Origin of the sequence: Streptomyces sp. NPDC052107 (assembly GCF_040680215.1) — a bacterium.
GTDB lineage: Bacteria > Actinomycetota > Actinomycetes > Streptomycetales > Streptomycetaceae > Streptomyces.
Genome location: NZ_JBFAWG010000044.1, coordinates 17,373 through 62,632, shown reverse-complemented (window position 1 = coordinate 62,632; position 45,260 = coordinate 17,373). Strand labels below are relative to the sequence as shown.

The following is a 45,260-nucleotide window of genomic DNA, read 5'->3' as shown; positions in this document are numbered from 1 at the left end:
CTTGATCGCTTTGACAGGTTCCGCCTGGCAGGTCAGCGGCGATTTCTGCTTCGCCGCGGCCGTCACCGGCGCCGCTCCACGCGCGCGTGGAGGGCCGTTTCCGTTCCGGCGTGTCCCGTCAGGCGCTCGGGAAGCGGCGCACGCCGGAGGGCGTCACCACGGCGTGCACGGGCTTGTCGTGCGCCTCCGCCGGGACCTGCGCGACGACCTCCGTGTCGTACAGCAGCACCACGAGCCGGGGACGTACGCCCGCGCGCTCCAGACGGGCCAGCACGCGGTCGTACGACCCTCCGCCGCGCCCGAGTCGCATCCCGCGCGCGTCGACCGCGAGCCCGGGCAGCAGGACGACGTCCGCGGCCGTCACGGCGTCCGGACCGAGACGCGCGCCGGAGGGTTCGAAAAGCGCCATCTTCCCGCCGTGTTGGACCCGCGCGAGGGAGCCCGGGCCGGCGTACTCGCCCCAGTCGAGGTCGTTGTCGGGCAGGAGCGCGGGGAGCAGCACCCGCACGCCTCGCGCGCGCAGTGCGTCCAGCAGGGCCCGGGTGCCGGGCTCGCTCCCCACGGAGACGTACGCCGCCACCGTGCGCGCATGCGCCAGCTCGGACAGCTCCAGGGCGCGCTCCGCCAGCGCGCGGCCCGTCTCGTCGACGTCATCCTCCGGCAACCTGTTCCTCACCGAGAGGAGCTCCCGCCGCAACATTCGCTTGTCAGGCTCGCTCGCGCGTCCGTCGTGTTTCACGGGTCGTTCTCGCACCCTTCTTGAATGCTGTCATAAAGGGTCAACCAGCCGGAGCCACAGATTCCCAACAAAGGCACCGGATAAGGTTGCGGGCATGACTCAGTCGCACCCCAGGATCAGTAAGGCTGTCATTCCCGCAGCAGGTCTCGGCACCCGGTTCCTGCCGGCCACGAAGGCCACTCCCAAGGAGATGCTGCCGGTCGTCGACAAGCCCGCGATCCAGTACGTGGTCGAGGAGGCCGTGTCGGCGGGGCTCGACGACGTCCTCATGATCACCGGACGCAACAAGCGTCCCCTCGAGGACCACTTCGACCGCAACTACGAGCTGGAATCGGCGCTCGAGAAGAAGGGTGACGCCGAACGGCTCGCGAAGGTGCAGGAGTCGAGCGATCTGGCGACCATGCACTACGTGCGCCAGGGCGACCCCAGGGGTCTCGGTCACGCCGTCCTGTGCGCCGCCCCGCACGTCGGCCACGAGCCCTTCGCGGTGCTCCTGGGCGACGACCTGATCGACCCGCGCGATCCGCTCCTGCAGCGCATGATCGAGGTCCAGGAGCAGCACGGCGGCAGCGTGATCGCCCTCATGGAGGTCGCGCCCGAGCAGATCCACCTCTACGGCTGCGCGGCCGTGGAGTCGACGGCCGACGGTGACGTCGTACGGATCACCGGCCTGGTCGAGAAGCCGGACCCGGCGGACGCCCCCTCGAGCTACGCGATCATCGGCCGTTACGTCCTCGACCCGCACATCTTCGACATACTCCGCAAGACCGAGCCGGGCCGCGGCGGCGAGATCCAGCTCACCGACGCCCTCCAGCAGCTCGCGACGGACGAGAAGGTCGGCGGACCGGTGCACGGCGTCGTCTTCAAGGGCCGCCGCTATGACACCGGCGACCGTGGCGACTATCTGCGTGCCATTGTCAGACTCGCGTGCGAACGTGAAGACCTGGGCCCGGACTTCCGGACCTGGCTTCGCAGTTACGTAGCCGAGGAGATGCAGCAATCTTGAGCAGCGCCGCGACCCGCCCCGCCGGCCAGGACGACCTGTGGTCGGTGGACGAGCACCTGGAGGACATCCTCTCGACCGTCCGCCCCCTCGAACCCATCGAGCTGCAACTGCTGGACGCCCAGGGCTGCGTCCTGGTCGACGACGTCACGGTGCCGGTGTCCCTGCCGCCGTTCGACAACAGCTCCATGGACGGGTACGCGGTGCGGGTCGCGGACGTGGCGGGCGCCAGTGAGGAGTTCCCGGCCGCCCTGGAGGTCGTCGGCGACGTCGCCGCGGGCGCGGCCCATCCGGTCCGGGTCGGCCCCGGCCAGGCCGCCCGCATCATGACCGGCGCCCCGCTGCCGCCCGGTGCCGAGGCCGTCGTGCCCGTGGAGTGGACCGACGGCGGACTCGGCGAGGGCCCGGTGAGCGGGATGCGGGCGCGCAGCCTGGCCCCCGAGGGCGCCCAGGGGGAGGTGCGCGTGCACCGCCCCGTCGAGGCACGCGCGCACGTGCGCGCCAAGGGCAGCGACGTGAAGGCCGGTGACCGAGCCCTGGAGGCCGGGACGATCCTCGGCCCGCCGCAGATCGCGCTGCTGGCCGCGATCGGCCGCGGCACGGTACGCGTGCGCCCGCGCCCGCGCGTGGTCGTGCTGTCCACCGGCAGCGAACTCGTGCAGCCCGGCGAGGAACTGGCCCACGGCCAGATCTACGACTCCAACAGCTTCGCCCTCACCGCGGCCGCGCGGGACGCAGGCGCCATCGCCTACCGGGTGGGCGCCGTCGCCGACGACGCCGAGACCCTCCGCTCCACCGTCGAGGACCAGCTCGTCCGCGCCGACCTGATGGTCACCACGGGCGGGGTGAGCGTCGGGGCGTACGACGTCGTCAAGGAGGCGCTGTCGTACGCCGGCGACGAGGACGAGGAGGGCAGCGGCGTGGAGTTCCGAAAGCTCGCCATGCAGCCCGGCAAGCCCCAGGGCTTCGGCTCCATCGGCCCCGACCACACACCGCTGCTGGCCCTGCCGGGCAACCCGGTGTCGTCGTACGTCTCCTTCGAGTTGTTCGTCCGTCCGGCCATCCGCACCCTGATGGGCCTCACGGACGTGCACCGGCCCCGTGCCCGGGCCACCCTGAGGACCGACAAGGCACTGCGCTCGCCCAAGGGGCGCCGGCAGTTCCTGCGCGGTGCCCACGGCGACGGCGAGGTGACCCCCGTGGGCGGCGCCGGCTCGCACCTGATCGCGGCGCTGGCGCACGCCGACGCGCTGATCGTCGTCCCCGAGGACGTGGAGTCCGTCGAGCCCGGCGCCGAGGTCGAGGTCGTCCTGCTCGGCTGAGGCACGCGCGCGTGAGCGTGCGAGGGGCCCGACGGGGGTCCTGGGCCGGTGCCTGCGCGGACATGGCGGTACCGTGTCGCGCACAACAGGCCCGCGCACCGCACTGCGCCGGGCCCGGACCGGGAGCGGCACACAGCATGACTGAGTCTTTCCGGGGGGAGACCCCCGGACCCCCTGCGCAGGACGGACTGACGCACATCGACGAGGCGGGCGCGGCCCGCATGGTCGACGTGTCCGGGAAGGACGTGACCGCGCGCACCGCCCGCGCCAGCGGCCGCGTCCTGGTCTCGCCGCGCGTGGTCGAGCTGCTGCGCGGCGAGGGGGTGCCCAAGGGGGACGCCCTCGCCACCGCGCGGATCGCCGGGATCATGGGCGCCAAGCGCACCCCGGACCTGATCCCGCTGTGTCACCCGTTGTCGGTGTCGGGTGTGAGACTGGACCTGTCGGTCGCGGACGACGCCGTGGAGATCCAGGCCACCGTGAAGACGACGGACCGTACGGGCGTCGAGATGGAGGCCCTCACCGCCGTGACGGTCGCCGCGCTCACCGTGATCGACATGGTCAAGGCGGTCGACAAGGGAGCGGTCATCACGGACGTGCGGGTGGAGCAGAAGACGGGCGGCAAGTCGGGCGACTGGAGCCGGGCATGACCTACCGGGCTCTGGTGGTCACCGCCTCCAACAGGGCTGCCGCGGGCGTATACGAGGACAAGGGCGGCCCCTTGGTCGCCGACGGCCTGAAGAGCCTCGGGTTCGACGTCGACGGCCCGCAGGTGGTCCCGGACGGGGACCCCGTCGAGGCGGCCCTGCGCGCGGGTGTCGGCGCCGGCTACGACGCCATCGTCACCACCGGCGGCACCGGGATATCGCCCACCGACCGCACACCCGAGGCGACCCGCGCGGTGATCGACCACGAGGTGCCGGGCATCGCGGAGGCCATCCGGGCGTACGGGCGGGGGAAGGTTCCGACCGCGGCGCTCTCCCGGGGCCTGGCCGGGGTGGCGGGCCGGACCCTGATCGTCAATCTGCCGGGCTCCACGGGCGGTGTGAAGGACGGCCTCGCCGTGCTGGAGCCGCTGCTGGTCCACGCCGTCGACCAGATCCGCGGCGGCGACCACCCCAGACCCAGCAGCGGGGGTGCGAGCTGAACAGCCCTTCCTGGCCTGTCGTGCTGGCGGACGGCGATGTCGTCCTCCGGCCGATAAGGCTGCGCGACCAGCGGGTCTGGCGCGAGGTGAACCGGCGCAACCGGGACTGGCTGCGCCCCTGGGAGGCGACGATTCCGCCGCCCACGCCGAGCGGGCCGATCGCGCACCGGCCGACCTACCGCCAGATGGTCCGGCACCTGCGGTCCGAGGCAACCGCGGGCCGGATGCTGCCGTTCGTCATCGAGTACCAGGGGCGGCTTGTCGGTCAGCTGACGGTCGCCGGGATCACCTGGGGGTCGATGTGCTCGGGGCACGTCGGCTACTGGGTGGACGAGGCGGTGGCCGGGCGCGGGGTGATGCCCACGGCCGTCGCGCTCGCGGTGGACCACTGTTTCCGCACCGTCGGACTGCACCGCATCGAGGTCTGCATTCGGCCCGAGAACCGGCCCAGTCGCCGGGTCGTGGAGAAACTCGGATTCCGTGAGGAGGGGCTCCGGCCGCGCTATCTGCACATCGACGGCGCCTGGCGCGACCATCTGGTGTTCGCGCTCACCGCGGAAGAGGTGCCCGACGGTTTGCTCGCGCGGTGGCAGCGGACACGCTCCCAGCAGCTGCGGCAGAAACCCCAGAGCACCGGAAATTGAATACGTGTTCGAAATTGATCGGTTGTTGACCGTCTCTGGGGCATTGAATTCCCACCTGGGACGGTCCACTGATCGCATGGGTCGCAAAAAAAGCTGGAAATATCAGCCAGATCGTGCGACACACCGGCCCAATTGGCGGATGGCCTCATGCAAACCCCTCTACGGTGTGAGATGTGAGCAGCAGCGGCCTGATCTACGCAGTCATTGTCGGGGCCTGGGCCGCCTACTTGGTGCCGATGTGGCTCCGTAGGCAGGACGAGCTGAACGAGGCCCGTCCAACGGAACGCTTCAGCACCGCCATCCGGCTGCTGTCCGGACGGGCGGGAATGGAGCGCCGGTACGCCAAGGACCTGCGGGCGCGCTCCGCCCAGGAGGGGGAGCCGGACACCGGCGACCCGGACGCCGCCACCGACTCGGTGGACGTCCGGGCCTTCGCCATGCCTCCGACCCGCCGTCAGGCGCACGCCGACGCCGAACCCGAGGCGTCCGGGAGGACGGAACCGGCACGAGAACACGGCGCGGCTCCGGCGCGCAACTCCGGCTCCGTACCCGCGCAGAAGCGAGTGCCGTCGGCGCGCCAGGCGTCCTCCGCACGAGCGTCCTCCGCGCAGGCGGCCGCAGCACGTGCCCGGCGCTCGAAGGTCCTCGCGCGCCGCAGGCGCACCACCGTGGTTCTCTTCCTCGCCTTCACGCTGGGTGCGATCGTCGCCGCCGTCGGCGGGCTCGCCTTCCTGTGGGCACCCGCCGGGCCGGCCGTGCTGCTCAGCGTGTACATCGCCCACCTGCGCTCCCAGGAGCGTCGTCGCTTCGCCTACCAGATGGACCGCCGGCGCGCCGAGATGGCCGCCCAGCGGCTGCGGGAGCGCGAGCGCCAGCCGCGCCGCCGTGCGCCCCTCGACGCGGGGCCCGGCGCGGACGAACCGGAGGAAGTCCCTCAGGCCCAGACGGACACCGGGCTGGCCGCACTCGCCGCGGACCGGCGCGCCCTGGTCGAGCAGACGGACCACGCCGAGTGGGTCGACCAGCAGCGCGAGCGGCAGCGGCGGCCCGGCGGGGACAGCTGGGACCCGGTCCCGGTGCCTTTGCCGACGTACGTGACCGCGCCGGTCGCGCCCCGTGCCACGTCCGACGTGGACCTGGGGGCGCCCGACACCTGGAGTTCGGCACGTTCCAGCTCGGTCGCGCCGGAGCACGAGGCGAGCCGCACGCCGGAGGCCGAGGCGGACGAGCAGGCGCCGGCGTCCGGGGACAAGCCGGCCGACGGCCGCAGTGACGCGCGCCGCACGGCCTCCGCACGCCGGTCGCGCGAGCGCGGGCGCACCCCCCTCTTCGATCAGTACGAGGACGGCGACCGCCCGCGCGCGGCCAACGAGTGACGCCCACCACACTTCCGGAAGGCGCGCTGACCAGTCAGGGAACGGATTTCCAAGCACCCCGATCGGGATGCTAAAGTTTCACTCGTTGCAAGGGCCTGTGGCGCAGTCCGGTAGCGCACCTCGTTCGCATCGAGGGGGCCAGGGGTTCAAATCCCCTCAGGTCCACGCAGCATGAAGCCCCAGTCGGCGAAAGCCGACTGGGGCTTCATCGTGTCTACAGCTTCTTCGCGAAGCAGCGGCTCTCCTCGTGGTGGCGGTAGTAGCCGAACTTGGTGCACGGCTCGTAGCCGCTCGCGGTGTACAGGGCGATGGCCTCCGGCTGCTTGGTCCCGGTCTCCAGGACCATGCGGACACGGCCGGCCATGCGTGCGTCCTCCTCCAGGGCGGCGAGGATCCGGCGGGCCAGGCCGCGGCCGCGCAGCTCCGCTATGACGAACATCCGCTTCAGCTCGGCGTCGCCGTCCTCGTTGCCCTCCCCGTTGCGATCCTGGCTGCGCCAGCCGCCGGTGGCCACGGGGCGGTCGAACTCGTCGTACGCGATCAGATAGACGCCGCGGGGAGGGTCGAAGTCCGTCGTGTCGAGGACGGTGGCGTCGCCGTCGTCGCCGTACCGCTCGGCGTACTCGGCCTGGACCTCGTCGTTGAGCTTCACGGCGTCGGGGTGATCGAAACGAACGCGACGTATAATCATGCTGAGTATCGTACTTCTATGCAGGTCGTGGGACCTCGGGCTTTGAGGACCCCGACCAGTGTGCCGGTATCGTGCCGGGGTGCTGACTGTGACCTCGGTTAACGTGAACGGGCTGCGAGCCGCCGCCAAGAAGGGCTTCGTGGAGTGGCTCGCGCAGACAGAAGCGGACGTCGTCTGCCTGCAGGAGGTGCGCGCCGAGCCGCACCAGCTGCCCGGGGAGGTGCGGCAGCCCGACGGCTGGCACGTCGTGCACGCCCCCGCCGCCGCCAAGGGCCGTGCGGGCGTCTCCCTCTACACCCGACGCGAGCCCGACCGCGTCCGGGTCGGCTTCGGCTCGGCCGAGTTCGACGGCAGTGGCCGCTACGTCGAGGCCGACCTGCCCGGCGTCACGGTCGCCTCCCTCTATCTGCCCTCCGGCGAGGTCGGCACCGAGCGGCAGGACGAGAAGGTCCGCTTCATGGGCGAGTTCCTCGCCCACCTCGAGACGCTGCGCGAGCGGGCCGCCGCCGACGGGCGCGAGGTGGTCGTCTGCGGCGACTGGAACATCGCCCACCAGCAGTCCGACCTCAAGAACTGGCGCGGCAACACCAAGAACTCCGGCTTCCTGCCCGAGGAGCGGGAGTGGCTCGGCCGGGTGTTCACGGCGGAGGACGGCGGCTACGTCGATGTCGTACGGGCCCTGCACCCGGACGTCGAGGGCCCGTACACCTGGTGGTCGTACCGGGGGCGGGCCTTCGACAACGATTCGGGTTGGCGCATCGACTACCAGGTCGCCACGCCCGGTCTCGCGGGGAAGGCCGTCAAGGGCTTTGTGGAGCGCGCGGCCACGCACGCCGAGCGCTGGTCCGACCACGCGCCCGTGACCGTCGTCTACGACCTCTAGCCCCGCTTGCTGATCCGCCGGTCCAGCGCGAGCGACAGTTCCGCCTCCACCACGCTCCGGGCCAGCGGGCGCAAGCGGTGGAGGTCCTCCTCGGTGGCGTGGCGGAGGATCAGGTCGGTGAAGAGCTCGGCCAGGGCGTCGGCGTGTTCGCGGACGCGGGCGCCGGCGGTGAGGACCTCGGCGAGCGGGATGCCCTCGCGGACCAGGGCGGAGGAGACGTCCAGCAGGCGGCGGCTGATGTGGACGATCTCGTCGCCGTCCGTGCCCAGGTAGCCCAGTTCCATGGCGGCGGCCAGGTTCTCGGGGGTGACCTCGCCCTCGAAGCGGGCGGCGAGTTCCTCCGGGGTGAGGCGGACCGGCTCCTCCTCGGTGGGGGTCCCGATGCCGAGCAGGTCGGCGACGTTGCGGCCCTGGTCGAGGGCCTCCGCGAGTTCCGCGATGCCGTTGAGGGTGTGGCCGCGCTCCAGCAGGGCGGCGATGGTGCGCAGACGGGCCAGGTGGTGGTCGTCGTACCAGGCGATACGGCCCTCGCGGCGGGGCGGCGGGATCAGCTTGCGCTCGCGGTAGAAGCGCAGCGTGCGCACGGTGATGCCGGCCAGTCGCGCCAGCTCCTCCATGCGGTACTCGCGCCGTGCCCGCGGCCGTACCTCCGGGTGTTCTGCCGGGTGTTCTGCGTCCTCTGCCACGCCCGCAGCCTATGTTGTACCGCCGGTAACTTTCCTTCCCCCGACCCCTACCGCTCGGTACGGGGCTGCTCTACAGTCCCATTGCGCCAGTGTTCACTGGCAGAGTCCAAGGCGATGCGTGGAGGCTTCGGGATGGCCGAGCACGAGCATGTACGGGTGGCGGTGATCGGGTCCGGGTTCGGCGGCCTGGGGGCCGCCGTGCGGCTGCGCCGCGAAGGGATCACCGATTTCGTCGTCCTGGAGCGGGCGGACAGCGTCGGCGGCACCTGGCGGGACAACAGTTACCCGGGGTGCGCCTGTGACGTGCCCTCCCACCTCTACTCCTTCTCCTTCGCGCCCAACCCCGAGTGGCCGCGCACCTTCTCCGGGCAGGAGCACATCCGCGCCTACCTGGAGCACGTCACCGACCTCTTCGGACTGCGCCCGCACATCCGCTTCGACTCCGAGGTCAAGCTGATGAGCTGGGACAACGAGCACCTGCGGTGGAACATCGAGACCACGCGCGGGTCACTCTCCGCCGACGTCGTCGTCTCCGCCACCGGGCCGCTGTCCGACCCGAAGATCCCCGAGATCCCGGGCCTCGCGTCCTTCCCGGGCCAGGTGTTCCACTCCGCCCGCTGGGACCACGACTACGACCTGCGCGGCAAGCGCGTCGCGATGGTCGGCACCGGCGCCTCCGCCATCCAGATCGTGCCCTCCATCCAGCCGCAGGTCGGCCGGCTCACCCTCCTCCAGCGCACCCCGCCCTGGGTGATGCCCCGCATGGACCGCGCCATCAGCGGCGCCGAGCGCCGGCTGCACCGGGCCCTGCCCTTCACCACCCAGCTCAGGCGCGGCCTGCTGTGGGGCATCCGGGAACTGCAGGTCCAGGCGTTCACCAAGCACCCCGACGAACTCGGCCTGGTCGAGCAGCTCGCCAGGCGCAACATGGCCCGCGCCATCAAGGACCCGGCCCTGCGCGCCAAACTCACCCCCGACTACCGCATCGGCTGCAAGCGGATCCTGCTGTCCAGCGCGTACTACCCGGCGCTGGCCAGGCCGAATGTGGACGTCGTCGCCAGCGGGCTCAGCGAGATCCGCGGGTCGACCGTTGTCGCGGCGGACGGCACCGAGGCCGAGGTCGACGCGATCATCTTCGGTACGGGCTTCCACGTCACGGACATGCCGATCGCCGAGCGGGTGGTCGGGGCGGAGGGCGTCACCCTCGCCGAGTCCTGGAAGAACGGCATGCAGGCGCTGCGCGGAGCCGCGGCCCCCGGGTTTCCGAACTGGATGACGATCATCGGGCCCAACACCGGCCTGGGGAACTCCTCCATGATCCTCATGATCGAGTCCCAGCTGAACTACATGGCCGATTATCTGCGGCAACTGGACGTCCTGGGGGTCCCCCCAGGCCCTCAAGGCACTGGGGGAGGCCGTACGGCCCTCGATGCCCGGCCCACGGCCGTCGAGGACTGGAACCGCAAGGTCCAGGAGCGCATGAAGCGCACCGTGTGGAACACCGGTGGCTGCACCAGCTGGTACCTGGACGCGAGCGGCCGCAACACCACCATCTGGCCCGGCACGACGTCCGAGTTCCGGCGCGCGACCCGGCGGGTGGACCTGGGGGAGTACCTGGTCATCCGCAAGACCGGCAAGACCGACGGCAAGCCGGCCGGTACGGCCGTACAGAAGGCCGAAAGGGCCGCAGAGAAGACGGTGGCCGCCGTGCCGCAGAGCGAGGGCGCCGCATGAGCCGGCTCGCCTCCGTGACCTCCGGACCGTACGCCCCGCCCACCCCCTCCCGCGAACTCACCGTCGTCTCCGCCGACGGCGCGCGGCTGCATGTCGAGGTGCACGGCCCCGAGAACGCGCCGCCCGTCGTTCTCTCCCACGGCTGGACCTGCTCGACCGCCTTCTGGGCGGCGCAGATACGGGACCTGGCGACCGACCACCGCGTGATCGCGTACGACCAGAGGGGGCACGGGCGCAGTCCCGCGAGCCCCGCGTGCACCACCCACGCGCTGGCGGACGACCTGGAGGCGGTGCTCGCGCAGACGCTCGCTCCCGGGGAGAAGGCGCTGATCGTCGGCCACTCCATGGGCGGCATGACCGTCATGGCCGCGGCCACGCGCCCCCGCTTCCGTGACCACGCCGCCGCCGTCCTGCTGTGCAGCACCGGCAGCGCGCGACTGGTCGCGGAGGCGCGCGTGCTGCCGCTCGGCGCCGGGCGCGTACGCACCTGGATCACCGGGCGCATTCTCGGCTCGCGCGCCCCGCTCGGCCCGGTCACGCCGGTCGCGAAGCGCATCCTCAAGTACGCCACCATGGGCGCCGGTTCGGCCCCGCACATGGTGGAGGCGTGCGCGCGGATCGTGCACGCCTGTCCGCGCGCCGTACGTCACGCCTGGTCGCGCGTGCTCGAGGCGCTCGATCTCGACCACGGCGTACGGGAGTTGCACGCGCCCACCGCGATCGTGCACGGCGCGTCCGACCGGCTCACGCCCCCCGTGCACGCCCGCGCGCTGGTCGCCGCGCTGCCGCACTGCGTCGGCCTGACCGAGCTGGCAGGCGTGGGCCACATGACCCCGATCGAGGCTCCCGACCTGGTGACCGGGCGGATCCGGGAACTCGTCACCACATACGTCACCGTCACGGGGGCCGATCCCGAGGACGAGCACGGTTCCACCCCGGCGCAGATCAAGGAGGGCGCATGAGCAGGGTCAGCCTCGAAGGACAGGTCGCGGTCGTCACCGGAGCGGCGCGCGGGGTCGGTGAGCTGCTGGCGCGCAAGCTCTCCGCGCGCGGCGCGAAGGTCGCGTTGGTCGGCCTGGAGGAGGAGGCGCTCAAGGACGTCTCCTCGCGCCTGCACAGCGACAGCGCCTACTGGTACGCCGACGTCACCGACCACGAGACGATGAGCCGGGTCGCGCAGGAGGTGAAGGCGCGGTTCGGGAAGGTCGACATCGTGGTCGCCAACGCCGGTGTGGCGACGGGCGGTCCGTTCATCGACTCCGATCCGCAGGCCTGGCGGCGGGTGATCGAGGTCAACCTGATCGGTTCGGCGGTGACCGCGCGGGCGTTTCTGCCGGTGCTGGTGGAGAGCCGAGGCTATCTGCTCCAGGTCGCCTCGCTCGCCGCGATCACCCCGGCGCCGATGATGACGGCGTACTGCGCGTCCAAGTCGGGCGTGGAGGCGTACGCGCACAGTCTGCGCGCCGAGGTCGGCTACCAGGGCGTGCGCGTCGGGGTCGCGTACCTGTCCTGGACCGACACCGACATGGTGCGCGGCGCCGACCAGGACGACGTCATGCGCGAGCTGCGGCAGCGGCTGCCGTGGCCGTCCAACAAGACCTACCCGCTGGGCCCGGCGGTGGACCGGCTCGTCGCCGGGATCGAGCGGCGCTCGGCGCATGTGTACGGGCAGTGGTGGCTGCGCGGCATGCAGGGCGTGCGCGGCTATCTGCCGGCGCTCATCGGGACGGTCGGGCAGCGCGAGATGAAGCGGTTCGCGCCCCGTCTTCAGGGGATGCGTTCCGGACTCGTCGGTGCAGGTGGGGCGGCCGACGAGGCTGCCCGCGCTACACACCGTAACTGATCCACATGCGTTCCGTGGTCGCCCGTGTGAATCTGGTCGAGGCCCCACTGAGGGGCCGAATTCTCCACCTCACCCACCACGGGAGTGAACCCACATGGGTATGAAGGACAAGGCCAACGACTGGCAGGAACAGGGCAAGCAGAAGCTCGGTGAGGCCCGTGAGCGGGCCGGCCAGCGTGGCCAGCAGCAGCCCCAGCGTGGCCAGCAGCCGCCGCAGCGTGGCCAGCAGCCGCCGCAGCGTGGCCAGCAGCCGCCGCAGCGTGGTCGCGAGAACATGCGCGACATCGAGGACACGGAAGCGGAGATGGAAGACCGCTTCGACCGGGACTACGACGCGTAGTCGCTGCGCTCGGCTTTGGCCGGTTCGGCGTGGGGCGCCCTTTTTCGTGGAGGGCGCCCTGCGCTTTTGCTCGGGGTCGTTTCGGTGCTTTGTCGGGTGCGGGTGCGTGGTGGCTTGTCGCGCCCACGCGGCGGAGCCGCATATCAGACACGGCCCCGCGCCCCTTGAGCACGTACTCCTCCTCGATTTGTCCCCCGTCAATCGGCCCGTGGTGGCAGATCGGGGCGGGAGCGGTTGGGGACCTCGCTGTAGTCGGGGGGGATGGCGGCCGGGTTGGATTCCAGGAGGTCCAGGGCGAGTTGGACCGCGTCGGTCAGTTGGGCGTGGCGGCCTTCCGCCCAGTCCAGGGGGGTGCGCATGATCTCCAGGTCGGGGGTGACGCCGTGGTTCTCCACGGACCAGCCGTAGGCGTCGAACCAGGCCGCGTTCATCGGGACCGTGATGACGGTGCCGTCGCCCAGCCGGTGCCGGCCGGTCATGCCGACCACGCCGCCCCAGGTGCGCTGGCCTACCACCGGGCCGAGTTTCAGCAGCTTGAAGGCGGCCGTGATCATGTCGCCGTCCGAGGAGGTCGCCTCGTCGGCGAGGGCGACCACCGGACCCCTCGGTGCGTTCGAGGTGTACGACACCGGTTGCGCGTCCCGCGTCAGGTCCCAGCCCAGGATCGTCCGGGTCAGCTTCTCGATGACGAGTTCGCTGATGTGCCCGCCCGCGTTGCCGCGCACGTCCACGATCAGGGCGGGCCTCGACACCTCCATGCGCAGGTCGCGGTTGAACTGGGCCCAGCCGGAGCCGCCCATGTCGGGGATGTGCAGGTAGCCGCACTTGCCGCCGCTGAACTCCCGTACGACCTCGCGGCGTTTGGCGACCCAGTCCTGGTAGCGCAGCGGCCGTTCGTCGATGAGCGGGACGACGGCGACCCGGCGGGCCCGGCCCGGCTCGCCTTCCGCCGGGAGGAACGTCAGCTCCACGGTCGTACCTCCGGAGCCGGCGAGCAGCGGATACGGACCGGTCACCGGATCGACCGGGCGGCCGTCGACGTGGGTGAGGATCGCGCCCTCGCGGATGCCGGTGCCGGCCAGCGGTGAGCGGGCCTTGGAGTCGGAGGAGTCGCCGGCCAGGACGCGTTTGACGATCCAACCCTCCTCACGGCGTACGAAGTTGGTGCCGAGCAGGCCCTGCCAGCGCTGGTAGTGGGGCGGGCCCTCGTTGCGGCGGGCGGCGGTGACGTAGGCGTGCGAGGTGCCCAGTTCGCCGAGGACCTCGCGCAGGAGATCGGCGAACTCGTCGGGGGAGGCGACCCGTTCGACGAGGGGACGGTACTGGTCGAGCACCGCGTCCCAGTCGATGCCGCACATGCCCGGGTCCCAGAAGTAGCCGCGGATGATCCGGCCCGCCTCGTCGAAGGCCTGGCGCCACTCGGCGGGCGGGTCGACCACGTGAAGGATGCGGCGCAGGTCGATCCAGACGGTCGTGTCGCTGTCGCCCATCTCCGTGGAGGGCACTGCGCGCAGGTCGCCCTCGTCCACCAGGACCAGCCGGGTGCCGTCGCCGCTGACCGCGAACCAGTCCAGGTGGTCGACCAGTTCGGACTTCTTCGCCTTGCTGATGTTGAAGTACTCCAGGGTGGGACGGCCGCTGATGTCGGCCGGGTTGGCGAAGGTCTCGCCGAGCGCGCCGGAGATCGGCCAGCGCAGCCAGACCAGTCCGCCGCCGGCGACCGGGCGCAGCGCGGAGTACTTGGAGGCGATCACCGGGAACGGCGTGACCCGCATCGCCAGGCCCTCCACCTCCACGGTCACCGTGCCGGTCTCGCCCGTCTCCTCCTCCTCGACGGGGTCGAGCCCGCCGGCCGCCGGACGGCCCTCGGGGTTCAGGGCGAAGGGGGAGGGGGTCGCCGAGTTCAGCGGCACGAGGTACGGGCGGCAGCCGAGCGGGAAGGACAGGTCACCGGTGTGGACGTCGTAGACCGGGTCGAAGCCGCGCCAGGAGAGGAAGGCGAGATAGCGGCCGTCGCGGGTGAAGACGGGGTTCTCGTCCTCGAAGCGGCCGTTGGTCACGTCCACGATCAGCCGGTCCTTGATGCGGGCCAGCTTGATCTGGCGCAGGGAGCGGCCGATGCCCGGATGGGACCAGGTGAGCCAGGCGCCGTCCGGGGAGAAGGCGAGGTCGCGCACGGGGCCGTTGATGGACCGGATCAGCTCGATGACCCGGCCTCCGGCGGCTTCGGCGGGCGCGGTGCCCTGGTCTTCGGCGGCTTCCCCGGCTCCACTGTCCTGTTCGTCGGCGGTCTCGTCATCGCTGCTCGTGGCGCCTTCGGCGGCGCCTCCCGCAATCTCCCCCTCCCCCTCCTCCGCCACGTCGATCAGCAGCAACCGCCCGTCGTGCGAGGCGACCGCCAGCCGTTCGCCCTCGGGATCGGAGACCATCTCCAGGACACGGCCCATCAGGCCGGAGGCCGGCCGGCGCGGCGCGCGGTCGCCGGTCGCGCGGGGGAGCTGGGCGACCTCGACGGCGTCCTCGCCCTCGGCGTCCGTCACATACGCCACCTGGCCGGTCGTGCCCAGCATCTCCGGCAGCCGTACCCGTACGCCGGGCGTGTCGGTGATCGTGCGGGCGGGGCCGTCGCGGTGGGTGAGCCAGTACAGGCTGCCGCGTACGACGACGGCGCTGGCCCGGCCGGTCTCGTCCACGGAGATGCCGTCGACGTTCTGCGCGGCCGGCACGTGGTAGCGGCGGCGCCCGGTGGCCGGCCCGGCCAGGCGGATGTCCAGCTTGCGCGGTACGGCGCCCGGGGAGAAGTCGTCCACGAGCCACAGGTCTCCCGCGCACTGGTAGACCACCCGCGTGCCGTCGCACGCGGCGTGCCGGGCGTAGAAGGCGTCGTGATCGGTGTGGCGGCGCAGGTCGGTGCCGTCGTACGCGCAGGAGTAGAGGTTGCCGACGCCCTCGTGGTCGGAGAGGAAGGCGATGCGGCCCGCGACGAACATGGGGCAGGCCAGATGCCCGTCGATGTCCGGCAGCAGGCGTTGCCCGTGCAGCCAGAGGCGGCCCATGGCGCCGCCCCGGTACCGCTTCCAGGAGGCCGGCTCGTGCGGCGGGGTGCCGGTGAGCAGCAGGGTCTTGTGGACGCCGTCGATGTCGGCGACCTGGATGTCGGCGACCGGGCCCCAGGGCAGCTTGCGGCCGGGGTCGCCGGCGGTGGTCACCTTGTAGGCCCAGGTGAAGTACGAGAAGGGCTCGCCGTGGGAGGCGACGGCGAGGATGTCGCACTTCCCGCCCTCGTCCGGGGGCGTCCAGCCGCAGACCTGTGTGTCGGTGCTGCCCCAGTACGTCAACTGCCGCGCGGGGCCGCCCTCGACGCCGACGAGGTGGATCTCGGGGACGAGACTGCGCCAGCTGGTGAAGGCGATCAGGTGGCCGTCGGGCGAGAAGCGCGGGTGCCCGTCCTTCGTACGGTCCGCCGTGAGCCGCCAGGCCCGGCCCGGGTCGTCGAGTGGGGCCAGCCAGACGTCGTCCTCGGCCACGAAGCACACCAGGTCACCGTTGAGGTGGGGAAAGCGCAGATAGCTCACCCTCCCCATGCTTTTCCGCCCGCTGGGGCCCAGCAACTTGTGCGGCCCTCACGGCCGCGGACTTATGCGCCCCTCACGTTCGTGACCCAGCACACGTACGAAACGGTTTCGTTTCGCATGCTCCCAGGGTATGTTCATGGTGGTACGAAGCAGGAATCTCCGGAGCGGGAAGGTGAGTGGCATGACCGAGGTCGTCGCAACGTCGCGTCGCAGCCGGATCACGCCCGAGCGCGAGGCCGAGTTGTACGAGGCCGTGCTCGACCTGCTCCGGGAGGTCGGCTACGACGCCCTCACCATGGACGCCGTCGCCGCCCGCACCCGGTCCAGCAAGGCCACGCTCTACCGCCAGTGGGGCGGCAAGGCCGAGCTGGTGGCGAAGGCGGTGCGGCACAGCAAGCCGGGCGGCTCCGCCGACGACGTCGACACCGGGTCCCTCAGGGGCGACCTGCACGCCCTCACCCTGCGCTCCGACGACTGCGAGATGGAGCAGAACTCCGCGCTGATGCGGGGTCTGGCGATGGCCGTCCACGGCAATCCCGACCTCCTGAAGGCGTTCAAGGAGCATCTCATCGAGCCGGAGATGGCGGAGTTCCGCCGAGTGCTGCAGCGGGCGATCGACCGGGGCGAGGTCCGAGCGGACAACCCCGCGATCGACTACGTGATGCACATGATGATCGGCGGGTTCGCCGCCCGCTCGCTCATCGACGAGCAGCCACCCACGCAGGCCTTCCTCCTGTCGTACATCGACGCCGTGGTCCTCCCCGCCCTCGGCGTCACCACCACCTGACCACCCTCTGGTCCCCGAGCAAGCCCACCATCTGACGTCACCGCTCACGTCGTCGGGCTGATCACCCCTGCCCTGATGAACCCCACGACCTGACCGGGAGTACGCCTCCGTGGCCACGTTTCTGTACAAACTCGGCCGTCTCGCCTTCCGGCGACGGCACTTCGTCGCCCTCATATGGGTCGCGCTGCTCACCCTGGCCGGGGTCGGCGCCGCCTCAGCGCCGCCCGCCGGCAGCACGTCCTTCTCCATCCCCGGCACCGAGGCCCAGAAGGCCTTCGACCTGTTGGAACAGCGCTTCCCCGGCATGAGTGCCGACGGCGCCACCGCGCGCGTGGTCTTCAAGGCGCCCGGCGGCGAGAAGATGACCGACCACGACAACAAGGCGGCCGTCGAGAAGACGGTCAAGGAACTGCGGAGCGGCTCCGAGGTCGTCTCCGTCGCCGACCCCTACGCCGGGCACGCCGTCAGCGGGAACGGCACGGTCGCCTACGCCTCGGTGAAGTACAAGGTCTCCGGCATGGAGCTGAAGGACTCCTCCAAGGACGCCCTGAAGGAGGCCGCCCAGCACGCACGCGACGCCGGGCTGACCGTCGAGGTCGGCGGTGACGCGCTCACCGCGACCCCCGAGACCGGCTCCAGCGAGATCATCGGCATCGGGATCGCCGCCGTCGTGCTCGTCATCACCTTCGGCTCGCTGCTCGCCGCCGGATTCCCGCTGCTCACCGCCATCATCGGCGTCGGCATCGGCGTCTCCACCATCACCGCGCTCGCCAGCGCCCTGGACCTCGGCTCCACGACCTCCACCCTGGCGTCGATGATCGGCCTGGCCGTCGGCATCGACTACGCCCTCTTCATCGTCTCCCGCTACCGCGCCGAACTGGCCGAGGGCCGCGAGCGCGAGGAAGCGGCCGGACGCGCCGTCGGCACGGCGGGTTCGGCGGTGGTCTTCGCCGGCCTCACCGTCGTCATCGCCCTGGTCGGCCTGTCGGTCGTCAACATCCCGATGCTGACCAAGATGGGCATCGCCGCGGCCGGCACCGTCGCCATCGCCGTCCTGATCGCACTGACGTTGATCCCGGCGCTGCTCGGCTACGCGGGCCGCAAGGTCAAGCCGGCGGGTGAGAAGAGCAAGCTGCTGGGCGGCGGCCGTACGCCGAAGAAGCCCGGCCGCCCCAACATGGGCACCCGCTGGGCGAGCTTCGTCGTACGGCGCCCGGTGGCCGTCCTGCTGCTCGGCGTGCTCGGCCTCGGCGCGGCGGCGATCCCGGCCACCTCCCTGGAACTGGGCCTGCCAGACGACGGCTCCCAGCCCACCTCCACCACCCAGCGCCGCGCCTACGACCTGCTCTCCGAGGGCTTCGGGCCAGGTTTCAACGGCCCCCTGATGGTCGTGGTCGACGCCAAGGACAGCGCCCACCCCAAGAAGGCGTTCACCGAGGTCGGCGACCAGATCAAGGGCCTGAAGGACGTCGTCACGGTCACCCCGGCCGTGCCCAACAAGGCCGGCGACACCGCGACGATCACCGTCGTACCCAAGTCCAAGCCGTCCTCGAAGACGACCGAGGACCTGGTGCACGCCATCCGTGACAAGGGCGCGGACATCGCAGAGAAGACAGGCTCCAAGGTCCTGGTCACCGGCTCCACGGCGATGAACATCGACGTCTCGCAGAAGCTGAACGACGCGCTCCTGCCCTACCTCGCGCTGGTGGTCGGCCTGGCCTTCCTGCTGCTGATCGTGGTCTTCCGCTCGGTCCTCGTCCCGCTGAAGGCGGCCCTCGGCTTCCTGCTCAGCGTGCTCGCGGCTCTCGGCGCGGTCGTCGCGGTCTTCCAGTGGGGCTGGCTGTCGGGCCTGATGAACGTCGAGCAGACCGGCCCGGTCATGTCGATGATGCCGATCTTCATGGTGGGTGTCGTCTTCGGCCTCGCGATGGACTACGAGGTCTTCCTCGTGACCCGGATGCGGGAGGCGTTCGTGCACGGCGAGAAGCCCAGCCAGGCCGTGGTCACCGGCTTCAAGCACGGCGCACGGGTCGTGACCGCCGCCGCCGTCATCATGATCGCCGTCTTCTCCGGCTTCATCGGCTCCAGCGAGGCGATGGTCAAGATGATCGGCTTCGGCCTCGCGATCGCCGTCTTCTTCGACGCGTTCGTCGTCCGCATGGCCATCGTCCCGGCGGTTCTCGCCCTGCTCGGCAAGCGGGCCTGGTGGCTGCCGAAGTGGCTCGACCGCGCACTGCCCAACGTGGACGTCGAGGGCGAGGGCCTGCGCACGGAGCCCGCCGCGGCCGGCAAGGACGCCGACCCCGACGAGGAGAGGGAGCTGGTACGGGCCTGACGTACCGCTCCTGAGTCAGAGCGGCCGGTGAGGGTGCCCGTGGGGACGGGGCTGCACCCTCACCGGCTTTCTGCGCTGCCCCGAAAACCTCGTGAGCGGGTATCGGGCGATGGCGTAGCGTGCCCGGCATGACGACGACAGCCGCCACTGACGCCGACGAGTCCGGAGCCCACCCCCGTTTCGCCGAAGCCCTGCGTGACCTCGGTCTCGCCGACCTGCTCACCCGGACCAGGAGGTTCCCGGAGGCCACCCGGACCGCGCCCGAGGCCGCCGCGGCCATCGGGTGCGAACTCAGCCAGATCTGCAAGTCGCTGATCTTCGCCGCCGACGGCGTGCCGGTGCTGGTCCTCATGGACGGGGCCTCGCGCGTGGACGTGGAGCGGGTGCGGGAGGAACTGGGCGCCGGCAAGGTCACCCGGGCCGACGCCGGGGTCGTGCGCGAGACCACCGGGTACGCCATCGGCGGCGTGCCGCCCTTCGGGCACCGCACACGCACGCGTGTCCTCGCCGACCGCTCGCTGCTCGCCCACGACGTGGTGTGGGCGGCCGCGGGGACGCCGCACACCGTCTTCCCGATCGAGCCGAAGGAACTGGTGGCCCACGCCGGTGCCGATCTGGTGGACGTGCGCGAGCAGACCGCGTGACGCCGCTCGTCACGGCCGCCGTACTGCTCGTCGCCGTGACCCACGCCGGCTGGAACGCCATCGCGCACCGATCACCGACAAACTGGTCGGCTTCACCCTGACCTCCGGGGGCGGGGTGCTGATCGGGCTCGCGATCGCGCCGTTCGCGGTCTTCCCGGCGGTGGCCGCCCGGCCGTGTCTGCCGGCCTCGGCGGTCGTGCGCATCGCCTACTACGCCCTGCTGATGACCTCCTTCCGGCTCGGCGACTTCGGGCAGGCGTACCCCATCGCGCGCGGCAGCGCCCCGCTCGTGGTCACCGTGCCGGCCGCCGTGTTCGCGCACGAGGTGCCCGGCGACCCGGCGCTGGCCGGGATCGCCGTGTCCTGTGTGGGCCTCATCGGCGTCAGCCTGTGGGGGCTGCGCGGAAGCCGGCCGAACTGGGCGGCGATCGGCGCGGCCCCCGCGACCGGGCTGACGATCGCGGCGTACACGGTCATCGACGGCCTGGGCGTACGCGCCGCGCACTCACCTTGGTCCGGCGTCCCGGCTGTGTTCATCCACGCGTCCAAGCGTCTTCTTGATCAATTGCCGTCACTGGTCGAAGCCTGGCGCCGCTTCAGGAGGTCGCTGAGGAAATGACCCAGGGGGACGCACAGGTCCGGCGCCCCGCTTTCGGCTCGAGAGCGGGGCGCCGGATGCGGGCCAGCCGGTCAGAGCGGAAGCTCGGGTCTGGCGGTGCCTCGCGCTTGACGGCTGTGACCGCTGGCGCCTGTTGGCGACGCTCTCACCCCAGCGTGAGCCATCGGATGCCCAGGCGGCTGACGTCCGATGCCTCCTCCCTCGTGATCGGCTCGCGCCCCGTTGCCTTGCGCAGGAAGCGAAGCTGACCCCAGCCCAGCTTCTCCAGCGTGGCTGCCCCATCTGGGCCGACCAGAAGATCCTGCACCAAATCTGCGGCCTGGGAAGTCAGCCACGGCTCGCGCCCCAGGGCGTCGGCCAGGTCCAGGCCGTGCACGGCGACCTCAACCACGCGCGTCAGCAGGAACTCCGACAGGAGCATCGGATCACCGTGCCGGGTGCGCACCACACGCCCTTCGGACTCGGCCCGGCACAGTCGGTCCACCTGTTGCCAGGTGGTGTTGAAGTCGTCGGCGAGCGCGTCACCGCTGAGCTGTTCGGCCGCATGCACTTGGGCCAGAGCGATCCGAGCCGCGTTGGTGTCCGGAGCGAAACGGCCGTCGGGCCGGTAGTACTCCACCGCCGAGACCTCGGCACGGGCCGGCGCCGATGCCGCCAGCATGCCCGGCAGCCAAGCAATCACCACCCGGACATGAGCCAGCAAGTCGCGCACTTTCCAGGGCGCACACCGCGTCGGCAGACGCCATTCGGCCGTCGAGACGCCAGTCATCGCCCGCGCGAGTTGACCCGCCTCAAGACGAAACGCTTCAACTACCCGCCCCTGATCCATGCCGATCAAGCTACCCGGCCTGCGTACAGACGCGCGTGCGCGACGCTGCCCGAGTCCTCAGTCAAGCCGTGCTCATGCAGTGGTAAGTGGGCTGTTCAGGGGGCTTGGTGAGTTCCTGTTTCAGTCATGGTCTCCCTCGTCGACCGTTGTCCGGGAGCGTGACGACGCGGGAGGTCCCAAGGACCTTGCCCTGCGCATTGAGCGCCTTCACTTGGAAATACGGTCCGGGGGCGTTCGTGGTGACGGCTGTCTCGAATCCGGAGCGTGGGGCGTGTCTGACAACGACCGACAGGGAGTGGGGGTCGGACCCGGCAAGTACCCGCCAGGCTCTCGTCCGCGTCGAACCGTTCCAGGAGGCGTAGACGACGTTGCCCTCGGAGTCGGAGCGTGCCGCGACACTCGGGGGGTAGTACGGAGTGCCGATCCATTCGTTCCGGAATGCTCGGTACGAGATGTTGGAGCCCGGCAGTTTCGCGTCGTAGAGCAGGTTTCGCAAGCCGTTGCCCTGGGTGTTTCCCTTACCCGCGTACTCGGAGTAGTACGGGCTCTGGCCCCATCCGATGAACTCGTTGCCGTTGGAAAGGGCCTGTGTATTTCCCTGGGTCGGTGACTCCAGCGGCGGCTGGTGGTAGTAGGTCCTGTCCACGGTCGCCTTCCGGCTGCGGAAGTCGAGGTTGAGGATCAGGCCGTGCGACACCTGTTCGGGGGCGCCGTCGGGCAGGTCGCAGCAGCCGTCGTCGAACATGCTGATCCGGTTTCCCGGCCGGTATCGGGCATCGTGCTGCCAGTAGAAGTCCGCGTTGGGCCCGAAGGCGAAGTCGCTTTCCTTTCCTCCGATCTGATAGCGGATTCTCCCGGATCTCTTGGTGACGTCGTAGATCGCCCACATGTTCCGGGCCGAGATCAGCAGTCGGCCGTCAGGACCCTCGTCGACGGAGTTGATGTGGAAGGCATCCCACACGCCGTCGGACGACGACGCGCTGGACGCCGGCTCCTCGGAATCCGCGGGGTCCAGGTGGTCCAGTGCGTTCCACGAGAAGAGCAGTCTGCCCGTGGCGAGGTCGACCTCCTGGATCTCGCTGTTCTCGATGGAGCCGTTCTTCGGCCCACCGTAGGGCGTGAGGTCCATGGGCACGGGCTTGGATGCGATGAACAGCGCGGTACCCCGGCGGGTCAGGGTGAACTCGTGCTCGTCCGGGTAGTAGCCGTGATGCGCGAAGACCGTCTTGAGCAGGCGGTAGTGGGTGTCGTAGATGTAGTAGCACCCGCCCGGTTCCGGGGCGCCCGCCGGCAGGTTCGTGTACCACGGTGGCAGGGCGAGGGTTCCCTGCCACCAGGTCAGCACCGGCTTTCCCCGGCCCCTGCGGGCGTCGTAATAGGTCTGGACCCTGATGTCGGCGTTCTGGAGGTTCGTGGAGGGGAGCGGGCGGAACCAGACCGGATCACCGGAGTTGTCGTTGATCAACGCCCCGGTCTGGCCGACCATCCTGTCCGCGCTGAACGGGCCCACGAGGATGTCTCCGCGGGCCGTTCCCGGTTTGTTCGCGGTCACGGTCACCCGCATGGGGTGAAGGCCCGGCTCGGAGACGAAGCTCCACACATCGCTGCCCGAGAGGATCGGGGGCGGAGAACTTTTCGTCGGGGGGAAGGGCTCCGTCGCGCACAGGTGGTCGCGCGCTCGTGCCCTCGCCGCCGCCGGGGGCACGCAGATTGCGACGACGCACCCGGCGGCGAGCATGCAGGCCCCAACAGTGCGGCAGGTCCGCCTTCGTGTCCGGCGAATCCGCAGCTGTCGCGTCGCCATTGCCGGCCTCCTGGGCTCCCGGCACCCTTCCCCCATGGCGGTGCCACTGGTTTTCGAACGCTTCGTCCGGTTCACCCCTCCGACCCGGAAGGATCAAGATGGGGGCATTCGTCGGGCGACGGTAAGCGACCAGGGCCGTCTGCACCTGCTCAAAGCCACGCAGGTGGGGCCGTTCGGCAGACGTGGCCTCACCCGGACAGGCGCTGGTGTTCTGTGTTGCGGCGGGCGATCAGGGGCACCGAGCCCGCGCACCAGACGCCGACAGTCGCCGGCATCGGGACGCAGTCCATCCTCACTGGTCGCCTGCTCCGTCGGCCGACGGAGCAACCTCCGGATGCCTGGAGCGCCGCTGGTGCCATGGAGGACGGATCCGCGCCGGCCGCCGGAAGCGAGCCGCCAACTTCAGGTCGATCATCGTCGGGGCCGCGATCGGCGCGTCTTCTTCAAGGAGCGCTCCGGCGCGCCCCGGATCGCGGCGGCCGGGCTGCTGGTGGTGGTCATCGGGCTGATGATGCATACGGGGTGAGCGGGTAGCCCGGTAGTGAGAACCACTGGGCAGGAACCGGACGACAGGGAGCCGTCAATGACCGACAAGCCGACCGTCAGCGTGCTGGGTACCGGCATTATGGGGGCCGCGATGGCCCGGAACCTGTGCCGCGCCGGGCTGGAGGTCCGCGCGTGGAACCGTACGCGCGAGAAGGCCGAGCCGCTCGCCGCCGACGGCGCACGGATCGCGGACACCCCCGCGGAGGCCGTCGAGGGCGCCGACGTCGTCCTGACCATGCTGTACGACGGCAACACCGTCCTGGACGTCATGCGCGAGGCCGCGCCGGCACTGCGACCCGGCACGGTGTGGGCGCAGTGCACCACCGCCGGGATCGAGCTGGTCACCGACCTGGCCGCCTTCGCCGACGAGCACGGACTCGTCTTCTACGACGCACCCGTCCTCGGTACCAAGCAGCCCGCCGAGGCCGGTCAGCTGACCGTGCTGGCCGCCGGGCCGGAGGAGGGGCGGCAGACGGTCGCGCCCGTCTTCGACGCGGTCGGCGCGAAAACCATGTGGACCGGGTCCGACGGCGGCACCGGCAGCGCCAGCCGGCTGAAGCTGGTCGCCAACAGCTGGGTGCTCGCGGTCACCGCGGCGGGCGGTGAGATCCTCGCCCTCTCCCGGGCCCTCGGCGTGGATCCGCAGGGATTCTTCGACCTCATCGAGGGCGGTCCGCTCGACATGGGGTACTTGCGGGCCAAGGCCGCGTTGGTGCTCGACGGCAGGCTGACCCCGCCGTCGTTCGCGGTGGCCACCGCCGAGAAGGACGCCCGGCTCATCGTCCAGGCGGGCGAGCGGGCCGGGGTCCGGCTGGACGTCGCCGCCGCGACCGCGGAACGGCTCGCCCGCGCCGCCGCCCAGGGGCACGCGGACGAGGACATGGCCGCCGCGTACTTCGCCAGTTTCGAGGACCAGGCGTCGACATGACGGGCCGGGGTACCGGGCGCACCCTGGAAGCAAGGGTTTTCGGAGGTGATCGTCATGATGCACACCGCTGTGGGATGGCACGTCGAGCTTGAGTTCAAGGAGGACGATCAGCACACGAGGGCGGCGGCTTTGGTGCGCTTGCCCGACGGAAGCGAGGTACGGGCGCACGGCCACGCAACCCGGCACCGCGTCGACTCCAACCAGCCAAGGGTCGGCGAGGAGATCGCCGGCGCACGTGCCCTCAACGAACTGGCCATGCAACTGCTGACCAAGGCACACGACGAGATCGACGCGGCGTCCGGGCGGACCTCGCACACGATCAACGTGTGACAGCGCGCGTGCGCCCAGGAGCTCGCTCCGGGGCGCACGGTCCTGCGTGAGCGCCCCTGCGAGCGTGAGCGCCTATGCGAGCGCCGTGCGCACCGCCCGTACCAGTGCCTGTGCCCGCGGGTCCGCCGTCACGCTCTTCCGGAAGCCGTTGGTGACATAGCCGAAGGCGATGCCGGTCTCCGGGTCGGCGAACGCGAGGGCGCCGCCCCGGCCCGGATGCCCGAAGGAACCGGGGGAGAGCAGCGGGGACGCCGCCCCGTGCAGCATGTGGCCGAGGCCGAACCGGGTGCCGACCACCAGGACCCGGTCCGGTCCGGCGGACTGCTCGGCGCGGGCCAGTTCCCTCGTCTCCGGAGTGAACAGCCGGGTGCCGCCGTCCACCTCGCCGATCAGCGAGGCGTAGAAGCGGGCCAGCCCGTCGGCGGTGGCGATGCCGTTGGAGGCGGGCAGGGCGGCCGCACGGTAGGCGGGGTCGTTCTCGTCGGGCAGCGGGGTGATCGCGGCGAACGCGCGCCGGGTCAGCGAGTCCGGGTCGGCGTAGGCCTCGGCCACCGCGCGCTTGGGGCGGGTCTTCAGGCCGCCTGCGGTCTCGGGTGCCTCGACCGGGCCGACGCGGCCTACGCGCGCGTGCTCCGATTCGGGCAGGCCGAGCCAGAGGTCCGCGCCGACGGGGCCGGCGATCTCGTCCGCCAGCCACTCGCCGACCGGGCGGCCGGTGATCCGCCGGATCAGTTCGCCGGTGAGCCAGCTGTAGGTCTGGGCGTGGTAGCCGTGGTCCGTGCCCGGCTCCCACACGGGCGCCTGCGCGGCGACGGCCGCGGCGCCCAGGTCGGGGTCGGCGGCCTCGGCGGGGGTCAGCGGGCGGTCCAGCACGGGCACGCCGGCGCGGTGGGCGAGCAGGTGCCGGACGAGGGTGTGCTCCTTGCCGGCCGCCTTGTACTCGGGCCAGTACGCGCCGACCGGGGCGTCCAGGTCCAGTTCGCCCCGCTGGTGCAGGAGCAGCAGCGCGGCGGCGACGACACCCTTGGTCGCGGAACGCACGATCTGCGCGGTCCCGGACTCCCACGGGGCCGTGCCGGCCGTACCGTCGACGTCCTTCGCGCCGGCCCACAGGTCGACCACCTTGTGGCCGTCTTGGTAGACGGCGACGGCCGCGCCGCGCTCCCCGAGCAGCGCGAAGTTCGCTGCGAACGCCTCCCTGACCGGCTCGAAGCCCTCGGCCACTGTGCCGTTCACGTCCACGCCCGCCGTCCCTTCGGTCACTGTCCCATCGCCTGCGACAGTGCGTGCAACACTGGCTGCGCGCCTGTGATTCCTCGGTGGGATCAGCCCAGCAGGATCGTTATATCGATGTTGCCGCGCGTGGCGTTGGAGTACGGGCAGACCTCGTGCGCCGCGTCCACCAGCCGGGCCGCCACGTCAGGGTCCAGCACGGGCAGGGAGACGCTGAGGGCGACCGCGAGGCCGTAGCCGCGCGTCTTGTTCGGGCCGATGCCGACCTTGGCGGTCACCGTGGAGCCGGTCAGATCGTAGCCCGCGCGGTTGCCGACGAGGATCAGCGCGTTGTGGAAGCAGGAGCTGTAGCCGGCCGCGAACAGCTGTTCCGGGTTGGTGCCGTTGCCGTCGCCGCCCAGCTCCGGAGGCATCGCGACCTTCAGCTCGATCTGGCCGTCCTGGCTGGTGACATAGCCGTCGCGGCCGCCGTGGGCGGTGGCCTCGGCGACGTACATGATCTTCGTCGGACGGGTGTCGACAGCGGTGTCCTCGGTCATGGCCGGCCTCCCCCGGAACAAGTAGCGCGCAAGTACATCGTGCACAAGGTACTGGCTGGTAGGTCAGGAAGCGGCAGCAGGGGTCGCAACCATGGGTAACGCGAGATCAGCGCGGGATCAGTGCCCCCGGTCGGCTGCCGCGTCGACGCGTTCGGTGAGTCTCCACAGCGCCTCGCGCAGCGATGCGACCTCCCGCGCGCCCAGGCCCGTAGTGGCGAGAAGCGCGCCGGGTATGCGTGCCGCGCGCTCCCTGAGTTCCTCACCGCGCCCCGTGCACGCCACCAGCACCGAGCGCTCGTCGCCGGCGGCGCGCTCCCTTCGCACCAGACCCGCCCCCTCCAGCCGCTTCAGCAACGGCGAGACGGTCCCGTAGTCCAGGCGCAGGGCGCGCGCCAGCTCCTTCACGCTGGTCTCGCCGCGCTCCCACAGCACCACGAGCACGAGGTACTGCGGGTAGGTGAGCCCGAGGTCGTCCAGAAGTGGACGGTATGCGGCGGTCACGGCGCGCTGTGCGGCGTACAGCGCGAAGCACAACTGGTCGTCCAGCAGCAGCGAGCCCTCGGCGGCGCGGTCCTCGTTCGTCACGCGCCCATTGTCACGGACGCGCCGCGCCGACCGTCGGGCACACCCACAGCCGCCGACGACGACCGGCCACGCCTGCGACCGACCACCGGTCACGCCCCCTGCCGAAACCCGCCGCGCCGCGCTGCCGGCTCCCGGTCACGAGGGCCGCCGACGACCGGTCACGCGCGCCACCGGCCCGCGGTCACGCGCCGCGCCGACCACCACGTAGCCACGCCCCGGCACACCCGTCACCCTCGCCCCCGCGCAGGCGCCACCGCGCGCGGATCGAAGCCGAACGGCAGCTCCAGCCGGTGGGCCCGCATCAGGGCCTCGTCGGAGAGGAGCCCCCCGGTCGGGCCGTCGGCCGCGATCACGCCGTCGCTGAGGATCAGGGAGCGGGGGCACAGCTCCAGGGCGTACGGGAGGTCGTGGGTGACCATGAGGACGGTGACGTCCAGGGAGCGCAGGATGTCGGCCAGTTCGCGGCGGGAGGCCGGGTCGAGGTTGGAGGACGGCTCGTCGAGGACGAGGATCTCCGGCTCCATGGCGAGCACGGTGGCCACGGCCACGCGCCGGCGCTGCCCGAAGGACAGGTGGTGCGGCGGGCGGTCGGCGAAGTCCTGCATGCCGACCCGCTCCAGGGCCGTACGGACCCGTTGCTCCAGAGCCGCCCCCTTGATCCCGGCCGCGGCCGGTCCGAACGCCACGTCCTCGCGCACGGTCGGCATGAACAACTGGTCGTCCGGGTCCTGGAAGACGATGCCGACCTTCTGCCGGATCGCGGCCATGTGCCGCTTGCCGACGGGCAGTCCGGCCACCGTCACCGTGCCGGTGCCGCCGCCCAGGATGCCGTTGAGGTGCAGCACCAGGGTGGTCTTGCCGGCGCCGTTCGGGCCGAGCAGCGCGACCCGTTCCCCGCGGGCGATGGTGAAGTCGACGCCGAACAGGGCCTGGTGGCCGTCTGGGTAGGCGAAGGCCAGTCCGGCCACTTCAAGCGAAGGTGTCACAGAATCCATCCCAGCAGACAGACGACGAGGGCGGCGCAGGGGAGGGTGAGGGCGTACGACCACTGCGCGCGGGACGCGGTCACCTCGTCGATGACCGGCATCGAACCTGCGTAGCCGCGGCTCACCATGGCAAGGTGTACGCGCTCCCCGCGTTCGTAGGAGCGGATGAACAGCGCGCCGGCGGACTTGGCGAGCACGCCCCAGTGCCGCACGCCCCTGGCCTCGAAGCCGCGCGACTCACGGGCGATCCGCATGCGGCGCATCTCGTCGGTGATGACGTCGCCGTAGCGGATCATGAAGGAGGCGATCTGCACGAGCAGCGGTGGCAGCTTCAGCCGCTGCAGCCCGAGCAGCAGTCCGCGCAGTTCGGTGGTGGCGGCCAGCAGTACGGATGCGGCGACGCCGAGCGTGCCCTTGGCGAGCACGTTCCAGGCGCCCCACAGTCCGTTCACGCTGAGCGAGAGGCCGAGGACGTGCACCCGCTCGCCCTCCGCCACGAACGGCATGAGCACCGCGAACGCCACGAACGGCACCTCGATCAGCAGCCGCTTGAGCAGGAAGCCGGCGGGCACGCACGCGTGGTGCGCGACGAACGCGAGCAGGCCGGCGTACACCGCGAACGCCCACATCGCCTCGCGCGGCGTCGACGCGACGACCAGCACGAACAGGAAGGCGGCGGCAAGTTTGGTGTGCGGCGGCAGGCCGTGCACGGGTGAGTATCCGTGCCGGTAGAGCCTGTGGGCGTGTCCCGCTCCCATGTCACAGCCCCGTGTCGGCGGGGGAGACGTCCTCGGTCCGCCGTCGGCGCACCGCCCAGAACACCGCGCTGCCCGCCACGACCGTGACGCCGACGCCGACCACGCCGGCGAGACCGCCGGACAGGCGGGCGTCGGAGACGTTCCTGACGGCGTAGTCGGCGAGCGGGGAGCCGGCGGCGGCATGCCTCTCCTCCTTCTTGTCGATGCCCTGGTCGTGCGCGACCTTCTCCAGGCCGTCGGGGTTCGCGGAGGCGTAGAAGCTGACGAAACCGGCGAGCCCCAGCGACGCGACCAGGCCCGTCATCCACAGCGCGCGTCGGGAGGTGCGCGCCGTCGTGGGCGCCGTGGGCGCTCCCACAGGCGCCGGAGCGTCCACCAGCGCGCCGTTCACACGCAGCTTGAGCCGCTGCCGCAGGCCGCGTGCGCCGTGTACGAGATCCGGGCGTACGGCGATCACCGCGCTCACCGTGAGCGCGGTGATGACGGCCTCCCCGATGCCGATCAGGAGGTGCACGCCGATCATCGCGGTCGCGACCTTGCCGATGGACACGTCCGTCGTCCCGCCGATCGCGTAGAAGAGCGTGAAGACGACGGCGGCGGCCGGCACGGACACCAGTGCGGCCACGAAGGAGGCGATGGTCACCGAGCGCCGCTTGCGGGGCAGGACGGCCCGCAGCGCGCGGAAGACGGCGTACGACACGACCGTCGTGGTGATCGCCATGTCGGTGATGTTCACGCCGAGCGCGGTGAGCCCGCCGTCCGCGAACAGCACGCCCTGCATGAGCAGCACCACGGACACGCACAGCACGCCCGCGTACGGGCCGACCAGGATCGCGGCGAGCGCTCCGCCGAGCAGGTGGCCGCTTGTTCCGGCCGCGACGGGGAAGTTGAGCATCTGTACGGCGAAGATGAACGCCGCCACCAGACCGGCAAGCGGGGCCGTCCGTTCGTCGAGTTCACGGCGGGCGCCGCGCAGGCTCACCGCGAGGGCGCCGGCGGCGACCACCCCGGTGACGGCGGAGGTGGGGGCGTCGATGAATCCGTCAGGTACATGCACCGTTTGATTTTAGGCCCTTGTTGCGAACGCTTTGCAAGAGAGAGAAGGTCTCGAAGCTCAATAAGGTATAAATCGCCCAACAAGTCATGAATTGGAAAATATGGGACATTGGAGAGGAAGTGGAGGCGTAGTTCTCGCTTACGTCACTCAGGGTGAAAGGGCGGTCCGATGTCTGTGATCGAGCAGTACGCACGCGCCCACATCGTCACGGACGAGGAGGATCCGGGGGCCGTACCGGTCGTGTTGCGGTACGACCCCGAGTCCGATCCACGCTCGGTCCGGGTCGGCCTGCCGGGCCCGCACGAGTGGACCTTCTCGCGCGCCCTGCTCGAACGGGGCCTGCGGGCACCGGCCGAGAGCGGCGCGGTACGGGTGTGGCCGTGCGGCCGCGTTCAGGCCGTCGTCGAGTTTCACTCCGACAACGGTGTCGAGGTGGTCCAGTTCGAGTCGAAGACCCTGGCGAGATTTCTCCGCCGGACGTACACCGCGGAGCCGGTACGGGCTTGATCAGCCCATCTTGAGCAGGGTCGCCACGATCGGCCCGGCCGTGTCGCCGCCGTGGCCGCCCGCCTGGACCACGCCCGCGGCGGCGAGGTCGCCCTTGAAGGCGGTGAACCAGCCGTTGGGCTTCTTCTGGCCGTCGACCTCGGCGGAGCCCGTCTTGGCGCCGTAGTCGCCGCTCATGCCCGCCATCGCCTTCGCCGCCGTGCCGTAGTCCGCCGTGAACCGCATGACGTCCTTCAGCTGGGACTGCGTCTTCGCGGACATGGTGTGCGACGCCTTCGCCAGCGTGCGGTGGTCAACGTCGGGGGACACCAGGTACGGCTGGTGGAAGACGCCCGACTCCACGGTGGCCGCCACCGAAGCCATGTTCAGCGGGTTCATGCGCACCCCGCCCTGACCGATCAGCGAGGCGCCCATCTGTGCGCCGCTCTGCACGGGGACGGAGCCGTCGAAGGAGGGGACGCCGATGGCCCAGTTGTTCATGGAGAGGCCGTAGACCTCCTGGGCCTCCTTCGTCAGGTCGCTGTTGGACAGCTTCGGCGCGAAGTCGATGAAGGCGTTGTTGCAGGAGGCTCCGAAGCTCTGCTTGAACGTGCCCTTCTTGATCTCGGAGTCCCCGTCGTTGTGGAACGTCCAGCCGGCCAGCTTGTACGTCTTGGGGCAGGGGTGCGAGGCGTCCGGGGTGATGAGGTTCTTCTCGAACAGCATGGTCGACGTCACGATCTTCATCGTGGAGCCGGGCGCGAGGGAGCCCTGGAAGCCGACGTTGAAGCCGTGCTCGCTGTTGGCGACGGCGAGGATCTCGCCGGTCGAGGGCCGCACGACGACCACGGAGGCCTGCGAGCGCTTGCCGACCTGCTGCTCGGCCGCCGCCTGGAAGGTGGGGCTCAGCGTCGTCTTCACCGTGCCCGGCGTGCCCTTGCTCAGCTCCACCAGCGTCTTGTCGGACAGCCCGGCCTTCTGCGAGGCCTTGCCGCGCACCACGCGCAGCTCCACGCCCGCCTTGCCGCCCGCCGTCTTGCCGTACTTCTCCCGCAGCCCGTCCAAGACCGGTCCCAGGGACGCGTACTTGGCGGCCGTCAGCTCGCCGCCGTCCCTGTCCAGTGCCTTGATCGGCGGGGTGCCGGACTCGCCGGTGACGAGCGTGTCGCCGTCCTTCAGATCCGGGTGGACGACCGATGAGTGCCAGTCGACCAGCGGCTTGCCGTCGCTCGCCCGCCGCACCACGGTGAGCGAACTGCCGTACGCCAGCGGCTTGCTGAGGTTCTGGTACGACACCGTCGCCTTGACGGAGAACGGCACCTTGGCGCCCGTGGGCGTGCCGGCGGTCAGCGTGACGCCCTTCAGGCGGGCGTCCTTGGTGTAGCCGGTCAGCAGCGCGGCGGCCGCGGAGGCGTCGTCGGTGGCGGCGGCCGCCTCGCCGATCCTGCCCTGCCGCCACGCGGTGAGGAAGCGGGTGGAGGCCGTGCGGACCTCGGCGGCGCTGAGCGGGCCGGTCTTGACGGTCTTGTGGTCGACCGAGGCCCGCGCGTCTGGGGTGGCACCGCCGCCGGTCAGCGCGTAGACGGCGAACCCGGCGCCGCCGACGACGAGGGCGATGACCCCGCCGACCACGGCGGGCCCGGTCGTCTTCCGTCGCTCGGCGACGCGCCTTCTCTTGCCCACAGCCTCAGTTCCTCCGTGCCTTCCCCAGGGTCCCCGCAGCCCTCACACTCCCCAACGACGGCACTCACCTTAAGGTCCCCGCCTCGGCGGGTGATCCCGGCGGCGAATCCGTAGCGCACTTGCGACAATCCGCACGGGACGCACCCCGCCGGAAACCGTGCTCAGACCCAGGTGTCCAGCCACATCCGCGACCGCCAGGAGTCGATCGGGATCGCCGTGCCCGTGTACAGCGGCCAGAAGTAGATGAAGTTCCAGGCGATCAGCAGCACCAGGACGCCCGCCGCCGACGCGCCGATCACGCGGCGGGTGTCGGAGGAGTCCGGTGGGCCGATGATCGCGCCGATCATCATCGCCACCGCCAGGCACAGGAACGGCAGGAAGACGACCGCGTAGAACAGGAAGATCGTCCGCTCCTGGTACATGAACCAGGGGAGGTAGCCCGCCGCGATGCCGCACGCGATGGCACCGGCGCGCCAGTCGCGGCGCAGCGCCCACCGCCACAGCACGTACAGGATCGCGAAGCAGGCCGCCCACCACAGCAGCGGCGTGCCGATCGCCAGCACCTCACGGGCGCACTTCTGGCCCGAGTTCGCCGGGCAGCCGTCGGCGCCGGGGTTCGGGGACTCGTAGAAGTACGAGACCGGGCGGCCCAGCACGATCCAGCTCCACGGGTTGGACTGGTAGGTGTGCGGGGACGTCAGGCCGACGTGGAACTTGTACACCTCGTGCTCGTAGTGCCACAGGCTGCGCAGCCAGTCCGGCAGGAAGGTCCAGCTGCCGCCCCTGCCGTCGGTGGCCGCCCAGTTGCGGAAGTAGCCGCCGGTACCGTCCGTCGGGGAGAGGATCCAGCCGGTCCAGGAGGCCAGGTAGACGGCGATCGCCACCGGGACCGTCGCCAGGAAGGCGATGCCCGTGTCGTACTTCAGGGCCGCCGCGTACGGGTGCCGGGCGCCGGCCGTCTTGCGCGCGCCGACGTCCCACAGCACCGCCATCACACAGAACGCGGCCAGGATGTACAGGCCGTTCCACTTGGTGCCGATGGCCAGGCCCAGCATCAGCCCGGCCGCCCAGCGCCAGGGGCGCAGGCCGAAGCGGAACCTGTCGGCGACGCGCTCGTCCGGGCGGACCCGGCCGTCGGCGTCCACCGGCAGCGCCGCGGCCAGTCTCTCCCGTGACCGGTCCCGGTCGATGACCAGACAGCCGAACGCGGCCACCACGAAGAACATCAGCACGCCGTCGAGCAGCGAGGTCCGGCTCATCACGAAGTGCAGGCCGTCCACCGCCATCAGCGCGCCCGCAAGGCAGCCGAGGAACGTCGAGCGGAACATGCGGCGCCCGATCCGGCACAGCATCAGCACGCTCAGCGTCCCGAGCAGCGCCGTCATGAACCGCCAGCCGAACGGGTCGAACCCGAAGATCAGCTCGCCGAGCCCGATGACGTACTTGCCGACCGGCGGGTGCACGACGTACGCCGCGTCCGTCGGGATCGCGAGATGGCCGTGCGTCTGCAGCACCAGGTCGTTGGCGTTCTTGTCCCAGTTGACCTCGAAGCCGCGGTGGACGAGCGCCCAGGCGTCCTTGGCGTAGTACGTCTCGTCGAATATCACCGCTCGCGGGCTGCCCAGGTTCCAGAACCGCATCAGGCCCGCCATCAGCGTCACCAGCAGCGGACCGCCCCAGCCCGACCAGCGGGTGATCCGCTCGGCGAGGACCGGCGGCACGCCGAGCACCTGCCACAGCCGGGGGCCCGGCTCGGCGTACGGGGGCACCAGCCGGCCGCGTACGCCGCCGGAGGGCGCGTCCTTGGCCGGTACGTACCCGAATCGGCGCAGCCGCTGCTGCCACGACGGCCGCTGGTCGTGCGGCGCCTGGCCCTGCCGGAGGTCCATGGAGGACGCGGTACTGGTCACCCGCGCCATGGTAGGGAACCGTTCTGTGCGAGTCCCGTGCATGTGGGGTACCGGTCGGGTAACCAGTCGGGATGTGGTCGTTCTCCGGGGGTGCGGGGGCGGACCGCGCGGTGGGCGGGGGCTGGGAGGATGGGGGTGTGACTGGAACCCTTGTCCTGGCAGGTACCCCCATCGGCGACATCGCGGACGCGCCGCCCCGGCTGGCCGAGGAGCTCGCCGACGCCGACGTGGTCGCCGCCGAGGACACCCGGCGGCTGCGCCGGCTCACCCAGGCCCTCGGCGTCACGCCCAAGGGCCGTGTCGTGTCGTATTTCGAGGGCAATGAGTCCGCCCGTACGCCGGAGCTGGTCGAGGAACTGCTCGGCGGCGCGCGGGTGCTGCTCGTGACCGACGCCGGGATGCCGTCCGTCTCCGACCCGGGCTACCGGCTGGTCGCGGCCGCGGTGGAGAAGGACATCCGGGTCACCGCCGTACCGGGGCCGTCCGCCGTGCTCACCGCGCTCGCGCTGTCCGGGCTGCCCGTCGACCGCTTCTGCTTCGAGGGCTTCCTGCCGCGCAAGGCCGGCGAGCGCCTGTCCCGGCTCCGGGAGGTCGCGGCCGAGCGGCGCACGCTGGTCTACTTCGAGGCCCCGCACCGGCTCGACGACACCCTCGCCGCCATGGCCGAGGTCTTCGGCGCGGACCGGCGGGCCGCCGTGTGCCGCGAGCTGACCAAGACGTACGAGGAGGTACGGCGCGGCCCGCTGGCCGAGCTGGCGCAGTGGGCCGCGGAGGGGGTCCGCGGGGAGATCACGGTGGTGGTCGAGGGGGCGCCGGAGAGTGGTCCCGAGGAACTGGATGCCGCAGAACTGGTCCGTCGGGTACGTGCGCGTGAGGAGGCGGGGGAGCGGCGCAAGGAGGCGATCGCGGCGGTGGCCGTGGAGGCGGGGGTGCCGAAGCGGGTTGTTTTCGATGCTGTCGTTGCAGCGAAGAGCTCCGCTGGGTGAGCCGGGGCCGGGTGGCGCCGTGGGGGCTTGGGTTTCGCGGCGGGCTGCGGGTCCGTCTTGGCCTGTCGCGCAGTTCCCCGCGCCCCTTCGGGGCGCTGCCCTCGGCCAGCGCTGACAACCCCTCTGAGCAGGGCTGTTCTCGGGTGAGCGAACGGGCCATGGGACGGCAAAGGGCTGTCGCCGATGGCAAAGGGAAACGGGGCCGATCGGGGCCTTTTCTGCAAGGAAGACCCAAATCGCCTCCAACACTCGGCAGCCCTGGTGCGTTCGCGCTGGTGAAGGCGTCCACTGGGTGAAGAGACGCCCCGTCGCGGGGCGCTTGTCCAGCGGACAAGAGGAGCTGGCATGAGTGAGATCGCAGGGCAGACCGGCCTCCGCGGCACGCCCACTGCCGTCGTTCACGAGTCGTATTCGTTCGCCTGCATGCGATGCGGCCACGGCTGGGAGCAGTCGTACGAGATAGAGCACCACACGGACGCCGACGGGCAGGAGTTCGTGCTCTACGTGGCCGACGGCCGGGTCGTGCCGTCGCCGCTGAGCCGGCCCGGCTGCCAGAACTGCGACGGCCGCGTCGTGCGGATCATGCGCGCGGGCCAGGTCTCGTCGGTGCGCGGCGCCGTCGAGCGGCACCACGCCGTGCCGCAGGCCGGCCCGGTCGAGGCGCCCCAGGTGCCCACGGAGCCCCGGGAGCCGCACCACTGGCACCTGTCCGATCTCCTGCACCCGTTCCAGCGCAAGGCCGGCTGAGCGGATCAGCGGCAGGTGCAGGCCTGCCCCTTTCGTAGGATCGGGGCATGCCTTCGAACGCCGGCCAGACCTCCAAGGGCGACAAGAACGCCACACCGCCGCTTCCGGCGCCGCTGCGCGTTCCGGTCGCCGACTCGCACACCCACCTCGACATGCAGTCCGGCACGGTCGAGGAGGGCCTCGCGAAGGCCGCGTCGGTGGGGGTGACGACCGTCGTCCAGGTCGGCTGCGACATCAAGGGCTCGCAGTGGGCCGCCGAGATCGCCGCAGCGCATGACAGCGTCCATGCCGCCGTCGCCCTCCACCCCAACGAGGCCCCGCGCATCGTCCTCGGCGACCCCGACGGCTGGTCTCGGCAGGGCGCTCGCGAGCCGGGCGGTGACGCGGCGCTCGACGCGGCCCTCGCCGAGATCGACCGGCTCGCCGGGCTGCCCCAGGTCAGGGGCGTCGGCGAGACCGGGCTGGACTACTTCCGCACCGGCCCGGAGGGCAAGGCGGCCCAGGAGCGGTCCTTCCGCGCCCACATCGAGATCGCCAAGCGGCACGGCAAGGCGCTCGTCATCCACGACCGGGACGCGCACGCCGATGTCCTGAGCGTCCTGAAGGAGGAGGGCGCCCCCGAGCGCACCGTCTTCCACTGCTACTCCGGCGACGCCGAGATGGCGGAGATCTGCGCCCGCGAGGGCTATTTCATGTCCTTCGCCGGCAACGTCACCTTCAAGAACGCCCAGAACCTGCGGGACGCGCTCGCCGTCGCCCCGCTGGAGCTGGTCCTCGTGGAGACCGACGCGCCCTTCCTGACTCCGGCGCCGTACCGCGGGCGCCCCAACGCGCCGTATCTGATCCCCGTCACGGTGCGCGCGATGGCCGCCGTGCGCGACATCGACGAGGACGCGCTGGCCACGACTCTCGCCGCCAACACCGCCCGGGCCTTCTGCTACTGAGTCTCCTGTCGTTGCGCTGAGCCGTCTGTTCGAGTACTGGGCGCACGCTCGACGGGCAACAGTACGTAGTCGCGTCGCTTTGGAGAGTGACGGACGCTCCGCTAGGTTCTGGGGGCCCGATCCGGACCCCTCTGGCACCCTCTGGAGCGTGTCGGCGTGAGCAAGTCGCAGGACGAGACGTTCGAGCCCTACGAGCCGTACGGCCCCGACACCTCCGTGCACACCGCGAAGACCCTGCCGCACGGGATGTACGCGGACACCTACCGGCCCGCCTACGAGGCACAGGCGTACCTCGTCACCGAGCCGGTGCTGCCCCGGCGGGGCGTGAGCGGTATCCCGCAGGCGGACTACGCCGGGAGCGCGGGGGACGCCGGGAGCGCGCGGGATGAGGGTGGCGCGTCGGAGGGAGAAGAGACGTGGGAGGGCGAGGTGGCCGCCGGTGTGAGCGGGCGGGGCTCGCGCCGGCGCAGGTTGCGCTGCGGCGAGCGCCCGGATTCCGCCGTGCGCCGGCTGCTGCCGCAGGCGCTGGTCGTGGCCTTCCTCGCCGGCGGCACCACCGCGTTCGTCGCCAAGGACAAGGCGATCGAGCTGACCGTCGACGGCAGGCAGCGCACCCTGCACACCTTCGCCGACGACGTGCACGACCTGCTCGCCGAGCAGGGCGTGCGCGTGGGGGCGCACGACATGATCGCGCCCGCCCCCGGCACGGAACTCGCCAGCGGAGACGCGGTCGCCGTGCGGTACGGGCGCCCCGTCCGGCTCACGCTGGACGGCAGGCGGCGCGAGATGTGGACGACCGCGCACACCGTGGAAGGGGCGCTGGACGAGCTGGGGGTGCGCGCGGAGGGCGCGTACCTGTCCGCTTCGCGCTCCCAGCCCATCGGACGCGCCGGGCTCGCGCTCGACGTCCGCACCGAGCGCGCCGTCACGATCATGGCCGACGGCCGGAGCCGGACCATCCGCACCAACGCGGCCACCGTCCGCGAGGCCGTCGAGGAGGCCGGGATCGGCCTGCACGGCCAGGACACGACGTCCGTCCCGCCGGACAGCTTCCCCCGCGACGGACAGACCGTGACCGTGCTGCGGATCAGCGGCACCCGGGAGGTCCGCGAGGAACTGATCCCGTTCGAGACCCAGCGCACCGAGGACCCCACCCTCTTCAAGGGTGCCGAGGTCGTCGCCCAGCCCGGGCAGCCCGGACTGCGCCGCGACACCTACCTCCTGCGCATCGTCAACGGCGTCCACGAGAAGCCGCGCCGGGAGACCTCCGAGGTGGTGCGCAAGCCGCGCGAACAGATCGTACGGGTGGGCACCAAGCCACTGCCGACCTCCGCGGACAGCTCCGGCCACCTGAACTGGCACGGTCTCGCCGCCTGCGAGTCCGGCGGCCGCCCGCACGCGGTCGACCCCTCCGGCACGTACGGCGGGCTCTACCAGTTCGACACCCACACCTGGCGCAGCCTCGGCGGCACCGGCCGCCCCCAGGACGCCCCGGCGCAGGAACAGACCTTCCGCGCGAAGAAGCTGTACAAGCGGCGGGGGGCGACGCCCTGGCCGCACTGCGGGGAGCGGTTGCATGGTTAGCCGGCGCCGGCAGGAGACCCACCCCCAGCCGCGGCACCGGCCGCCTGGCAAACCGGTCGGGCAGACCCCCGTACCCTTGTCCCGTGACCAGCCCCACCCCCGACGCCCTCCTCGGCCCCGCCGACATCCGTGAGCTCGCGGCAGCGCTCGGTGTCCGCCCCACCAAGCAGCGCGGCCAGAACTTCGTGATCGACGCCAACACGGTCCGCCGTATCGTCCGCACCGCCGAGGTCCGCCCCGACGACGTGGTCGTCGAGGTCGGCCCGGGGCTCGGCTCCCTCACGCTCGCGCTGCTGGAGGTCGCCGACCGGGTCACCGCCGTCGAGATCGACGACGTGCTCGCCTCCGCCCTGCCCACGACCATCGGGGCGCGCATGCCGGCGCGCGCCGACCGGTTCGCGCTCGTCCACTCCGACGCGATGCACGTCGCCGAACTGCCCGGCCCCCCGCCGACGGCGCTGGTGGCGAACCTCCCCTACAACGTCGCCGTACCCGTGCTGCTGCACATGCTCGACACCTTCCCCAGCATCGAGCGCACCCTCGTCATGGTGCAGTCCGAGGTCGCCGACCGGCTCGCCGCCGCCCCCGGCTCGAAGGTGTACGGCGTGCCGTCGGTGAAGGCCAACTGGTACGCCGAGGTGAAGCGGGCCGGAGCCATCGGCCGCAACGTCTTCTGGCCCGCGCCGAACGTCGACAGCGGCCTGGTGTCCCTCGTCCGGCGGACCGAGCCGGTCAAGACGACCGCCTCCAAGGCCGAGGTCTTCGCCGTCGTCGACGCGGCCTTCGCACAGCGCCGCAAGACCCTGCGGGCGGCACTGGCCGGCTGGGCCGGGTCCGCCGCTGCGGCCGAGGCCGCCCTGGTCGCGGCCGGTGTCTCGCCCCAGGCGCGCGGCGAGTCGCTGACGGTGGAGGAGTTCGCGCGGATCGCCGAACACAAGGACGCGCGGAGCACCGAGCACGAGGAGAGCGGCAAGTGAGCGTCACGGTCCGGGTACCGGCCAAGGTCAACGTCCAGCTCGCGGTCGGCGCCGCCCGCCCCGACGGGTTCCACGACCTCGCCAACGTCTTCCTCGCCGTCGGCCTCCACGACGAGGTGACGGTGACCCCCGCCGCGGAGCTCCGGATCACCTGCGCGGGCCCGGACGCCGCCCAGGTCCCCCTGGACCACACCAACCTCGCCGCACGCGCCGCGATCGCGCTCGCCGGGCGCCGGGGCATCGAGCCGGCCGTGCACATCCACATCGACAAGGACATCCCGGTCGCCGGCGGCATGGCCGGTGGCAGCGCGGACGGCGCGGGCGCGCTGCTCGCCTGCAACACGCTGTGGAACGCCGGTGCCTCCCGCGCCGAACTGCTCTCCATCTGCGCCGAGTTGGGCAGCGATGTGCCCTTCAGCCTGGTCGGGGGTGCCGCTCTCGGCATGGGGCGGGGCGAGCAGCTGACGGCCCTGGAGGTCGGCGGCACCTTCCACTGGGTGTTCGCGATGGCCGAGCGGGGGCTGTCGACCCCGGCGGTCTTCCGTGAGTTCGACCGGCTGGCCGAGGGGCGGGAGATTCCCGAGCCGGTGGCCTCGGCGGACCTGCTTCAGGCGCTGGCGAAGGGGGACGTGGAGGCGCTGGCCGCGGCCGTGTCCAACGATCTTCAGCCTGCGGCGCTGTCCCTGTTCCCGGAGCTCGCCGACACGCTGGCCGCGGGGCGCGGGGCGGGTGCGCCGGCCGCACTGGTCTCCGGGTCCGGGCCTACGACGGCTTTCCTCGCGCGTGACGCGGAGTCGGCGGAGAAGGTGGCAGCGGCCCTGCGGGCGTCCGGCACGTGCAGGTCGGCGCGGTCGGCGGCGGGGCCGGTACCGGGGGCGATGGTGGTCTGAGGGGTCAGCGTTTGCCGATGGTGGTCAGGTCGATGTCGATGGGGTACGGCTTGTCGACCTTGATCCGGTCACGATGCATGCCCATGTGCACGTAGGACTTGGTGAGTGGGTCGAGCTCGTAGACATGGATGACGGGCCCGCCGGTGGTGCCGTTCTGTTCGACGCGCCAATAGTTGGGGATCCCTGCGGCGGCGTACTTCTGCGGTTTGGTCGTACGGTCGCGGGATTCCGAGTCCGGCGAGACGACCTCCACGGCGAGCAGGACGTCCGCGGCCTGAAACTTGGTCTGGTCCAGCCCGGTGACCGCGTCGGCTCGGACCACGCTGACATCGGGTTCGGGCCCGTTACGGTTGTCAAGGATGACAGTCATCTCGCGCTCGACACTGAATTCCGGGGCGAGAGAGCTGCGCAGGCCGTCGACCAAGAGGTCGATCGCAAGGAAGTGGAAGCGACGCTGCGGACTCACGAAAACCAAACTCCCGTCGATCAGCTCGGTGTGCGGCGGGAGATCCGGCAGTGTGAACAGGTCGTCCACGGTGTAGCCGTCCTGGGGCGGCACCGGCCACTGGACGCGGTGCTCTACGGACTCGGCGGTCATGGTTCCTCCCATGGACGGGATCCTGCTGCCTGCCCTCAACGGTAGCGGCCGCTTCCTGATCACGTCATCACGAAGAGTGACAGCCCCCTCGCGCCCCGCCTTCATCGCGGCAGGCCCTACGCTAGAAGGCTGACCGACCCCGCGCACAGGAGTGAAATGGCCGTCAACCTGGTCAATGTCGAGAACGTCAGCAAGGTGTACGGCACCCGTGCCTTGCTGGACGGCGTCTCGCTCGGTGTGTCGGAAGGGGACCGGATCGGGGTCGTCGGACGCAACGGCGACGGCAAGACCACCCTCATCCGCATGCTCGCCAAGCTGGAGGAGGCCGACACCGGACGCGTCACGCACTCCGGGGGCCTGCGGCTCGGCGTGCTCACCCAGCACGACTCCCTCGACCCCGCCGCCACCGTCCGCCACGAGGTCATCGGCGACATGGCCGACCACGAGTGGGCCGGCAACGCCAAGGTCAGGGACGTACTGACCGGGCTGTTCGGGGGGCTGGACCTGCCCGGGTTCCCGAAGGGGCTCGACACCGTCATCGGGCCGCTCTCCGGTGGCGAGCGGCGCCGTATCGCGCTCGCCAAGCTGCTCATCGAGGAACAGGACCTGATCGTCCTCGACGAGCCCACCAACCACCTCGACGTCGAGGGCATCGCCTGGCTCGCCCGGCACCTGCAGAACCGGCGCTCGGCGCTGGTGTGTGTCACCCACGACCGCTGGTTCCTGGACCAGGTCTGCACGCGCATGTGGGACGTGCAGCGCGGTGACGTGTACGAGTACGAGGGCGGCTACTCCGACTACGTCTTCGCACGTGCCGAGCGCGAGCGGATCGCGGCCACCGAAGAGGCCAAGCGGCAGAACCTGGTCCGCAAGGAGCTGGCCTGGCTGCGGCGAGGTGCCCCGGCCCGTACGTCCAAGCCGCGCTTCCGCGTGGAGGCCGCCAACGAGCTGATCGCGGACGTGCCGCCGCCCCGGGACAGCTCCGAGCTGATGAAGTTCGCCTCCTCACGGCTGGGCAAGACGGTCTTCGACCTGGAGGACGTCACCGTGCAGGCCGGGCCGAAGGTGCTGCTCAAGCACGTCACCTGGCAGCTCGGACCGGGTGACCGGATCGGTCTCGTCGGCGTGAACGGCGCCGGGAAGACCTCGCTGCTGCGCGCCATGGCCGCGGCCGCGCGCACCGAGGGCGAGGAGCAGCCGGCGGGTGGCCGTGTCGCCGTCGGCAGGACCGTCAAGCTCGCCTACCTCTCCCAGGAGGTCGCCGAACTCGACCCCACCTTGCGGGTCCTGGAGGCCGTGCAGATGGTCCGCGAACGCGTCGACCTCGGCAAGGGGCGCGAGATGACCGCCGGGCAGCTGTGCGAGACGTTCGGCTTCAACAAGGAGAAGCAGTGGACGCCGGTCGGTGACCTGTCGGGTGGCGAGCGCCGCCGCCTGCAACTGCTGCGCCTGCTGATGGACGAGCCCAACGTCCTCTTCCTGGACGAGCCCACCAACGACCTCGACATCGAGACCCTCACCCAGCTGGAGGACGTCCTCGACGGCTGGCCCGGCTCGATGATCGTCATCTCCCACGACCGCTTCTTCGTCGAGCGCACCACGGACCGCGTCTTCGCCCTCCTCGGCGACGGCACCCTGCGCATGCTGCCGCGCGGCATCGACGAGTACCTGGAGCGCCGTCAGCGGATGGAGGAGGCCGTCGCCGCGCAGACCGCCGCCGCGGCACCCAAGCCGGCCACGCAGGAGAAGAGCGCCGCCGACCAGCGCGCCGCCAAGAAGGAACTCCAGAAGATCGAGCGCCAGTTGGACAAGATCTCCGAGAAGGAGTCCAAGCTGCACGCCCAGATCGCCGAGAACGCCACCGACTTCGCCAAGGTCGCCGACCTGGACGCCCAGTTGCGCGACCTCGTCGGCGAGCGCGAGGAACTGGAAATGCGCTGGCTGGAGTTGGCGGAGGACGCGTAACGGGGCGGGCGCGCACTGCCGAGCGCGCCCCTCGGCACGGTCGTGTGCGCGGCCGACTGCGGCGCCCGGTCCGGTACCGCGCGCTGCCTGATTGCGCATCCCCCTGGGTGTGAACCGGCCACCGCACACCCCCTCTTCATCACCCCCACCCCTCACCGCGCCGGCGTCCGCCCCCGGCGCACGGGGCTGTTGCGTGCGCCGCGTGAAGGGGGCGTGAAGGCGCGTAACGGCGGCATCACGGGCTGGTCGTCCCTTGGGAACAGCGGCGGATACGGGCCCGTGTGCTGTCGGTACCGGGTGATAGAAAGGGCCGTCTGAGAACCGTCTGAGTAACGACCCAGGGTCCGTCAAGAACCTCAGGGCGTGGCGAAAAATCAGTGAACGAGGGGGAAGCGCGCTGATGACCCAGCCGCCCAATCAGCCGCCGCAGGGCGGATTCGGAGCGCCGCAGGACCAGCCACCGCAGGGCGGATTCGGCGCCCCGCAGACGCCACCGGCTCCGGGCGGTTTCGGCGCCCCGAGCACGCCGTACAGCACCCCGGGTGCTCCCCAAGCCGTGCCCGGCGCACCCGGCATACCTCCCGCGCCCCCGCCCCCGCCCCCGCCGCCGGCCCAGCCGCCCGCCGCCCCGCCGCAGCCGGGCTACGGCTACCCCCAGCAGCCGGGCCCGTACGGCGCCCCCACCCCGGGCCCCTACGGCTATCCCCAGCAGCCGGGCCCGTACGGGGCGGCGCCCCAGGCCGGGTTCGGGCAGCCGCAGCAGCCGCCGTACCCGGGCGCGCCCGGTGCCGCGCCCGGCAGGAAGAGGACCGCGCTGATCATCGGTGCCGCGGTGGCCGCACTGCTCGTCATCGGCGGCACGGTGTACGCGGTCACGAGCGGCGGCGACGGCGGCAACAAGAAGCCGGTCGCCCAGCAGAGCGACGACGACAAGCCGTCCGCCTCCGGCTCGCCGAGCGCGTCGAGCGGTGGCGGTGACGACCCGGAGAACCTCAACGAGGGCCGCAAGGCCGGAGAGGCACAGGTGCTCTGGTACAAGTCGGCACCGGACGCCCCCGGTTCTGGCGCCGACGCGCCCGGCATGTGGATCACCGACAAGGCCGCGGTGAAGGCGGCGTACAAGCAGGTCTTCGCCTACGGCGTCGGCGACGGCAAGCCCGTGTGGGGCCCCATCTCCTTCCCGCAGAAGATCTGCGCGGTCACCCCGCAGAAGTCGGCCGACGACAAGGTCGTCGTGGCGTACATGAGCGGCGCGGGCGACGACGCCAAGTGCAATCAACTGCAGCAGGTCGACCTGGGCACCGGCGAGAAGGGCTGGAGCACCAAGGTCGCCGACGGCGGGCTGTTCGACAGCGCGCTCAACGTCGAACTGGCCGTGAGCGGCAAGACGCTGATGGTGGGCCGGTCCGAGTCGGGCACGGCGTACGACATCGACAGCGGCAAGAAGCTGTACGACAAGACGAAGTACGGCGCGGCCTGCTTCCCGGCCGCGTACGCGGGCGGCACCGACCGGCTGATCCAGGTGTCCTCCTGCGGTGCCGGCGGCAGCAACGCCCACGACGAGATCCAGGAACTGGACCCGGCCACCGGCAAGGTGCGCTGGACCCAGCCGGTCAAGAAGGGCTGGCAGGTCACCCGGACGTTCTCCGTGGACCCGCTGGTGGTCTATCTGACCAACCAGGACAAGAAGGCCTGGAACATCTCGACGTTCACCAAGGACGGCAAGTTCCGCTCCGAGGTGAAGGTCGACGAGAAGTTCGCCCCCCGCTGCGGCTGGGCGATCCTCGAACGCGATCTGCAGGGCTGCCAGGGTGTCGCCGTGGACGCCGACACGCTGTACCTGCCGACGGACGCCACCGGCACCGCCAACGAGATCGTCGCCATCAGCCTCTCCACCGGCAAGGCGCGGTGGCGGGCCGAGTCCCCGGCGGACGAGCCGATGTACCCGCTGCAGGCCGAGGGCGGCAAGCTCGTCGCGTATGTGCAGCCGTCGTACGACGCGGGCGGCCAGGTGGTGTCGATCCCGACCACCGGCTCCTCCCACCACACGACCAAACTGCTGCAGAACCCGCAGGGCACCGCCGAGATCGAGGACACCTTCTTCGACAGCGTCGTGGACTGGGCCGACGGGCGGTTCTTCATCTCCACCGGCCGGCTGTCCGGCAGCGATCAGTCGAAGGAGAAGCTGATCATGGCCTTCGGCAACTGAGCCGCCGTCCCGGCTCAGCCCCCGTCCCGACCGAATCCCCTTCGCCGTCCGGCCTTTTCGGCCTCACCGAGGTACCCGTCCCATGACCCAGCCGCCCCCTCCGCCCCCGAACCAGCCCCCGCAGCAGGGCGGTTTCGGCCCCCCGACCCCGCAGCCGCAGCAGCCTCCCCAGCCCCCGCAGCCGCAGCCTGGTTACGGCCAGCCGCAGGCCACCCCGCCCGCGCAGCCCCCGCAGCCGCAGCCTGGTTACGGCCAGCCGCAGGCCACCCCGCCCGCGCAGCCCCCGCAGCCGCAGCCCGGTTACGGCCAGCCGCAGGC

At 71.2% G+C, this 45,260-nt stretch carries 41 protein-coding genes, 1 tRNA gene and 2 pseudogenes; 29 read left to right on the top strand and 15 right to left on the bottom strand.

The window, feature by feature from the left end; genetic code table 11:
* Positions 1 to 118: 118 nt before the first annotated feature.
* Positions 119 to 700, bottom strand: coding sequence for a 5-formyltetrahydrofolate cyclo-ligase (locus AB0M27_RS32115; protein WP_365726937.1), 582 nt, complete (start codon positions 698 to 700; stop codon positions 119 to 121).
* 133 nt (positions 701 to 833) lie between these two features.
* Here AB0M27_RS32115 and galU point away from each other — a divergent pair, with 133 nt between their 5' ends.
* The 7 genes from galU (at position 834) to AB0M27_RS32080 (ending at position 6,396) form a co-directional block, all read left to right on the top strand.
* Positions 834 to 1,745, top strand: a complete 912-nt coding sequence (gene galU / locus AB0M27_RS32110) for a UTP--glucose-1-phosphate uridylyltransferase GalU (RefSeq protein ID WP_365726935.1) — start codon at positions 834 to 836, stop codon at positions 1,743 to 1,745.
* Positions 1,742 to 3,064 carry a gephyrin-like molybdotransferase Glp gene (glp, locus tag AB0M27_RS32105; protein ID WP_365726933.1) on the top strand — a complete coding sequence of 441 codons (1,323 nt, stop codon included), beginning with the start codon at positions 1,742 to 1,744 and terminating at the stop codon, positions 3,062 to 3,064. Before galU ends, glp begins: the two co-directional genes overlap by 4 nt.
* A 137-nt stretch (positions 3,065 to 3,201) precedes the next feature.
* The gene (gene moaC / locus AB0M27_RS32100) at positions 3,202 to 3,714 is read left to right on the top strand and encodes a cyclic pyranopterin monophosphate synthase MoaC (RefSeq protein ID WP_365726927.1); all 513 of its coding nucleotides are present in this window, start codon (positions 3,202 to 3,204) and stop codon (positions 3,712 to 3,714) included.
* Positions 3,711 to 4,211, top strand: coding sequence for a MogA/MoaB family molybdenum cofactor biosynthesis protein (locus tag AB0M27_RS32095; RefSeq protein WP_365726926.1), 501 nt, complete (start codon positions 3,711 to 3,713; stop codon positions 4,209 to 4,211). The genes moaC and AB0M27_RS32095 overlap by 4 nt, the downstream gene beginning before the upstream one ends.
* A gap of 20 nt (positions 4,212 to 4,231) precedes the next feature.
* Entirely contained in the window at positions 4,232 to 4,855 is a 624-nt protein-coding gene (locus AB0M27_RS32090; protein ID WP_365726924.1) for a GNAT family protein, read from the top strand.
* Between the two features lie 173 nt (positions 4,856 to 5,028).
* A complete protein-coding gene (gene glpR / locus AB0M27_RS32085; RefSeq protein ID WP_365726922.1) occupies positions 5,029 to 6,231 on the top strand; it encodes a gephyrin-like molybdotransferase receptor GlpR in 1,203 nt (400 codons plus the stop codon).
* A 91-nt stretch (positions 6,232 to 6,322) separates the two neighbouring features.
* Positions 6,323 to 6,396, top strand: a tRNA-Ala gene (locus AB0M27_RS32080).
* A gap of 49 nt (positions 6,397 to 6,445) precedes the next feature.
* Here AB0M27_RS32080 and AB0M27_RS32075 read toward each other — a convergent pair.
* A complete protein-coding gene (locus AB0M27_RS32075) occupies positions 6,446 to 6,922 on the bottom strand; it encodes a GNAT family N-acetyltransferase (protein WP_365726920.1) in 477 nt (158 codons plus the stop codon).
* Positions 6,923 to 7,001: 79 nt separating this feature from the next.
* Here AB0M27_RS32075 and AB0M27_RS32070 point away from each other — a divergent pair, with 79 nt between their 5' ends.
* Positions 7,002 to 7,805 carry an exodeoxyribonuclease III gene (locus AB0M27_RS32070; RefSeq protein WP_365726919.1) on the top strand — a complete coding sequence of 268 codons (804 nt, stop codon included), beginning with the start codon at positions 7,002 to 7,004 and terminating at the stop codon, positions 7,803 to 7,805.
* On the opposite strand, the gene AB0M27_RS32065 is transcribed toward AB0M27_RS32070, so the two are convergent.
* Positions 7,802 to 8,422 (bottom strand): MerR family transcriptional regulator, encoded by a 621-nt coding sequence (locus AB0M27_RS32065; RefSeq protein ID WP_365726945.1) that lies wholly within the window; start codon positions 8,420 to 8,422, stop codon positions 7,802 to 7,804. The two genes, AB0M27_RS32070 and AB0M27_RS32065, sit on opposite strands and share 4 nt — an antisense overlap.
* A gap of 201 nt (positions 8,423 to 8,623) precedes the next feature.
* On the opposite strand from AB0M27_RS32065, the gene AB0M27_RS32060 reads away from it, so the two are divergent.
* The 4 genes from AB0M27_RS32060 to AB0M27_RS32045 all read left to right on the top strand — a co-directional run bounded on the left by AB0M27_RS32060 (position 8,624) and on the right by AB0M27_RS32045 (position 12,408).
* Positions 8,624 to 10,225: an NAD(P)/FAD-dependent oxidoreductase gene (locus tag AB0M27_RS32060; RefSeq protein WP_365726917.1), complete on the top strand. Its 1,602-nt coding sequence runs from the start codon at positions 8,624 to 8,626 to the stop codon at positions 10,223 to 10,225.
* Positions 10,222 to 11,187 carry an alpha/beta hydrolase gene (locus AB0M27_RS32055; protein WP_365726915.1) on the top strand — a complete coding sequence of 322 codons (966 nt, stop codon included), beginning with the start codon at positions 10,222 to 10,224 and terminating at the stop codon, positions 11,185 to 11,187. Before AB0M27_RS32060 ends, AB0M27_RS32055 begins: the two co-directional genes overlap by 4 nt.
* Positions 11,184 to 12,068 (top strand): SDR family oxidoreductase, encoded by an 885-nt coding sequence (locus tag AB0M27_RS32050; protein ID WP_365726913.1) that lies wholly within the window; start codon positions 11,184 to 11,186, stop codon positions 12,066 to 12,068. Before AB0M27_RS32055 ends, AB0M27_RS32050 begins: the two co-directional genes overlap by 4 nt.
* A gap of 94 nt (positions 12,069 to 12,162) precedes the next feature.
* Positions 12,163 to 12,408, top strand: a complete 246-nt coding sequence (locus AB0M27_RS32045) for a hypothetical protein (RefSeq protein ID WP_365726910.1) — start codon at positions 12,163 to 12,165, stop codon at positions 12,406 to 12,408.
* A gap of 197 nt (positions 12,409 to 12,605) precedes the next feature.
* Here the strand turns inward: AB0M27_RS32045 and AB0M27_RS32040 are convergent, their stop codons facing one another.
* Positions 12,606 to 15,983 (bottom strand): S41 family peptidase, encoded by a 3,378-nt coding sequence (locus AB0M27_RS32040; RefSeq protein ID WP_365726908.1) that lies wholly within the window; start codon positions 15,981 to 15,983, stop codon positions 12,606 to 12,608.
* 181 nt (positions 15,984 to 16,164) lie between these two features.
* Here AB0M27_RS32040 and AB0M27_RS32035 point away from each other — a divergent pair, with 181 nt between their 5' ends.
* From AB0M27_RS32035 to AB0M27_RS32020, 4 genes and pseudogenes are all read left to right on the top strand, one after another.
* A complete protein-coding gene (locus AB0M27_RS32035) occupies positions 16,165 to 16,770 on the top strand; it encodes a TetR/AcrR family transcriptional regulator (RefSeq protein ID WP_365726906.1) in 606 nt (201 codons plus the stop codon).
* 109 nt (positions 16,771 to 16,879) lie between these two features.
* Positions 16,880 to 19,105 carry an MMPL family transporter gene (locus tag AB0M27_RS32030; RefSeq protein WP_365726904.1) on the top strand — a complete coding sequence of 742 codons (2,226 nt, stop codon included), beginning with the start codon at positions 16,880 to 16,882 and terminating at the stop codon, positions 19,103 to 19,105.
* A gap of 128 nt (positions 19,106 to 19,233) precedes the next feature.
* Positions 19,234 to 19,749 (top strand): YbaK/EbsC family protein, encoded by a 516-nt coding sequence (locus AB0M27_RS32025; protein WP_365726902.1) that lies wholly within the window; start codon positions 19,234 to 19,236, stop codon positions 19,747 to 19,749.
* Positions 19,746 to 20,251: pseudogene (locus AB0M27_RS32020) on the top strand (EamA family transporter); the annotation flags it as partial. The gene AB0M27_RS32025 and the pseudogene AB0M27_RS32020, both read left to right, overlap by 4 nt.
* Before the next feature lie 262 nt (positions 20,252 to 20,513).
* Here the strand turns inward: AB0M27_RS32020 and AB0M27_RS32015 are convergent.
* Together AB0M27_RS32015 and AB0M27_RS32010 are read right to left on the bottom strand one after the other, a co-directional pair.
* Entirely contained in the window at positions 20,514 to 21,197 is a 684-nt protein-coding gene (locus AB0M27_RS32015; RefSeq protein WP_365726900.1) for a maleylpyruvate isomerase N-terminal domain-containing protein, read from the bottom strand.
* Between the two features lie 124 nt (positions 21,198 to 21,321).
* Entirely contained in the window at positions 21,322 to 22,749 is a 1,428-nt protein-coding gene (locus tag AB0M27_RS32010) for an arylsulfotransferase family protein (protein ID WP_365726898.1), read from the bottom strand.
* Between the two features lie 659 nt (positions 22,750 to 23,408).
* On the opposite strand from AB0M27_RS32010, the pseudogene AB0M27_RS32005 reads away from it, so the two are divergent.
* The 3 genes and pseudogenes from AB0M27_RS32005 to AB0M27_RS31995 form a co-directional block, all read left to right on the top strand.
* Positions 23,409 to 23,527 (top strand): annotated as a pseudogene (locus tag AB0M27_RS32005) (EamA family transporter); the annotation flags it as partial.
* Positions 23,528 to 23,584: 57 nt separating this feature from the next.
* Complete coding sequence (locus AB0M27_RS32000; RefSeq protein WP_365726893.1) at positions 23,585 to 24,475, top strand: NAD(P)-dependent oxidoreductase; 891 nt, start codon at positions 23,585 to 23,587, stop codon at positions 24,473 to 24,475.
* A gap of 54 nt (positions 24,476 to 24,529) precedes the next feature.
* A complete protein-coding gene (locus tag AB0M27_RS31995; RefSeq protein WP_365726891.1) occupies positions 24,530 to 24,805 on the top strand; it encodes a DUF1876 domain-containing protein in 276 nt (91 codons plus the stop codon).
* A gap of 72 nt (positions 24,806 to 24,877) precedes the next feature.
* Here AB0M27_RS31995 and AB0M27_RS31990 read toward each other — a convergent pair whose 3' ends face one another.
* The 6 genes from AB0M27_RS31990 to AB0M27_RS31965 form a co-directional block, all read right to left on the bottom strand.
* Positions 24,878 to 26,047 (bottom strand): serine hydrolase domain-containing protein, encoded by a 1,170-nt coding sequence (locus tag AB0M27_RS31990; protein ID WP_365726943.1) that lies wholly within the window; start codon positions 26,045 to 26,047, stop codon positions 24,878 to 24,880.
* An 83-nt stretch (positions 26,048 to 26,130) separates the two neighbouring features.
* Entirely contained in the window at positions 26,131 to 26,577 is a 447-nt protein-coding gene (locus tag AB0M27_RS31985; protein WP_365726889.1) for an organic hydroperoxide resistance protein, read from the bottom strand.
* Between the two features lie 117 nt (positions 26,578 to 26,694).
* Complete coding sequence (locus AB0M27_RS31980) at positions 26,695 to 27,162, bottom strand: MarR family transcriptional regulator (protein ID WP_365726887.1); 468 nt, start codon at positions 27,160 to 27,162, stop codon at positions 26,695 to 26,697.
* Positions 27,163 to 27,389: 227 nt separating this feature from the next.
* Complete coding sequence (locus tag AB0M27_RS31975; RefSeq protein ID WP_365726883.1) at positions 27,390 to 28,157, bottom strand: ABC transporter ATP-binding protein; 768 nt, start codon at positions 28,155 to 28,157, stop codon at positions 27,390 to 27,392.
* On the bottom strand, positions 28,145 to 28,906 hold the full coding sequence (gene cbiQ, locus AB0M27_RS31970) for a cobalt ECF transporter T component CbiQ (protein WP_365726879.1): 762 nt from the start codon (positions 28,904 to 28,906) through the stop codon (positions 28,145 to 28,147). The genes AB0M27_RS31975 and cbiQ overlap by 13 nt, the downstream gene beginning before the upstream one ends.
* A gap of 1 nt (position 28,907) precedes the next feature.
* Complete coding sequence (locus AB0M27_RS31965; RefSeq protein WP_365726876.1) at positions 28,908 to 29,963, bottom strand: energy-coupling factor ABC transporter permease; 1,056 nt, start codon at positions 29,961 to 29,963, stop codon at positions 28,908 to 28,910.
* A 168-nt stretch (positions 29,964 to 30,131) separates the two neighbouring features.
* Between AB0M27_RS31965 and AB0M27_RS31960 the strand changes: the two genes are divergently transcribed.
* Positions 30,132 to 30,470 carry an SsgA family sporulation/cell division regulator gene (locus AB0M27_RS31960; RefSeq protein ID WP_365726873.1) on the top strand — a complete coding sequence of 113 codons (339 nt, stop codon included), beginning with the start codon at positions 30,132 to 30,134 and terminating at the stop codon, positions 30,468 to 30,470.
* Here the strand turns inward: AB0M27_RS31960 and AB0M27_RS31955 are convergent, their stop codons facing one another.
* The gene (locus AB0M27_RS31955) at positions 30,471 to 32,132 is read right to left on the bottom strand and encodes a penicillin-binding transpeptidase domain-containing protein (RefSeq protein ID WP_365726871.1); all 1,662 of its coding nucleotides are present in this window, start codon (positions 32,130 to 32,132) and stop codon (positions 30,471 to 30,473) included.
* Positions 32,133 to 32,293: 161 nt separating this feature from the next.
* Complete coding sequence (locus AB0M27_RS31950) at positions 32,294 to 34,042, bottom strand: phospholipid carrier-dependent glycosyltransferase (protein ID WP_365726869.1); 1,749 nt, start codon at positions 34,040 to 34,042, stop codon at positions 32,294 to 32,296.
* 137 nt (positions 34,043 to 34,179) lie between these two features.
* Here AB0M27_RS31950 and rsmI point away from each other — a divergent pair, with 137 nt between their 5' ends.
* From rsmI to AB0M27_RS31920, 6 genes are all read left to right on the top strand, one after another.
* Entirely contained in the window at positions 34,180 to 35,028 is an 849-nt protein-coding gene (gene rsmI, locus AB0M27_RS31945) for a 16S rRNA (cytidine(1402)-2'-O)-methyltransferase (RefSeq protein ID WP_365726866.1), read from the top strand.
* A gap of 345 nt (positions 35,029 to 35,373) precedes the next feature.
* Positions 35,374 to 35,775, top strand: a complete 402-nt coding sequence (locus AB0M27_RS31940) for a hypothetical protein (RefSeq protein WP_365726863.1) — start codon at positions 35,374 to 35,376, stop codon at positions 35,773 to 35,775.
* A gap of 47 nt (positions 35,776 to 35,822) precedes the next feature.
* A complete protein-coding gene (locus AB0M27_RS31935; RefSeq protein WP_365726861.1) occupies positions 35,823 to 36,719 on the top strand; it encodes a TatD family hydrolase in 897 nt (298 codons plus the stop codon).
* Between the two features lie 156 nt (positions 36,720 to 36,875).
* Positions 36,876 to 38,303, top strand: a complete 1,428-nt coding sequence (locus AB0M27_RS31930) for a ubiquitin-like domain-containing protein (RefSeq protein WP_365726858.1) — start codon at positions 36,876 to 36,878, stop codon at positions 38,301 to 38,303.
* 83 nt (positions 38,304 to 38,386) lie between these two features.
* Entirely contained in the window at positions 38,387 to 39,280 is an 894-nt protein-coding gene (gene rsmA / locus AB0M27_RS31925) for a 16S rRNA (adenine(1518)-N(6)/adenine(1519)-N(6))-dimethyltransferase RsmA (RefSeq protein ID WP_365726856.1), read from the top strand.
* Entirely contained in the window at positions 39,277 to 40,170 is an 894-nt protein-coding gene (locus tag AB0M27_RS31920) for a 4-(cytidine 5'-diphospho)-2-C-methyl-D-erythritol kinase (protein ID WP_365726853.1), read from the top strand. The genes rsmA and AB0M27_RS31920 overlap by 4 nt, the downstream gene beginning before the upstream one ends.
* 4 nt (positions 40,171 to 40,174) lie before the next feature.
* On the opposite strand, the gene AB0M27_RS31915 is transcribed toward AB0M27_RS31920, so the two are convergent.
* On the bottom strand, positions 40,175 to 40,768 hold the full coding sequence (locus AB0M27_RS31915) for a Uma2 family endonuclease (protein WP_365726941.1): 594 nt from the start codon (positions 40,766 to 40,768) through the stop codon (positions 40,175 to 40,177).
* Positions 40,769 to 40,924: 156 nt separating this feature from the next.
* On the opposite strand from AB0M27_RS31915, the gene AB0M27_RS31910 reads away from it, so the two are divergent.
* The 3 genes from AB0M27_RS31910 to AB0M27_RS31900 form a co-directional block, all read left to right on the top strand.
* A complete protein-coding gene (locus AB0M27_RS31910) occupies positions 40,925 to 42,733 on the top strand; it encodes an ABC-F family ATP-binding cassette domain-containing protein (RefSeq protein ID WP_365726851.1) in 1,809 nt (602 codons plus the stop codon).
* Positions 42,734 to 43,133: 400 nt separating this feature from the next.
* Positions 43,134 to 44,942 carry a PQQ-binding-like beta-propeller repeat protein gene (locus AB0M27_RS31905; RefSeq protein WP_365726849.1) on the top strand — a complete coding sequence of 603 codons (1,809 nt, stop codon included), beginning with the start codon at positions 43,134 to 43,136 and terminating at the stop codon, positions 44,940 to 44,942.
* Positions 44,943 to 45,024: 82 nt separating this feature from the next.
* Positions 45,025 to 45,260: hypothetical protein (locus AB0M27_RS31900; protein ID WP_365726847.1), on the top strand; the 236-nt coding region annotated here is incomplete at its 3' end.

Excerpts from the sequence above, each read along its gene's own strand:
- AB0M27_RS32115 (WP_365726937.1), bottom strand. The coding sequence starts at position 700 with ATGTTGCGGCGGGAGCTCCTCTCGGTGAGGAACAGGTTGCCGGAGGAT.
- galU (WP_365726935.1), top strand. The coding sequence starts at position 834 with ATGACTCAGTCGCACCCCAGGATCAGTAAGGCTGTCATTCCCGCAGCA.
- moaC (WP_365726927.1), top strand. The coding sequence starts at position 3,202 with ATGACTGAGTCTTTCCGGGGGGAGACCCCCGGACCCCCTGCGCAGGAC.
- AB0M27_RS32095 (WP_365726926.1), top strand. The coding sequence starts at position 3,711 with ATGACCTACCGGGCTCTGGTGGTCACCGCCTCCAACAGGGCTGCCGCG.
- AB0M27_RS32075 (WP_365726920.1), bottom strand. The coding sequence starts at position 6,922 with ATGATTATACGTCGCGTTCGTTTCGATCACCCCGACGCCGTGAAGCTC.
- AB0M27_RS32065 (WP_365726945.1), bottom strand. The coding sequence starts at position 8,422 with ATGGAGGAGCTGGCGCGACTGGCCGGCATCACCGTGCGCACGCTGCGC.
- AB0M27_RS32060 (WP_365726917.1), top strand. The coding sequence starts at position 8,624 with ATGGCCGAGCACGAGCATGTACGGGTGGCGGTGATCGGGTCCGGGTTC.
- AB0M27_RS32055 (WP_365726915.1), top strand. The coding sequence starts at position 10,222 with ATGAGCCGGCTCGCCTCCGTGACCTCCGGACCGTACGCCCCGCCCACC.
- AB0M27_RS32050 (WP_365726913.1), top strand. The coding sequence starts at position 11,184 with ATGAGCAGGGTCAGCCTCGAAGGACAGGTCGCGGTCGTCACCGGAGCG.
- AB0M27_RS32045 (WP_365726910.1), top strand. The coding sequence starts at position 12,163 with ATGGGTATGAAGGACAAGGCCAACGACTGGCAGGAACAGGGCAAGCAG.
- AB0M27_RS32035 (WP_365726906.1), top strand. The coding sequence starts at position 16,165 with ATGACCGAGGTCGTCGCAACGTCGCGTCGCAGCCGGATCACGCCCGAG.
- AB0M27_RS32025 (WP_365726902.1), top strand. The coding sequence starts at position 19,234 with ATGACGACGACAGCCGCCACTGACGCCGACGAGTCCGGAGCCCACCCC.
- AB0M27_RS32015 (WP_365726900.1), bottom strand. The coding sequence starts at position 21,197 with ATGGATCAGGGGCGGGTAGTTGAAGCGTTTCGTCTTGAGGCGGGTCAA.
- AB0M27_RS32000 (WP_365726893.1), top strand. The coding sequence starts at position 23,585 with ATGACCGACAAGCCGACCGTCAGCGTGCTGGGTACCGGCATTATGGGG.
- AB0M27_RS31995 (WP_365726891.1), top strand. The coding sequence starts at position 24,530 with ATGATGCACACCGCTGTGGGATGGCACGTCGAGCTTGAGTTCAAGGAG.
- AB0M27_RS31985 (WP_365726889.1), bottom strand. The coding sequence starts at position 26,577 with ATGACCGAGGACACCGCTGTCGACACCCGTCCGACGAAGATCATGTAC.
- AB0M27_RS31975 (WP_365726883.1), bottom strand. The coding sequence starts at position 28,157 with ATGGATTCTGTGACACCTTCGCTTGAAGTGGCCGGACTGGCCTTCGCC.
- cbiQ (WP_365726879.1), bottom strand. The coding sequence starts at position 28,906 with ATGGGAGCGGGACACGCCCACAGGCTCTACCGGCACGGATACTCACCC.
- AB0M27_RS31960 (WP_365726873.1), top strand. The coding sequence starts at position 30,132 with ATGTCTGTGATCGAGCAGTACGCACGCGCCCACATCGTCACGGACGAG.
- AB0M27_RS31940 (WP_365726863.1), top strand. The coding sequence starts at position 35,374 with ATGAGTGAGATCGCAGGGCAGACCGGCCTCCGCGGCACGCCCACTGCC.
- AB0M27_RS31935 (WP_365726861.1), top strand. The coding sequence starts at position 35,823 with ATGCCTTCGAACGCCGGCCAGACCTCCAAGGGCGACAAGAACGCCACA.
- AB0M27_RS31915 (WP_365726941.1), bottom strand. The coding sequence starts at position 40,768 with ATGACCGCCGAGTCCGTAGAGCACCGCGTCCAGTGGCCGGTGCCGCCC.
- AB0M27_RS31910 (WP_365726851.1), top strand. The coding sequence starts at position 40,925 with ATGGCCGTCAACCTGGTCAATGTCGAGAACGTCAGCAAGGTGTACGGC.
- AB0M27_RS31905 (WP_365726849.1), top strand. The coding sequence starts at position 43,134 with ATGACCCAGCCGCCCAATCAGCCGCCGCAGGGCGGATTCGGAGCGCCG.